This window comes from Pseudomonas sp. FG47 (assembly GCF_057809115.1).
On record NZ_JBMDJI010000027.1, the window covers coordinates 1 to 57328 of the forward strand.

At 65.0% G+C, this 57328-nt stretch carries 49 protein-coding genes and 1 riboswitch (1 of these 50 cut by a window edge); of the genes, 32 read left to right on the top strand and 17 right to left on the bottom strand.

From position 1 onward, the window contains the following. Positions 1-47: 47 nt before the first annotated feature. Genes ACODS5_RS18345 through ACODS5_RS18355 form a run of 3 tightly spaced genes read right to left on the bottom strand, consistent with a single transcriptional unit; the run spans position 48 to position 4649 of the window. Positions 48-1379, bottom strand: coding sequence for a TldD/PmbA family protein (locus ACODS5_RS18345; RefSeq protein WP_489109344.1), 1332 nt, complete (start codon positions 1377-1379; stop codon positions 48-50). Next, on the bottom strand, positions 1379-2821 hold the full coding sequence (locus ACODS5_RS18350) for a TldD/PmbA family protein (protein ID WP_489109345.1): 1443 nt from the start codon (positions 2819-2821) through the stop codon (positions 1379-1381). Before ACODS5_RS18350 ends, ACODS5_RS18345 begins: the two co-directional genes overlap by 1 nt. A 31-nt stretch (positions 2822-2852) precedes the next feature. Then, positions 2853-4649: an acyl-CoA dehydrogenase gene (locus tag ACODS5_RS18355; protein WP_489109346.1), complete on the bottom strand. Its 1797-nt coding sequence runs from the start codon at positions 4647-4649 to the stop codon at positions 2853-2855. A 276-nt stretch (positions 4650-4925) separates the two neighbouring features. Here ACODS5_RS18355 and ACODS5_RS18360 point away from each other — a divergent pair, with 276 nt between their 5' ends. The 5 genes from ACODS5_RS18360 (at position 4926) to ACODS5_RS18380 (ending at position 7107) form a co-directional block, all read left to right on the top strand. Next, positions 4926-5258, top strand: coding sequence for a type II toxin-antitoxin system RelE/ParE family toxin (locus ACODS5_RS18360; protein ID WP_134690359.1), 333 nt, complete (start codon positions 4926-4928; stop codon positions 5256-5258). A 52-nt stretch (positions 5259-5310) separates the two neighbouring features. Then, positions 5311-5595 (top strand): helix-turn-helix domain-containing protein, encoded by a 285-nt coding sequence (locus ACODS5_RS18365; protein ID WP_489109347.1) that lies wholly within the window; start codon positions 5311-5313, stop codon positions 5593-5595. 386 nt (positions 5596-5981) lie between these two features. Next, positions 5982-6224, top strand: a complete 243-nt coding sequence (locus ACODS5_RS18370; protein ID WP_046854291.1) for a hypothetical protein — start codon at positions 5982-5984, stop codon at positions 6222-6224. 324 nt (positions 6225-6548) lie between these two features. After that, the gene (locus ACODS5_RS18375; RefSeq protein ID WP_023630627.1) at positions 6549-6833 is read left to right on the top strand and encodes a type II toxin-antitoxin system Phd/YefM family antitoxin; all 285 of its coding nucleotides are present in this window, start codon (positions 6549-6551) and stop codon (positions 6831-6833) included. After that, positions 6799-7107 (top strand): Txe/YoeB family addiction module toxin, encoded by a 309-nt coding sequence (locus ACODS5_RS18380; protein ID WP_134690353.1) that lies wholly within the window; start codon positions 6799-6801, stop codon positions 7105-7107. The genes ACODS5_RS18375 and ACODS5_RS18380 overlap by 35 nt, the downstream gene beginning before the upstream one ends. A gap of 56 nt (positions 7108-7163) precedes the next feature. Here the strand turns inward: ACODS5_RS18380 and putA are convergent, their stop codons facing one another. Then, a complete protein-coding gene (gene putA, locus ACODS5_RS18385) occupies positions 7164-11114 on the bottom strand; it encodes a trifunctional transcriptional regulator/proline dehydrogenase/L-glutamate gamma-semialdehyde dehydrogenase (RefSeq protein WP_489109348.1) in 3951 nt (1316 codons plus the stop codon). A gap of 360 nt (positions 11115-11474) precedes the next feature. Between putA and putP the strand changes: the two genes are divergently transcribed. From putP to ACODS5_RS18410, 5 genes are all read left to right on the top strand, one after another. Continuing rightward, the gene (gene putP / locus ACODS5_RS18390) at positions 11475-12953 is read left to right on the top strand and encodes a sodium/proline symporter PutP (RefSeq protein ID WP_167659446.1); all 1479 of its coding nucleotides are present in this window, start codon (positions 11475-11477) and stop codon (positions 12951-12953) included. 157 nt (positions 12954-13110) lie between these two features. Beyond that, positions 13111-13947, top strand: a complete 837-nt coding sequence (locus ACODS5_RS18395; RefSeq protein ID WP_125465792.1) for a 23S rRNA (adenine(2030)-N(6))-methyltransferase RlmJ — start codon at positions 13111-13113, stop codon at positions 13945-13947. 242 nt (positions 13948-14189) lie between these two features. Next, positions 14190-15944 carry a carbamoyltransferase family protein gene (locus ACODS5_RS18400; RefSeq protein WP_489109349.1) on the top strand — a complete coding sequence of 585 codons (1755 nt, stop codon included), beginning with the start codon at positions 14190-14192 and terminating at the stop codon, positions 15942-15944. Next, positions 15931-16833: a glycosyltransferase family 2 protein gene (locus ACODS5_RS18405; protein ID WP_134690345.1), complete on the top strand. Its 903-nt coding sequence runs from the start codon at positions 15931-15933 to the stop codon at positions 16831-16833. The genes ACODS5_RS18400 and ACODS5_RS18405 overlap by 14 nt, the downstream gene beginning before the upstream one ends. Positions 16834-16872: 39 nt before the next feature. Continuing rightward, on the top strand, positions 16873-18321 hold the full coding sequence (locus ACODS5_RS18410) for a hypothetical protein (RefSeq protein WP_489109350.1): 1449 nt from the start codon (positions 16873-16875) through the stop codon (positions 18319-18321). 4 nt (positions 18322-18325) lie between these two features. Here ACODS5_RS18410 and ACODS5_RS18415 read toward each other — a convergent pair whose 3' ends face one another. Further along, a complete protein-coding gene (locus tag ACODS5_RS18415; protein ID WP_134690343.1) occupies positions 18326-18988 on the bottom strand; it encodes a phosphotransferase in 663 nt (220 codons plus the stop codon). Positions 18989-19113: 125 nt separating this feature from the next. Here ACODS5_RS18415 and msbA point away from each other — a divergent pair, with 125 nt between their 5' ends. From msbA to hldE, 4 genes are all read left to right on the top strand, one after another. Beyond that, a complete protein-coding gene (msbA, locus tag ACODS5_RS18420) occupies positions 19114-20931 on the top strand; it encodes a lipid A export permease/ATP-binding protein MsbA (RefSeq protein ID WP_134690341.1) in 1818 nt (605 codons plus the stop codon). Continuing rightward, positions 20925-21821, top strand: coding sequence for a GNAT family N-acetyltransferase (locus ACODS5_RS18425; protein WP_134690339.1), 897 nt, complete (start codon positions 20925-20927; stop codon positions 21819-21821). Before msbA ends, ACODS5_RS18425 begins: the two co-directional genes overlap by 7 nt. A gap of 3 nt (positions 21822-21824) precedes the next feature. Next, positions 21825-23225: a PIG-L deacetylase family protein gene (locus tag ACODS5_RS18430; RefSeq protein ID WP_489109351.1), complete on the top strand. Its 1401-nt coding sequence runs from the start codon at positions 21825-21827 to the stop codon at positions 23223-23225. 63 nt (positions 23226-23288) lie between these two features. Next, positions 23289-24710, top strand: coding sequence for a bifunctional D-glycero-beta-D-manno-heptose-7-phosphate kinase/D-glycero-beta-D-manno-heptose 1-phosphate adenylyltransferase HldE (hldE, locus tag ACODS5_RS18435; protein ID WP_134690335.1), 1422 nt, complete (start codon positions 23289-23291; stop codon positions 24708-24710). A gap of 278 nt (positions 24711-24988) precedes the next feature. Here the strand turns inward: hldE and ACODS5_RS18440 are convergent, their stop codons facing one another. The 4 genes from ACODS5_RS18440 to ACODS5_RS18455 all read right to left on the bottom strand — a co-directional run bounded on the left by ACODS5_RS18440 (position 24989) and on the right by ACODS5_RS18455 (position 28402). Continuing rightward, the gene (locus ACODS5_RS18440) at positions 24989-25942 is read right to left on the bottom strand and encodes a metal ABC transporter ATPase (protein WP_489109352.1); all 954 of its coding nucleotides are present in this window, start codon (positions 25940-25942) and stop codon (positions 24989-24991) included. Positions 25943-25978: 36 nt separating this feature from the next. Beyond that, positions 25979-26791: an aldo/keto reductase gene (locus ACODS5_RS18445; protein ID WP_134690332.1), complete on the bottom strand. Its 813-nt coding sequence runs from the start codon at positions 26789-26791 to the stop codon at positions 25979-25981. Next, complete coding sequence (locus tag ACODS5_RS18450; RefSeq protein WP_489109353.1) at positions 26788-27963, bottom strand: NAD(P)/FAD-dependent oxidoreductase; 1176 nt, start codon at positions 27961-27963, stop codon at positions 26788-26790. Before ACODS5_RS18450 ends, ACODS5_RS18445 begins: the two co-directional genes overlap by 4 nt. Before the next feature lie 106 nt (positions 27964-28069). Continuing rightward, positions 28070-28402, bottom strand: coding sequence for a DMT family transporter (locus ACODS5_RS18455; protein ID WP_023632892.1), 333 nt, complete (start codon positions 28400-28402; stop codon positions 28070-28072). Between the two features lie 89 nt (positions 28403-28491). Between ACODS5_RS18455 and ACODS5_RS18460 the strand changes: the two genes are divergently transcribed. Both ACODS5_RS18460 and waaA read left to right on the top strand, forming a co-directional pair. Then, complete coding sequence (locus tag ACODS5_RS18460; protein WP_134690326.1) at positions 28492-29382, top strand: LysR family transcriptional regulator; 891 nt, start codon at positions 28492-28494, stop codon at positions 29380-29382. 52 nt (positions 29383-29434) lie between these two features. Continuing rightward, positions 29435-30706, top strand: coding sequence for a lipid IV(A) 3-deoxy-D-manno-octulosonic acid transferase (gene waaA, locus ACODS5_RS18465; protein WP_489109354.1), 1272 nt, complete (start codon positions 29435-29437; stop codon positions 30704-30706). Positions 30707-30878: 172 nt separating this feature from the next. Here waaA and ACODS5_RS18470 read toward each other — a convergent pair whose 3' ends face one another. Further along, positions 30879-32312 carry a TolC family outer membrane protein gene (locus ACODS5_RS18470; protein WP_134690322.1) on the bottom strand — a complete coding sequence of 478 codons (1434 nt, stop codon included), beginning with the start codon at positions 32310-32312 and terminating at the stop codon, positions 30879-30881. Positions 32313-32472: 160 nt separating this feature from the next. Continuing rightward, positions 32473-32579, top strand: a riboswitch (TPP riboswitch). Positions 32580-32735: 156 nt separating this feature from the next. On the opposite strand from ACODS5_RS18470, the gene thiC reads away from it, so the two are divergent. Both thiC and cytX read left to right on the top strand, forming a co-directional pair. Continuing rightward, positions 32736-34616: a phosphomethylpyrimidine synthase ThiC gene (gene thiC, locus ACODS5_RS18475; protein WP_134690320.1), complete on the top strand. Its 1881-nt coding sequence runs from the start codon at positions 32736-32738 to the stop codon at positions 34614-34616. Positions 34617-34764: 148 nt separating this feature from the next. Further along, entirely contained in the window at positions 34765-36048 is a 1284-nt protein-coding gene (gene cytX, locus ACODS5_RS18480) for a putative hydroxymethylpyrimidine transporter CytX (protein WP_489109355.1), read from the top strand. Here cytX and ACODS5_RS18485 read toward each other — a convergent pair. Continuing rightward, entirely contained in the window at positions 36017-36763 is a 747-nt protein-coding gene (locus tag ACODS5_RS18485) for an RsiV family protein (protein ID WP_489109356.1), read from the bottom strand. The genes cytX and ACODS5_RS18485 overlap by 32 nt on opposite strands. Positions 36764-36948: 185 nt before the next feature. Here ACODS5_RS18485 and ACODS5_RS18490 point away from each other — a divergent pair, with 185 nt between their 5' ends. The 9 genes from ACODS5_RS18490 (at position 36949) to ACODS5_RS18530 (ending at position 46207) form a co-directional block, all read left to right on the top strand. After that, a complete protein-coding gene (locus ACODS5_RS18490) occupies positions 36949-37566 on the top strand; it encodes an NUDIX domain-containing protein (protein WP_134690317.1) in 618 nt (205 codons plus the stop codon). After that, entirely contained in the window at positions 37557-38009 is a 453-nt protein-coding gene (locus ACODS5_RS18495; protein WP_023630808.1) for a DUF1249 domain-containing protein, read from the top strand. The genes ACODS5_RS18490 and ACODS5_RS18495 overlap by 10 nt, the downstream gene beginning before the upstream one ends. A gap of 85 nt (positions 38010-38094) precedes the next feature. Further along, the gene (gene cpdA, locus ACODS5_RS18500; RefSeq protein ID WP_489109357.1) at positions 38095-38898 is read left to right on the top strand and encodes a 3',5'-cyclic-AMP phosphodiesterase; all 804 of its coding nucleotides are present in this window, start codon (positions 38095-38097) and stop codon (positions 38896-38898) included. Between the two features lie 110 nt (positions 38899-39008). Then, positions 39009-39617: a YqiA/YcfP family alpha/beta fold hydrolase gene (locus tag ACODS5_RS18505; protein WP_489109358.1), complete on the top strand. Its 609-nt coding sequence runs from the start codon at positions 39009-39011 to the stop codon at positions 39615-39617. Positions 39618-39650: 33 nt separating this feature from the next. Next, positions 39651-41555, top strand: a complete 1905-nt coding sequence (parE, locus tag ACODS5_RS18510) for a DNA topoisomerase IV subunit B (RefSeq protein ID WP_489109359.1) — start codon at positions 39651-39653, stop codon at positions 41553-41555. Further along, positions 41552-42538: an esterase-like activity of phytase family protein gene (locus ACODS5_RS18515; RefSeq protein ID WP_489109360.1), complete on the top strand. Its 987-nt coding sequence runs from the start codon at positions 41552-41554 to the stop codon at positions 42536-42538. Before parE ends, ACODS5_RS18515 begins: the two co-directional genes overlap by 4 nt. Continuing rightward, positions 42535-43053 carry a retropepsin-like aspartic protease family protein gene (locus ACODS5_RS18520; RefSeq protein ID WP_134690312.1) on the top strand — a complete coding sequence of 173 codons (519 nt, stop codon included), beginning with the start codon at positions 42535-42537 and terminating at the stop codon, positions 43051-43053. Before ACODS5_RS18515 ends, ACODS5_RS18520 begins: the two co-directional genes overlap by 4 nt. A gap of 10 nt (positions 43054-43063) precedes the next feature. Continuing rightward, a complete protein-coding gene (gene parC / locus ACODS5_RS18525; RefSeq protein WP_134690311.1) occupies positions 43064-45322 on the top strand; it encodes a DNA topoisomerase IV subunit A in 2259 nt (752 codons plus the stop codon). 174 nt (positions 45323-45496) lie between these two features. After that, positions 45497-46207 (top strand): PqiC family protein, encoded by a 711-nt coding sequence (locus tag ACODS5_RS18530; protein WP_134690310.1) that lies wholly within the window; start codon positions 45497-45499, stop codon positions 46205-46207. A 214-nt stretch (positions 46208-46421) separates the two neighbouring features. Here the strand turns inward: ACODS5_RS18530 and ACODS5_RS18535 are convergent, their stop codons facing one another. Further along, entirely contained in the window at positions 46422-47879 is a 1458-nt protein-coding gene (locus ACODS5_RS18535; RefSeq protein WP_489109361.1) for a histidine kinase, read from the bottom strand. 135 nt (positions 47880-48014) lie between these two features. On the opposite strand from ACODS5_RS18535, the gene serB reads away from it, so the two are divergent. Beyond that, positions 48015-49229 carry a phosphoserine phosphatase SerB gene (gene serB / locus ACODS5_RS18540; protein ID WP_134690308.1) on the top strand — a complete coding sequence of 405 codons (1215 nt, stop codon included), beginning with the start codon at positions 48015-48017 and terminating at the stop codon, positions 49227-49229. A 161-nt stretch (positions 49230-49390) separates the two neighbouring features. On the opposite strand, the gene asd is transcribed toward serB, so the two are convergent. From asd to ACODS5_RS18555, 3 genes are read right to left on the bottom strand one after another with little or no spacing between them, the layout of a single operon-like run. Continuing rightward, positions 49391-50254: an archaetidylserine decarboxylase gene (gene asd, locus ACODS5_RS18545; RefSeq protein WP_038706897.1), complete on the bottom strand. Its 864-nt coding sequence runs from the start codon at positions 50252-50254 to the stop codon at positions 49391-49393. 9 nt (positions 50255-50263) lie between these two features. Beyond that, positions 50264-51073, bottom strand: coding sequence for a thiosulfate sulfurtransferase (gene rhdA / locus ACODS5_RS18550; RefSeq protein ID WP_489109362.1), 810 nt, complete (start codon positions 51071-51073; stop codon positions 50264-50266). A 46-nt stretch (positions 51074-51119) separates the two neighbouring features. Then, positions 51120-52652, bottom strand: coding sequence for an HDOD domain-containing protein (locus ACODS5_RS18555; protein ID WP_134690305.1), 1533 nt, complete (start codon positions 52650-52652; stop codon positions 51120-51122). A 130-nt stretch (positions 52653-52782) separates the two neighbouring features. Between ACODS5_RS18555 and motA the strand changes: the two genes are divergently transcribed. Together motA and motB are read left to right on the top strand one after the other, a co-directional pair. Next, positions 52783-53634: a flagellar motor stator protein MotA gene (gene motA, locus ACODS5_RS18560; RefSeq protein WP_134690304.1), complete on the top strand. Its 852-nt coding sequence runs from the start codon at positions 52783-52785 to the stop codon at positions 53632-53634. Positions 53635-53637: 3 nt separating this feature from the next. After that, the gene (motB, locus tag ACODS5_RS18565) at positions 53638-54654 is read left to right on the top strand and encodes a flagellar motor protein MotB (RefSeq protein ID WP_134690303.1); all 1017 of its coding nucleotides are present in this window, start codon (positions 53638-53640) and stop codon (positions 54652-54654) included. A gap of 145 nt (positions 54655-54799) precedes the next feature. Here motB and ACODS5_RS18570 read toward each other — a convergent pair whose 3' ends face one another. Continuing rightward, positions 54800-55279: a molecular chaperone Tir gene (locus tag ACODS5_RS18570; RefSeq protein ID WP_134690302.1), complete on the bottom strand. Its 480-nt coding sequence runs from the start codon at positions 55277-55279 to the stop codon at positions 54800-54802. A gap of 131 nt (positions 55280-55410) precedes the next feature. Then, positions 55411-56442 carry a small ribosomal subunit biogenesis GTPase RsgA gene (gene rsgA / locus ACODS5_RS18575; protein ID WP_134690301.1) on the bottom strand — a complete coding sequence of 344 codons (1032 nt, stop codon included), beginning with the start codon at positions 56440-56442 and terminating at the stop codon, positions 55411-55413. Positions 56443-56550: 108 nt separating this feature from the next. Here rsgA and orn point away from each other — a divergent pair, with 108 nt between their 5' ends. Next, positions 56551-57093, top strand: a complete 543-nt coding sequence (gene orn, locus ACODS5_RS18580) for an oligoribonuclease (RefSeq protein WP_489109363.1) — start codon at positions 56551-56553, stop codon at positions 57091-57093. 91 nt (positions 57094-57184) lie between these two features. Next, positions 57185-57328: the beginning of a trimeric intracellular cation channel family protein gene (locus tag ACODS5_RS18585; protein ID WP_023630647.1), read on the top strand. The gene runs 468 nt beyond the window's last position; the window shows 144 of its 612 coding nt (coding positions 1-144); it begins with the start codon at positions 57185-57187; its stop codon lies off the right edge, out of view.

Here is a 57328-nt window from a genome sequence, read left to right on the forward strand (position 1 = left end):
ACCTCCTGTAGGAGCCGGCTGGCCGGCGAACAGCTCGATCCTGCTGATCACAAGGTCAGGGTCAGCCCTTTGACCAGCGCCCCAGGCAGATGACTCGACCCGGTGCTGCGTTCGCTGTAGGTGCTGGTCGACAGGATCATCTCGCGCTCCTGGGTCAGGTCCTCCAGCTGGCTGCCCAGCAGGTTGTACAGGCTGTCGTCGAAACGCATGGTGCTCACCGGCCCCTGGATCTGCCCGTTTTCCACCCAGAAGGTGGCGAAGCGGGTCAGGCCGGTCATGCGCGCCGCTGGCAGGTCCGAGTAGTTCAGATACCAGAGGTTGCTGATATAAAGGCCGGTGCCCAGGCGTTCAAGAATCTGCTCGCCGGGCAGGTTACCCGGTGCCAGGCTCAGCGCGCAGGGCGACTCGTAGCTGTCGGCGCCATTGGCCTGGAGGGCGAACTCGGCGGCGCTGCGGGCGCTGACCAGGCGTTCCCGTGCCTGGCCTTCGTTGATCAGCAGCAGGTCGCGGCGTGGTGAGCCTTCATCGGAAAACGCCGGGCTCAGCGAGCCGCTGATCTGTTCGCTGAAGCACACCTGCGAGCTTAGCCGCGCATCGCCGTTGTACAGGCGCTGCAACGGGCTGTTGCCGGTGGCCAGGGCCTGGGCCGAGAAGCCTCCCCAGCACAGCATGCCGGCGATTTCGTCCATCGCCGCCGGCGCCAGGTAGGCGCGGTAGCTGCCGGGCTTGAGGGTGACGGCCGGGCGCCCTAGGTGCGCCAGCTGTTCGCGAGCCTGACGCAGGCGTGCGGCAAAGGTTTCGCCGCTCCAGACCTGCCCTGCGTAGTTGGCTTTGACGGCCTGGCCGTTGGCGTGGAACAGGCTCCAGTCAAAGTTGAAACTGTTGGCCTGGTGCCAGCCAAAGGCGCCGAACGAGCTGGCGAAGCCGCGGCAGATGGGGCCGGCGGCATAGATGCCGACCAGGTCCAGGTCGCCGGCTTCGCGCTCGACCAAGGCCAGCACTTCGTCCAGCTCGGGCAGCGTCGGCTGCAGCAGGCTGTGGCTGTGCCAGGCGCTTTCGTCGAGGCTCAGGTAGGGGTCTAGCGGCAGCAGCGGCAGGGTCTGGCGCAGTTGCGCGAGGGCGTCGTGCAGGCGCTGGCGGTCGAGGTCGGCATCGTCGCCCAGGGTGATTTGCTGCTCGGCCTGGCGTCCTTCGCGGACCAGCCGCAACTGCACGCTGGCCTGGCTGACCAGCCCGGCCTGGCGCACCTTGGCATGGTTGAAGCGCACGAACTGCGAGTGCTCGGCGTTGTAGCCCAGGGTGAACTGCTCGCCGGGCTGCACGGCGGCGTTCAGGCTGTCGAGCAGGCTTTCGAAACGTCGCTGGTAGACGGTGCTCATCAGGCGTCCCCTCCGAATACGTCGATCTGGCGGAACACGCAGGCCGGCGAGGCATGGCCGACTCGTACCACCTGGTTGGGCTCGCCCTTGCCGCAGTTGGGCGTGCCGAGTACCTGGAAGGTGCTGCGGTCACCGACCGCCGAGAGGTTGCGCCAGAAGTCGGCAGAGATGCCGCGATAGTTCGGGTTTTTCACCACGCCCTTGAGTTCGCCGTTCTCGATCAGCTGGCCCCATTCGCAGCCGAACTGGAACTTGTTGCGCGCATCATCGATGGACCACGAGCGATTGGTGCGCATCAGGATGCCGTGCTCGATGCCGGCGATCAGTTGCGCAAGCGTCTGCTCGCCCGGCTCGATGTTGAGGTTGGCCATGCGGTCGATCGGCGCGCGGTTCCAGCCGCAGGCGCGGCTGTTGGCCACGCCGTCCAGGCCTGAGCGCAGTTGCGACAGGGCGCCGCCCAGGGGGCGCTGCAACAGGCCGTCGCGGATCAGGAACTGCTTGCGGGCCGGGGTGCCGTCGTCGTCGAAGCTGTAGCTGGCCAGTTCTTCGCCGATGGTTGGGTCGAAGGTCACGTTGAGCAGCGTCGAGCCGTATTGCAGATGGCCGAAGTCGCTGACCTTGACGAAGCTGGTGCCGGCGTAATTGCGTTCGTCGCCGAGAATGCGGTCCATTTCCAGCGGATGGCCGATGGACTCGTGGATCTGCAGCATCATCTGGTCGGGCATCAGCAGCAGGTCGCGGGTGCCGCTGGGTGTATTGGGCGCCAGCAGCAATTGCAGCGCTTCGTCGGCCACGCGGCGGGCCGCGCCGACCAGGCCACAGCGCTCGATCACCTCGAAACCACCCTGCTGGCCGAAGTTGTCGCGGCCCAGGGTGCGGCTCTGGCTGTCCTGGCCGTTACTGGCGGTGACGCCCAGGCCTGGGTAGATGAAGCGCTGGGCATGGCGCAGTTCGGCGCCGGCGGAGTTCAGGTAGGTCTGCTCGACCAGGCTGATGCCCAGGCTGGCCTGCCAGTCCACCAGGCGTTCGTCCTTGGGCACGCTGGCCGATTCGGCGGCGAGCAGATCAAGGCAGTCGGCGAGGTTGGGCAGGGCTTGCGCGAAGTTCGGCGAGACATGGTCGTGGCGCGCGCTTGGCGCGGGTTGGCCGCTGAGGTCGAGCAGGCTGTGCGCCTTGATTCGCCGGGCCAGTGCCTCGGCCTGCTCCAGGGCCCTTTGCAGGCCGCCCTGCGACAGGTCGGCGGTGGCCGCGTAGGCCTCGACGCCAGCAACCCGTACGGTGAGCATGGCGCCTTCGTCGCGGCTGAAGTACGGCGGTTCGGCGACGTTGCGTCGAACCGACAGGGACTGGTGCGATTGCTTCACATGGCGAAGCGAGAACACTTCGGCCGTGCTGCGCAGCGCGGCGAAGCGCTGGCGCAGCAGGGCGCTGGAATCGAACATGCGGGAACCTCCGTGTGCGCGGTGGCTCCCCCTAGAACCACCCCTCTTGCATTGCGAGGCAAGTGTCGTCGCGGGCCTCGAGCAACGCGAGGTCATTATGGCAGCCCGGTACTTCCCAGGTGAGGAAATAACGCGCGGCCTGGAGCTTGCCCTGGTAGAAATCGCGGTCGCCGCTCTTGAGCAGACCGACTTCGGCATGAATGGCCTGCTCCAGCCAGCGCCAGCCGAGCACGCAATGGCCGAACACCTTTAGGTACAGCGCCGAGTTGGCCAGTGCGCCGGCGACTTTACCCTGGGCTAGATCGCCGAGCAGGACGAGGGTCACACTCTGCAGGCGATTGACCAATTGCTCCAGCGGCTGGCGCAGTGTGTCGAGGTTCGGGTGATGGCTGGCGCGCTCGCAGGTGCCGGCGATCAGGCGGATCAGCTGCTTGAGCCCGGAGCCGCCGCTCTGTGCCAGCTTGCGGCCCAGCAGGTCGAGAGATTGGATGCCCTCGGTGCCTTCGTGGATCGGGTTGAGGCGGTTGTCGCGGTAGTACTGCTCGACCGGGTATTCGCGGGTGTAGCCATGGCCGCCGAGGATCTGGATTGCCAGTTCATTGGCCTTGAGGCAGAACGCCGAAGGCCAGGACTTGACGATCGGGGTGAGCAGGTCGAGCAATTCCTGGGCTTGCTGGCGGGTGTTTTCATCCGGCGCAGAGTGGGTGTCGTCGAACAGCCGGGCGGCGTACAGGCCCAGATCGAAAGCACCCTCCACGTAGGCCTTCTGCGCCAGCAGCATGCGCTTGACGTCGCTGTGCTCGATGATCGGCACGGCGGGGCTGTGCGGGTCCTTGTTGTCCGGCAGGCGGCCCTGTGGGCGTTGGCGGGCGTACTCCAGTGAATACAGGTAACCGGCGTAGCCGAGCATCACCGCGCCCATGCCGACGCCGATGCGCGCCTCGTTCATCATCTGGAACATGCAGGCCAGGCCCTGATGCGGCTGGCCGACCAGGTAGCCGACGCACTGGCCGTTGTCGCCGAAGTTAAGCGCGGTGGAGGTGGTGCCGCGCCAGCCCATCTTGTGGAACAGGCCGGCCAGCAGCACATCGTTGCGCGGACCCAGGCTGCCGTCGGAGTTGACCAGGTACTTGGGCACGATGAACAGCGAGATGCCCTTCACCCCGGCTGGCGCGTCCGGCAGCTTGGCCAGGACCATGTGCACGATGTTCTCCGACAACTCGTGGTCGCCGCCAGAGATGAAGATCTTGTTGCCCTTGAGCCGGTAGCTGCCGTCGCCTGCGGGTTCGGCGCGGGTGCGGATATCGGCCAGTGACGAGCCGGCATGGGGCTCGGTCAGGGCCATGGTGCCGAAGTAGCGGCCCTCGATCATCGGCTGCAGGAACAGGCGCTTCTGTTCTTCGCTGCCGAAGCTCTCGATCAGGTTGGCGGCGCCCATGGTCAGGAACGGGTAGGCCGTGGTGCCGGCGTTGGCCGCCTGGAAGTGGGCGAAGCAGGCTTGCGATACCAGGCTGGGCAGCTGCATGCCGCCGACTTCGAAGTCGCGGTTGGCGTTGAGGAAGCCCGCTTCGAGGAAGGCGTCCACGGCCGGTTTCACTTCCGGGATCAGCTCGGCGCGGCCGTCCACGTAGCGCGGCTCGTTTTCATCGCCTTTGCGGTTGTGCGGGGCGAAGTACTTTTCGGCAATGGTGCGGGCGGTGGTCAGCGCCGCGTCGAAGGTCTCGCGGCTGTGCTCGGCGAAGCGCGGACGCTGGGTCAGGGCCTCGGCGTCGAGGACTTCGTAGAGTTCGAAGGCGAGGTTGCGGCTGCTGAGGAGTTGCTCGGACATGGCTGCATTCCTGGTTCGGGATGCAGCGAGTCTAGGCGGGGTGGTGGGGCAGGGGACAGGTTAATTGGTGTGGGTGATATGGGGGCAGAAGTTGCCATCGCCCAGGCCTCCCTGGGTTGCGCCGGGCGCTATGGACCTGGGTGTTACTCGTCGCAAAGTCTTGTCACGCAATTGCCCTTATATCGATATCGATATAGTTTTATCGTTGCCGCTCATGGAGAGCTTACGCCTCCGATAAGGACAAGCCAGGCAAGTGCATTGGCGGGAGCGTGCAGGATGCATGATGAGCAAAAGCCAATCGAATGGTTGGGTAGCAGCAAGCAGGACCTGCGGGACTTTCCGATTGTGGCAAGGCAGCGGGCCGGGTATCAGCTGGAGCTGATTCAGGACGGTGAAGACCCCTTCGACTGGAAGCCAATGGAAAGCGTTGGTCCGGGGACGCGAGAAATCCGCATCAAGTGTCGGGACGGGGCATTTCGAGTGTTCTACGTCGTGAGTAGACCAGAAGCGGTTTACGTCCTGCACGCGTTTCGCAAGACGACCGAGAAGACGGAAAAGCGTGATATCGATCTGGCGAGAGCGCGGTACAAATTGTTGGGCGCCTGCTGAGCCAGAACCGGCAGTACTGTATGAACGAGATGGATGCACAGAGGGATTTGCGATGACAAACGAACGCTCCACTTCAGTATGGGATGCGCTGTTCGACTCACCCGAAGAGGCCGAGAACCTGCGGCTTCGGGCGAAGCTGATACGGGTGTTGACCAAGATGGTCCGATCCTGGGATCTGCCGCAGAAAGATGCAGCACGGCGACTGCATCTGACTCAGCCACGCTTGAGTGACTTGCTCAATGGCAAGATAGACAAGTTTTCGCTGGATGCACTGGTGAATATTCTGGCGAACGCCGATCTGGAAGTTGATTTTACGGTGAAAAAGAAATCGGCCTGATGGCCGCTTAGCCTCAAATTGATCGCAGTTTTCCAGTCGCCCCTATGGCTCTGATGGCCGAGCCGAAGTGCGTTTCCTACGCATATTCCAAGACTTTCCCTATTCCATGTAGCCCAATTCCCAAACATACTCCCAAGCCCTTTCAAGCCATTGCGGTGCTCTGGGTTGGTCTCTAGTCTCGGACGGTCGCTGCAAAATCAGCGACCGGCTTTGACAGGCCGACTCAAATACGAACCGTATGGCTTTGTCTTTATGGCGGCTGTGCGTGGGGCATCTTTGGGTGCGCCGGGTTTCCTCTATTTGACCGGTCTGTCAACCCATGTACAGCTGCCACCCTTTGTTTGACAGCGAATGGTGATGGTTCCATCTCAAATTGAGGATTCATCATGCTGAAGATTGTCCCCGATCCACCCCACAACCCTCACTCCCTCGAAGACACCCTCATCCAGGCCACCGAATACGCCCTGTGCGCCTTGACCGTGGCCCATCACGCCGTACAGCTCAAACCCAGGTCGCCGGCCGCCGTGTTGATGATGGCGTCGATGCATGAAATGGAATCGCTGCGTGTGTTGCTCGAAGCGGCGTTGATCCAGGTGCAGATGCCGGCGCAGGCACCGACGCTGCATTAAGCCAGATCGCGGGGCAACCCCGCTCTCACGCCACTGGGTACTGCTGCGGGAGTGGGGCTGTCTTGATATCGCGCCAAGCGCCGGTTTGGGACGGCTCCTACATGGCAGCAGGATTTAACGCTGTTCTGCCGCTGCGGGAATTCCGGTTCCATATCCACCTTTCCCAACGGCAATCAGTTCTCCAAATAGTTTCAGGGCTCGGCCTTGCGAGTTGTACGCAAGTTTGTACAATGTTTGGCAGGCAGGTCGCACAGCGCCGACCTGCCATCAAGGCCTGTTGACTCTCGAGAACTGATCCAGGCGGTACCTGGAAAGGAAAGAAAAATGCATGTACTGACGTTCAGCCAGGCACGCGCCGACCTGAAGCAGACAATGGACGACGTATGCCGGGACCATGAGCCGGCAGTCATCACACGTCAGCGTGGCGAACCGGTCGTGATGATTTCGCTCGAGGACTACAACGGCATGCGCGAGACCATGTACCTGCTGGAGTCGTCCGCGAACGCCAAGCGTCTTCGCGCTTCCATTGCTCAGCTCCGGGCTGGTAAGGCCGTTACCCAGGAACTGGCACTCGATGAATGTGAAAGCCAAGCAACGAAACAAGACTGAGGCGCGAAGCACCACAAGCGTGGCCTTCACTGCCGAGGGGTGGGAAGACTACGGCCACTGGCGAAACAGTGATGTCGCTATCTTCCAGCGCATCAACACGATGATCTGTGAGTGTCTGCGCAGCCCTTTCAAAGGCACCGGCAAGCCAGAGCCGCTCAAAGGCGACTTGTCAGGTTTCTGGTCTCGCCGTATCACTCGCGAACACCGATTGGTCTACTTCTACGAGGCGGGAACCCTGACCATCCTGCAGTGCCGTTACCACTATGACGATTAGGCCTAGCGCCCACAAAAAAGGAGAGCCGAAGCTCTCCTTTTGTTAGACCGTCGGTGTCAGCCGATGGTCATCAAGCTGGCGTTACCACCCGCTGCCGCGGTGTTCACGCTCACCGCCCGCTCGATCACCAGGCGCTCCAGGGCGATCTGGTGATCGCCGCTCGACAGCCCATGCACGCCGACGATCGCGCCGGCACGCTTGGCCACCTGTTCGCAGACGCCGCGCAGCTGGTCGGAGTGACCGTGGTGGATGACCGCGTCGAAGGCCACCTCGTCCTTGCTCCAGTCAGCCACCAGCTTGATCTTCGCTTGCAGCTCCTTCGGCAGACGAGCGCGCACGGTCTTGGCCGGCTCGCCGTCCTGGAACACCGCCGAGCTGCCCACGGCCAGTACTGCTGCCAGCTGGGCCAGCAGGTCGGCCTCGTTGTCGGCCAGGCACAGCACGTGTTCGCGTGGCAGCACGCTGTAGGTGTTGCGCTCGCCGGTTGGGCCTGGCAGCACGCGGCTGATGCCGCTCTGCGACTGCTCGGCGAACTGCTCGCACAGCGCGGTCAGGTCGCTCATCTGGCTGCTGGCCGCCCAGGTCGTGAGGGTGGTCAGCGGCTTGAGCTGCTGGTCGCGCAGAGTGGTATCGGCGGCAACGCGCGCGTCGTCGGCCTGGAAGTGGCGGGCGATGGCGTCGGCCGGGCGGGTCGACAGCAGGCGGTACAGGTACAGCGGGCCGCCGGCTTTCGGGCCGGTGCCGGACAGGCCTTCACCGCCGAACGGCTGCACGCCGACCACGGCGCCGACGATGTTGCGGTTGACGTACATGTTGCCGGCGTTGACGTTGTCCACCACCTTGGCGATGGTCTCGTCGATGCGGGTGTGCACGCCCAGGGTCAGGCCGTAGCCGGAAGCGTTGATCTGCTCGATCAACTGGTCCAGGTCCTTGCGGTTGTAGCGCACCACGTGCAGTACCGGGCCGAAGATTTCGCGCTTGAGCTCGTCGAAGCTTTCCAGTTCGATCAGTGTCGGCATCACGAAGGTACCGCGCTTGATCTCCTCGCCTTCGGCGATGGCCACCTGGTAAACGCTGCGGCCTTTGTCGCGCATGCCCTGGATGTGCTTCTCGATGCCGGCCTTGGCTTCGGCATCGATTACCGGGCCAATGTCCACGGACAGGCGCTCTGGGTTGCCCAGGCGGTTTTCGGCCATGGCGCCCTTGAGCATCTCGATCACGCGGTCGGCGGAGTCTTCCTGCAGGCACAGTACGCGCAGGGCCGAGCAACGTTGGCCGGCACTGTCGAAGGCCGAGGAAACCACATCGATCACCACCTGCTCGGTCAGCGCCGAGGAGTCGACGATCATCGCGTTCTGGCCGCCGGTTTCGGCGATCAGTGGGATCGGACGGCCCTGGTTGTCCAGGCGTCCGGCAATGTTGCGTTGCAGCAGGCGGGCGACTTCGGTGGAACCGGTGAACATCACGCCCTTGACGCGCTCGTCACCGACCAGGCCGGCACCGACGGTTTCGCCCTGGCCTGGCAGCAGTTGCAGCACGCCTTCGGGGATGCCGGCTTCGAGCATCAGGCGCACGGCCTGGGCGGCGACCAGCGGGGTCTGTTCGGCCGGCTTGGCCAGCACCGGGTTGCCGGCGGCGAGGGCCGCGGCCACCTGGCCGGAGAAGATCGCCAGCGGGAAGTTCCACGGGCTGATGCACACCACCGGGCCCAGTGGGCGGCAGCTGTCGTTGCGCAGGTCGTTGCGTGCCTGCACCGCGTAGTAGCGCAGGAAGTCCACCGCCTCGCGTACTTCGGCGATGGCGTTGGCGAAGGTCTTGCCGGCTTCGCGCACCAGCAGGCCCATCAGCGGCTGGATATCGGCTTCCATCAGGTCGGCGGCGCGTTCGAGGATCGCGGCGCGCTCGGCGGGCGGAGTGGCCTGCCAGATCGGTGCGGCGTTCAGTGCGCACTGGATGGCATTGTCGACGTCGGCGACGGTGGCTTCCTGCACATGGCCGACCACATCGCGATGATCGGACGGATTGAGCACCGGCGCGGCCGGCTGCTCGCTGGCGGCGCAAGCCAGCAGCGGGGCGGCTTTCCAGTCGTTGTGGGCGGTGGCCAGCAGGGCGCACGACAGCGACGCCAGGCGGTGTTCGTTGGCCATGTCGATACCGGCCGAGTTGGCCCGTTCGCTGCCATACAGCTCACGCGGCATCGGGATGCGCGGGTGCGGCAGGCCGATGCTGCCTTCCTGGGTGCCCATGCGCTCGATGCTGGCGACCGGGTCGGCGACCAGTTCCTGGATGGAGATCGAGTGGTCGGCGATGCGGTTGACGAACGAGGTGTTGGCGCCGTTTTCCAGCAGGCGGCGGACCAGGTAGGCCAGCAGGGTTTCATGGGTGCCGACCGGGGCGTACACGCGGCACGGACGGTTCAGCTTGCCTTCGGAGATCTTGCCTACAACTTGTTCATACAGCGGTTCACCCATGCCGTGCAGGCACTGGAACTCGTACTGGCCCGGGTAGTAGTTCTGCCCGGCGATGGTGTAGATGGCCGACAGGGTGTGGGCGTTGTGCGTGGCGAACTGCGGGTAGATCGCTTCTGGCACGGCCAGCAGCTTGCGTGCGCAGGCGACGTAGGACACGTCGGTGTACACCTTGCGGGTGTACACCGGGTAGCCTTCCAGGCCCTCGACCTGGGCGCGCTTGATCTCGCTGTCCCAGTAGGCGCCCTTCACCAGGCGGATCATCAGGCGGTGGCGGCTGCGCTTGGCCAGGTCGATGACGTAGTCGATCACGTACGGGCAGCGCTTCTGGTAGGCCTGAATGACGAAGCCGATACCGTTCCAGCCGGCCAGCGACGGCTCGAAGCACAGGCGCTCGAGCAGGTCCAGCGACAGCTCCAGGCGGTCGGCTTCCTCAGCGTCGATGTTCAGGCCGATGTCGTATTGCTTGGCCAGCAGGGTCAGCGACAGCAGGCGCGGGTACAGCTCGCTCATCACGCGCTCGTACTGGGCGCGGCTGTAGCGCGGGTGCAGGGCCGAGAGCTTGATCGAGATGCCCGGGCCTTCATAGATGCCGCGGCCGTGCGAGGCCTTGCCGATCGAGTGGATCGCCTGCTCGTAGGAGGCCAGGTATTTCTGCGCGTCGTGCTCGGTCAGCGCGGCTTCGCCGAGCATGTCGTAGCTGTAGCGGAAGCCCTTGGCTTCGAACTTGCTGGCGTTGGCCAGGGCCTCGGCGATGGTCTCGCCGGTGACGAACTGCTCGCCCATCAGGCGCATGGCCATGTCGACGCCCTTGCGGATCATCGGCTCGCCGCTCTTGCCGATGATGCGGGTGAGCGAGGAGGTCAGGCCGGATTCGTTGTGGGTGCTGACCAGCTTGCCGGTAAGCAGCAGGCCCCAGGTCGCCGCGTTGACGAACAGCGACGGGCTGTTGCCCAGGTGCGGCTGCCAGTTGCCGGTGCTGATCTTGTCGCGGATCAGTGCGTCACGGGTGCCTTTGTCGGGGATGCGCAGCAGGGCTTCGGCCAGGCACATCAGCGCCACGCCTTCTTGCGAGGACAGCGAGAACTCCTGCAGCAGGCCCTGGACGATACCGGCGCGGCCACCGGCGCTCTTCTGGTTGCGCAGCTTGTCGGCCAGGCTTGCGGCCAGCTTGTTGGTGGCTTCGGCCTGGGCGGCTGGCAGGCGTGCCTGCTCCAGCAGCATCGGCACCACTTCCTGCTCGGGGCGACGGTAGGCGGCGGTGATCGCCGAGCGCAGTACCGATTGCGGCAGGATACTCTCGGCGAACTCCAGGAAGCACTGGTGGGCGTGGTCGGCGGCGACTTCGCCGGCGTCGTCGCCAGCGGCGGCATGGCCGTTGAGGTCGTTCAGGGTGGCGCCACCCTCGAGCTTCTCGAGATAGTTGAAGATCGCTTGCTTGATCAACCAGTGCGGCGTGCGGTCGATGGACTGCGCAGCTGCTTTGAGTCGCTCACGGGTCGGGTCGTCGAGTTTGACCCCAAGGGTGGTCGTCGCCATTTCTTATCCTCGTTATTGGCCACGGATGTGGCCTAAGCTGGCGGCAAGATTAGCCTGTAGGACAATTGGGGTGCAACCGGGTGCAACCCGAATTTTTCGTGCCTTGGGTGCAACTCGTCTGAAGGGCGTTTCTGAACAGCCGAAATGGCCGTCTTTGGTGCATTTAAGTATGAAAAAGGCTGTTTTTGCTCCGAAATGGAGCAAGAAAAGGGTTTTTTCTGAAAATGCAGGGTCGGGTGCAACTTGCAAATGAAAAATGGTTGCACCTGATTCATGTTGTTGCATAGGATGCGCCGCCTGGGTGCAACCGTCTGCTGCACGGCGGTCGCAAGAGATAAAAACAACGCCAGGGCACAACTCATGGGCAATCCACTAACGATCACCTTCGTGGTCTACATTGCGGCAATGGTGCTGATCGGCTTCGCCGCCTATCGCTCCACCAAGAACCTTTCCGACTATATTCTCGGCGGCCGTAGTCTCGGCAGCGTGGTCACCGCGCTTTCCGCCGGCGCATCGGACATGAGCGGCTGGCTGTTGATGGGCCTGCCGGGCGCCATTTACTTCGCCGGCCTTTCCGAGGCCTGGATCGCCATCGGCCTGACCGTCGGCGCCTACCTGAACTGGTTGTTCGTCGCTGGCCGTCTGCGGGTGCAGACCGAGCACAACGGTGACGCCCTGACCCTGCCGGACTACTTCTCCAGTCGTTTCGAAGACCAGACCGGCCTGCTGCGGATCATCTCGGCAATCGTCATCCTGGTGTTCTTCACCATCTACTGCGCCTCCGGCATCGTCGCCGGCGCCCGCCTGTTCGAAAGCACCTTCGGCATGCCGTACGAGACCGCCCTGTGGGCCGGTGCCGCGGCGACCATTGCTTATACCTTCGTCGGTGGCTTCCTGGCGGTGAGCTGGACCGACACCGTGCAGGCGTCGCTGATGATCTTCGCGCTGATCCTGACCCCGGTGATCGTGCTGATCTCCACCGGTGGCTTCGACCAGACCTTCGCCGCCATCGAGGTGGTCAACCCGGCGCACTTCGACATGTTCAAGGGCGCTACCTTCATCGGCATCATTTCGCTGATGGGCTGGGGCCTGGGCTACTTCGGCCAGCCGCACATCCTGGCGCGCTTCATGGCCGCCGACTCGGTCAAGTCGATCGCCAACGCCCGTCGCATCTCCATGACCTGGATGATCCTGTGCCTGGCCGGTACCTGCGCCGTGGGCTTCTTCGGCATCGCCTACTTCTCGGCGCATCCTGAGCTGGCAGGCCCTGTCACCGAGAACCACGAGCGTGTGTTCATCGAGTTGGCCAAGATCCTGTTCAACCCGTGGATCGCCGGTGTGTTGCTGTCGGCCATCCTGGCGGCGGTGATGAGCACCCTGAGCTGTCAGTTGCTGGTGTGCTCCAGCGCCCTGACCGAAGACTTCTACAAGGCCTTCCTGCGCAAGAACGCTTCGCAGAAGGAACTGGTATGGGTCGGTCGCATGATGGTGTTGGCCGTCGCGCTGATCGCCATCGCCATGGCCGCCAACCCTGAGAACCGCGTGCTGGGCCTGGTGGCCTACGCCTGGGCCGGCTTCGGTGCCGCCTTTGGTCCGGTAGTGCTGATCTCGGTGCTGTGGAAGGGTATGACCCGTAACGGTGCCCTGGCCGGCATCATCGTCGGTGCCCTGACCGTGATCCTGTGGAAAAGCTACGTCGGCCTGGGTCTGTACGAGATCATCCCAGGCTTCCTGTTCGCCAGCATCGCGATCTTCGTGGTGAGCAAGCTTGGCAGCCCGTCGAACAGCATGGTTTCGCGCTTTGAAACCGCTGATGCGCAGTATCACGCCGACAAGTAATACCTGCTGACTCGGCGTTGTCCCTATCGTGGGGCAAGCCCGCTCCCATGCGCCCTCGGGCATTTGTGGGGGCGGGCTTGTCGGGCCGCCGCATCGCTCGCGATGCTTTTTGCCGGCTGCAAGGCAAGGTAAACTTGGCGCTCCCGCAGGAGTCCTCATGAATTATCGTCATGCCTTCCACGCCGGCAACCACGCCGACGTCCTCAAGCACATCGTGCTCACCCGCCTCATCGCCCTGATGTCGCGCAAGGAGCAGCCGTTCGCCTATATCGATACCCACGCAGGGCTTGGCCTGTACGACCTGCAGGGCGACCAGGCGAGCCGTACCGGTGAGTACCTCGAAGGCGTCGCCCGCCTGTGGAATCGCGATGACCTGCCGGCCGTCACCGCCGACTACCTGGGCGTCATCAAGCGCCTGAACAAGAACGGCGAGCTGCGCTACTACCCAGGCTCGCCCGAACTGGCTCGCCGCCTGATGCGCGAGCAGGACCGTGCACAGCTCAACGAAAAGCACCCTGAAGACGGCGTGCTGCTCAAAGAGAACATGAAGAAGGACCCGCGAGTCACCGTGCACCTGGGCGAGGGCTGGCATATCCCGCGGGCGCTGCTGCCGGTGCAAGAAAAGCGCGCGATCATGCTGATCGACCCGCCGTTCGAGCAGGCCGACGAACTCAAGCGCTGCACCGTGGCGATGAAGGAGGCGATCGGTCGCATGCGCCAGACCGTCGCGGCCATCTGGTACCCGATCAAGGACCAGCGCTCGCTGACCCGCTTTTACCAGGATCTCACCAGCACTGGCGCGCCGAAGCTGTTGCGGGTGGAACTGTATGTGCATCACCAGGACAGCCCCCAGGGCCTGAACGGTTCGGGCCTGGCCATCGCCAACCCGCCGTGGGGCCTTGAGGACGAGCTCAAGGAGCTGCTGCCGTGGCTGGCCAAGGAGCTGGCGCAGACCGCAGGCAGCTACCGCATGGACTGGCTGATCGCCGAGTAGCCTGGGGTGCGCGCCCCTCTGTAGGAGCGGCCTTGTGTCGCGAAAGGGCTGCAAGGCAGCCCCCTGCAATTTCAGCTGCGAAGCTGAAACTCTGGGGCCGCTTCGCGCCCCTTTCGCGACACAAGGCCGCTCCTACAAGGGGGCGGTGTGTCCGCCATCTTTGCGTTATAATCCCGCCCTTTAGCCGCCATCCGCCTGAATGGCCGGTGGCGCACTTCATACCGATTTGAGAGGCTAACCCCTTGGCACTGACGATTCTTGGCCTGTCCGGCGCCCTTAGCCATGACCCTTCCGCGGCCCTGTACATCGACGGCAAGCTGATTGCCGCCGCCGAAGAAGAGCGCTTCGTGCGTGACAAGCATGCGAAGAACCGCATGCCCTACGAGTCGGCGAAGTTCTGCCTGGAGCAGGCCGGCATCAAACCGTCGGACGTCGACGTGGTGGCCATTCCATTCGCCCCGATCAGCCTGTTCGGCAAGGCCCGCTGGCACTACGCCAAGCGCTACTGGTACGCCCCGGATCGCGCCCTCGACGCGCTGCTGATGGGCAACCGCCGTTACAAGCGCTATCGCAAGAAGATCGTCTGGTGCCTGGAACAGCTGGGCTTCGATCCGAAGAAGATCAAGATCGAGCCGGTCGAGCACCACCTGGCCCACGCCTCCAGCGCCTACCACTGTTCGGGCTTCAAAGAGAAGACCGCGATCCTCGGCATCGACGGCAAGGGTGAGTACGCCACCACCTTCTTCGGCTATGGCGAAAACGGCAAGATCCACAAGATCAAGGAATTCTTCGATCCGGATTCCCTGGGTGGCCTGTATGGCGCGATCACCGAATTCCTCGGCTTCGAGATGCTCGATGGCGAGTTCAAGGTCATGGGCATGGCGCCGTATGGCGATGCCAGCAAGTATGACTTCTCGCGCCTGGCCAGCTTCGAAAACGGCGAGCTGGTGATCAATACCGAGTACGCCAACGTCATCGGCCTGCGCCGCTACAAAGAAAAGGGCAAGGGTTTCTACTTCTCGCCCAAGCTGATCGAGTGGCTGGGCCCGAAACGCGAAGGCGACATCGCCGACGAGCCGTACATCCACTACGCCGCCAGCATGCAGGCACTGTTCGAGAAGCTGGCGCTGCAGATGATCGACCACTACCTGGGCGACACCCTGAAAGAGACCGGCAAGCTGGCCTTCGCCGGTGGCTGCGCGCTGAACGTCAAGCTGAACCAGAAGATCATCGCCCGCGACGACGTCAAGGAGCTGTTCGTCCAGCCAGCGTCCGGCGACGCAGGCACCGCGGTCGGCGCCGCTGCCTACGTATCCCACGCCCGTGGCGTGCCGGTCGAGAAGATGGAGCACGTCTACCTGGGCCCCGCGTACTCCAACGAAGACGTGATCGCCGCCTGTGCTCGTCACCCGAACCAGCCCGCCTGGCGCAAGCTCGAGAACATGCCCGAGCAGATCGCCAAGATCATGGTCGATGGCAACCCGGTGGCCTGGTTCCAGGGCCGCATGGAGTTCGGTCCGCGCGCGCTGGGTGGGCGTTCGATCATCGGCTGCCCGAGCGTGCCGGGCGTGGCCGATCGCATCAACCACCAGATCAAGTTCCGCGAGCGCTGGAGGCCTTTCTGCCCGTCGATGCTCGACACCGTGGCGCCGCAGATGATCAAGATCGATCATCCGGCCCCGTTCATGACCTTCACCTTCGAAGTGGCAGAAGAGTGGAAGACCCGTGTGCCGGAAGTGGTCCACGAGGACGGTACCTCGCGTGCCCAGGTGCTCAAGCGCGAGTACAACCCGCGCTACTACGACATGATGAAGGCCCTCGAGGACCTGACCGGCAACGGCGTGTCGCTGAACACCTCGCTGAACCGTCGTGGCGAACCGATGATCTGCTCGCCGACCGATGCCCTGAACATGTTCTTCGGCTCGGACCTGCAGTACCTGATCATGGAAGACGTCCTGGTAGTCAAAGACGGTGCGCCGGCGTATGCCGACGCCTGAGGTGCTGATCAGCCTGGTCATGCCGGCCTACAACTACGCGAACCTGTTGCCACGGGCGCTGGACTCGGTGTTGTGCCAATGGGCGGATGACCTGGAGCTGATCGTGGTCAACGATGGCTCCACGGACAACACCCGTGAAGTATTGGCGGGCTATGCCGCGCGCTATCCGCAGCTGCAGGTGCTCGACCAGGCCAATGCGGGCGCGGCAGCCGCGCGCAACCACGGCATCGCGCAGGCGCGCGGTGCCTATGTGCTGCTGCTGGATGCCGACGACGAACTGACCGCGCACGCCATTGCCATCCTGCGCGAGGTGCTGGCCGCCAACCCGCAGGCCGGGCTGGTGCTGGGGGCGCAGATCTCGGTGTTCCCCGACGGCGAGGAGCGTCTGCGTCTGCCGACGCCCGTGCCGCGTGCCGGGGCCCTGGCGCTGGCGCGGCGCTACCTGCTGGAAAAGCGCATTTCCATTTCGCACTGCTGCACCTTGTTCGCCCGCGACCTGTTGCTGCGCCGTCCGTACCCACAGGGGCTGCGTACTGGCGAGGATATCCCGGTGTTCGCCTACCTGCTGGTCAATGCCCAGGTCGCATTGACCAATCAGCCGTTGGCGCGCATCCACAAGCATGCCGACAGCCTGCGCCACAACCGCGACAACGAAGAAGAATACGCCCTGGGCATGGTCCGGGAAGTGTTCTCCAGTTTGCCTGCCGAGTGCCAGGTGCTGCGTCGGCGCTATACGGCGCAGCGCTACCTGTCGCTGTTCCGCGCCGCGTTGCTGGCTGGCGACCGCCGCTCGGCAAGGCGCTTCTATGCCAAGGCCCTGCGCCTGAGCCCTTTGCAGGCTGCGCGTTGGACCTATTTGCGCAAGGCCCTGCGTTTGCTCAAGGCCTGAAACAAACACACTTAACTGTTGAACAGGATGGGGAACGCGGTGGGTTCTTACGTTTCAAGGATGGTCGGCACTTACCCGGTACGACTGGCATTTATCGGTAGCTTGTTGCTTTCGTTGATCGCCGTGTTGGGTACCAGCGCGCTGGGCCGCGACGCGGCGCTCTACATGAGTGTCGCCCAACGCATCAGCAGCGAAGGCCCGCAGGTGGCCTGGCAGGCGTTCGACTGGCCGTGGTTCACTTTCCTGCTGTCCGCCACCCATGGCGTCACCCGGTTGCCGATGGAGTGGTGCGCCTACCTGTGGTGCGCGTTGTTCATGGCCGGTACCTGTGCGCTGCTGGTCGACTCGGTACGCCAGCGCGTGCCGGCCGCCGCCGGCTGGGCGTTGCTGGTGGTGCTGGCAATGCCGGCGGTCAATCAGTTCCGCAACGACATCATTCGCGAGTATGGCTTCTGGTTCTTCAGCGTGCTGGCGCTGTGGCTGGCCTTGCAATGGCAGCTGCGGGGCGGTTGGTTGCGCGCGGCCAGCATCCATGTGGCGATCGCCGGTGCCGTGCTGTTCCGCCTGGAGGCGCTGATGCTCGAAGGCGCGTTGGGCCTGTGGATGCTGGTTGGCCTGCGCGAACGCAGCAGCCTGAAGGCATTCGTCCAGTTCATCTGCGTGCCGCTGATTGCCGGTATCGCGGCGGCCATGGTGCTGTTGGCCAAGGGTGGTTTGTCGTTGGGGCGAGTGGACTACTTCCTCGGCTTGGTCGACCCGCGCAAGGTGCTGACGGCTTTCCAGGCATTGGCGGAGCAGTTCGGTGACAGCCTCAAGCACAAGTATTCCCGCGACGAGGCCGGGCGAATCGTGTTCTTCGGCTTGCTGGCGGCCCTGATCATCAAGTTCATTGCCTTGAGTGGACCGTTCTGCCTGCCGTTTCTGCAGCGTGGCACCTGGCAGGCGCTGCGCACCTACTTGCGCGAGTTCCGGCCGTTTGCCTGGGCTGCGCTGATCTATGGCCTGGTGCTCTTGCTGTTCTTCATCGCCCAGCAGTTCATGAACGGTCGTTACCTGAGTTTCCTCAATCTCCTGGCGCTGCCGCTGCTGGCGGTGGGCGCGATGCTGTTTGCCCAGCGCTTCCCGCGGCTGGGCAAGGCGTTGGTGGCGGTGGCGCTGCTGGTCATGCTGGCCAATGTCATCTCCACCGGTGCCGGCAAGCCACATATCGTCGAGGCGGGGCGCTGGGTCGCCGCCAACGTCGATCCGCAAGCCAAGGTCTATTTCGAAGACAGCCGTGTCAGCTACTACGCGGGTCGCGGATACCCCACGTTGCCCGCACGCGAGCAGGTGCTGGAGGGGCCGAAGGCGCAGCAGTACAACTACTTCGTGTTCGAAGCCCGGCCAGACGAGCCCTGGCTGAGGGCCTGGCTGGAGCAGCACCAGATGCGCGTGCTGGCCAGCTTTGCCAACCGCAAGAAAGCGACCTTCGTGGTGATTGGTCGCTGACGGCTCAGCCGAGCAACTGACGCAGGTTGCTCAATAGGCGCGGGCGGGGTTTGTGCTGGCCCCGCTCCAGCTCCTGGCAATAACCCTGCAGGAAGGTGGCGCCGCCATCCTCGCCCAGCAGCCACTGGCGGTCCTGGGGGTAGCGCAGCATATGGTGGAAGTTGCGCTCGCGCTGGCTGTCACGCAGGGCTCGGCGCTGGTGCTGCAGGTCGGCGATGTCGATCAGCCCCAGCTGGTTGTCGGGGGTCAGCACCACGTTGCCCAGGTGCAGCGAGCGGAAATACACCCCGGCTTCGTGCAGGCGCGCAACGAACTGCCCCAGTTGCCTGCGCAGCGGCTGGGCCTGGGCTTGATCGTCCAGCAGCTGGCGCAGGGTGTCCCCGGGCAATGGCCGGTAGTACACGGCGTCGCGCTCGATGCTGGCGATGCGATAGGTGGCCAGTACTTCGGGGCAGGGAATGCCCAAGTCACGCAAGGCCTGGGCGTTGCGCTCGAAGCGTCCCGCGTAGGGGAACAGCAGCGCCGAGCTGAGCAGGCGCTTGCGCCGGAACAGCTTGAGCATCAACCCGTCACGCAAGCGCAGCACCTTGTCGCCGGAGCCGTCGGCTTCCAGCACCTGGGCGCCCTCGCGCAGGGCCAGGTAGGTGGGATGATCCATTGCTTGCATGCGTAACCTCCGATCGACAGGCCGGCTATCTTAGCCGACTTGTCGCGACCTGGCCCGTGCTCGGTTTCATTGGCGAAAAACACCCTGTGTTATGATCGTCTCCTCATTTTCGTGTGCGGATTCCCATGAGCAGTCCTGAACCTCGCCCCCAGTCCACATTGGCGATCTATTTCCGCCTGCTGACGTATGTGCGCCCTTACCTCGGGCTGTTCCTGCTCAGTATCGCCGGCTTCCTGCTGTTCGCTTCGACGCAGCCGATGCTGGCCTACATCCTCAAGTATTTCGTCGACGGCCTGGCCAACCCGGATGCGGTGCTGTTCCCCAACAATCCGTACCTGGGCGAGTTGCGTTTGCTGCAGGCGGTGCCGTTGATGATCGTGGCCATCGCCGCCTGGCAGGGCGTGGGCTCCTACCTGGGCAACTACTTCCTGGCTAGGGTTTCTCTGGGCCTGGTGCATGACCTGCGGGTGGTGCTGTTCAACAAGCTGCTCGAGCTGCCCAACCGCTACTTCGACCAGCACAACTCCGGGCACCTGATTTCGCGCATTACCTTCAACGTGACCATGGTCACCGGCGCGGCCACCGACGCCATCAAGGTGGTGATCCGCGAGGGCATGACCGTGGTGTTCCTGTTCTGCACGCTGCTGTGGATGAACTGGAAGCTGACCCTGGTGATGGTGGCGATCCTGCCGATCATCGCCCTGATGGTCAGCAGCACCAGTCGCAAGTTCCGCAAGCAGAGCAAGAAGATCCAGGTGTCCATGGGCGACGTGACCCATGTGGCGTCCGAGACCATCCATGGCTATCGAGTGGTCCGCAGCTTCGGCGGTGAAAGCTACGAGAAGGCACGCTTCCAGCAGGCCAGCCAGAGCAACACCGAGAAGCAGCTGTCGATGACCAAGACCGGCGCGGTCTACACCCCCACCCTGCAATTGGTGACCTACAGCGCCATGGCGGTGGTGATGTTCCTGGTGCTGCTGCTGCGTGGCGAGGCCTCGGCCGGCGACCTGGTTGCCTACATCACCATGGCTGGCCTGTTGCCCAAGCCGATTCGCCAGCTGTCGGAGGTCAGCTCGACCATCCAGCGTGGCGTGGCTGGCGCCGAAAGCATCTTCGAACAGCTCGACGAAGCACCCGAGGTGGATAACGGCAGCATCGAGCGTGAGCGTGTGCAGGGTCGCCTGGAGGTGCGCAACCTCAGTTTCGAGTACCCCGGCACCGACAAGAAGGTGCTCGACGACATCAGCTTCGTGGTCGAGCCCGGGCAAATGGTGGCGCTGGTCGGTCGCTCCGGCAGCGGCAAGTCGACCCTGGCCGGGCTGATCCCGCGCTTCTACCAGCATGAGCAAGGGCAAATTCTGCTCGATGACGACGAGGTGCAGGCATTCACCCTGCGCAACCTGCGTCGGCATATTGCCCTGGTGAGCCAGCAAGTCACCCTGTTCAACGACACCGTGACCAATAACATTGCCTATGGCGACCTGGCCGGCGCGCCGCTCGAGGCGGTGCGCAAGGCCGCCAGCGAAGCCTATGCCGACGAGTTCATCCGCAAGATGCCGCAGGGCTACGACACCCTGGTGGGCGAAAACGGCGTGCTGCTGTCCGGCGGCCAGCGCCAACGCCTGGCCATTGCCCGTGCCTTGCTCAAGGACGCACCGCTGCTGATCCTCGACGAGGCGACCTCGGCGCTGGACACCGAATCCGAGCGGCATATCCAGGCGGCGCTGGACCATGTGATGCAAAACCGCACCACCCTGGTCATCGCCCACCGCCTGTCGACCATCGAAAAAGCCGATTTGATCCTGGTCATGGAGGAAGGACGGATCGTCGAGCGCGGTTCGCACAGCGAGTTGTTGGCGCGCAACGGCCACTACGCCCGTTTGCATGCGCGAGAGTTCGAGGACGACGACGGTAAACCTGCACAAGCGGTCGATGCATGCTGAGCCTGTTGCGCGTATGGCGGGAGCGGGGCTGGCAGGAAATCGACCAGGCAGACTACGCCAGGGCCTGGCACCAGTTTGGCGGCAGTTTCGCCACGCACCCCGAGGTGGTGGCGCGGCTGTCGGCGTTCATCGGGTTACCGGTGCGCTACCTCGGCTGGCACGTCGACGGCCAGTTGCTGGCCGCGATGCCGTGTTCCGGACGCTACCTGGCGTTGGCCAAGGAAGTGCTCAAGCGCGAAGGCAAGCGCCACCTGCTGGACTTGGGCAACGCCGAGATCATCCTGCCAGTGGCCGAAGCGCTGCAGGTGCCGGTGCGCCAGCGCATGCGCTATGTGTCCGAGCTCAATGCCGGGCGCATCGCCACCCTGCGCAGTCAGCCCGAAGGCTTGGCCCTGGCCCGCGAGCCCGAGGACTATTCAAAGAAGTTCCGCTACAACCAGCGCCGTGAACTGCGCCTGCTCGAGGAAGCCGGCGGGGTGTTGCGGCCGATGGCGGACTTCACCCCCGCCCAGCAGGCGGCCATGTATACCGAGCTGTTCGAACGCCGCTGGGGCTTCGAGGTGGCGGGCAAGCAAGGCCTGGTCGAGGTGTTTACCCTGCTGCGCGAATTCATGACCGGTTCGGTGGCGCTGCTGGCGGATGTGCCGGTGGCGATCCAGGTGCTATACCGTGTCGAAGCGCCGGGCTGGGTGTCGCTGGAGTACATCAACGGCGGGGTCGATCCGCAAAGTCGCGAATTCAGCCCCGGCAGCGTGCTCAGCTTCGTCAACACGCAGCAGGCCTGGGCCGATGCCAGGGCCGTGGGCAAACCGCTGCGCTACTCGTTCGGGCGTGCCGATCGCGAATACAAGGACCGCTGGTGTCGTACCGTGCCGGTCTATCAGGTCTGAACCATGAGCGCACGCAAGCAACTGCTGTTGAAAAAACACCGGCGCGCCAAGCGCATCACCCTGCTGGTGGCCCTGTTGGCGTTGCTGGTGGTGGGGGTGACCTTGGCCTGGTGGCTGGTCCCGCTGCTGCTGGTGCTGGGCTGGGTGGCCCATGAGGCATGGTTCGCCGACCACCTGTTCTACCGCGGCAGCGACGACTACCAGTACGCTTTCCCTGACGATGCCGCCAGTCAGGCGGTGAGCATTGTCGGTGGGCGGGTGCGCTTGTCCGGCGCGCTGGCCGAGGGCGAAACCCTGGTGCTGGCGCTGCGCGTGCGTCATGGCTGGCTGGGGCGCTGGCTGGACCCGTTCGTCGAGGTGGGCGACGACCGCCAGGACTTCGAGCGCGGCGTGAACGGCCTGCGCTACCTGAATCTGTCCGGTCAGCGCGAGCGCTTGGCCAGTGGTGAGCTGGCGTTGCGTGGCCGGCGTTGCCGACTGGCCGGCGAGGGCGAACTGCATGTTATGCGCAACCCGGACTATAGCCGTCAGCGCACGCTGATCCTGGCGCCCCATGCCGACGATGCCGAGCTGGCTGCGTTTGGCTATTACAGCCGCTGCGCCGACGTGGCCATCGTTACCCTGACCCAGGGCGAAATCGAGGCCGAGGCCTACCAGCGGCTGGGCTTGTCGCAAGCCGCAGCCGCGCGGCTCAAGGGCCGCCTGCGCAGTTGGGACAGCCTGGCCGTGCCGTTGTGGGGCGGGGTGCCGGCCAGCCATTGCGTGCAGCTGGGCTACTACTGTCTGCAACTGCCGCAGATGGCTGCCCAGCCGATGCAGGCGTTCGGCTCCCGCGAGTCCGGCGAAAGCGATATCCGCAGCGTGCGCCAGCACAATCCGCTGCTGTTGCCGGGCGACCAGGATGGCGCGCCCACCTGGCACAACCTGGTGGCCGACCTGGTTGCGCTGCTGGAACACTACCGTCCCGAGGTGGTGATTACCCCGCACCCTGAGTTGGACCCTCATGCAGACCATGTCGCCACCACCCAGGCGATTGTCCAGGCCATCGCCCTGAGCAGCTGCAAACCGGATACCGCGTTGTTCTATGCCAACCACCTGCATGACAACGACCGCTGGCCGATGGGCCCGGCAGGCATGGGCATCGCTTTGCCGCCGGCGATCGAGGCGTTGCCTGCCGATCGCTTGTGGAGCCCACTGCTTGACCAGGCGCAACAGTTGGATAAAGCCATGGCTCTGGGCATGCAGCACGACTTGCAGGGACCACTGCCGCTCAAGCGCCGCTTGCGCCGCTGGCTCCAGCATTGGCTGGCCGGACGTCGCTGGCCGGCCAGTGGCGAAAACGAGTTCTTCCGCAAGGCGGTGCGCCGCCATGAGCTGTTCTGGGTGCGTCGGATCGGCAGTTGAAGTGGTGACATTGGCCCTGTGCTAATATCCCGCCCCTGTTCACTTTTTCAATATGGGTTGCCCATGAAGTTGTCCATGCCGCGTTTCGATCAAGCCCCCGTATTGGTGGTCGGCGATGTCATGCTCGACCGCTACTGGCATGGCGGTACTTCACGTATTTCGCCTGAAGCGCCGGTGCCGGTGGTCAAGGTCGATCAGATCGAGGACCGCCCCGGCGGTGCGGCCAACGTTGCCTTGAACATCGCCGCCCTCGGCGCGCCAGCGGCGCTGGTTGGCGTCACCGGCCAGGACGAGGCTGCCGACAGCCTTGCCAACAGCCTGCAAGCCGCAGGCGTGCGGTCGATCTTCCAGCGCATCGCCCACCAGCCGACCATCGTCAAGCTGCGGGTGATGAGCCGTCACCAGCAACTGCTGCGCATCGATTTCGAAGAGCCCTTCGCCACCGACGCTCTGTCGCTGGGCGCCGAGGTCGATGGCCTGCTCGAAGGCGTCAAGGTGCTGGTGCTGTCCGACTACGGCAAGGGCGCGCTGAAGAACCACCAGGCGCTGATCCAGGCGGCTCGGGCCAAGGGCATCCCGGTGCTGGCCGACCCCAAGGGCAAGGACTTCTCGATCTACCGCGGCGCCAGCCTGATCACCCCGAACCTCAGCGAGTTCGAGACCATTGTCGGCCGTTGCGCCGATGAGGCCGAGTTGGTCGGCAAAGGCCTGAAGCTGCTCGAGGAGCTGGACCTGGGTGCCTTGCTGGTGACCCGTGGCGAGCACGGCATGACCCTGCTGCGCACCGGCCATCCGGCCCTGCACCTGCCGGCCCGAGCCCGCGAGGTGTTCGATGTCACCGGCGCCGGTGACACCGTGATCTCCACCCTGGCCGCCGCCATCGCCGCGGGCGAGGACCTGCCCCACGCCGTGGCCCTGGCCAACCTGGCCGCCGGTATCGTCGTTGGCAAGTTGGGTACCGCGGCCATCAGCGCGCCTGAGCTGCGTCGGGCGATCCAGCGCGAGGAAGGTTCCGAGCGCGGTGTGCTGGGCCTGGAGCAGTTGTTGCTGGCCATCGACGATGCCCGCGCGCACAACGAGAAGATCGTCTTCACCAACGGCTGTTTCGACATCCTGCATGCCGGCCATGTCACTTACCTGGAACAGGCTCGCGCCCAGGGCGATCGGCTGATCGTCGCAATCAACGACGATGCCTCGGTCAGCCGCTTGAAAGGCCCTGGGCGGCCGATCAACAGCGTCGACCGGCGCATGGCGGTGCTGGCCGGCCTCGGTGCGGTGGACTGGGTAATCAGCTTCCCCGAGGACACCCCGGAGAACCTGTTGCGCCAAGTGAAACCTGATGTGCTGGTCAAGGGCGGCGACTATGGCATCGACCAGGTGGTTGGCGCCGATATCGTCAAGGCCTATGGCGGCACGGTGAAGGTGTTGGGCTTGGTGGAAAACAGCTCGACCACGGCGATCGTCGAGAAGATCCGCAAGCACTGAGGCGGGTCAGCGTGGTGCCTGGCACCGGCTGTGCTGGTGTTCGCCGGCAAGCCGGCTCCTACAGCATTCATCGCCCGTAGGAGCCAGCCTTGCTGGCGAACCAGGCACTGCGGTATTCGCCAGCAAGCCGGCTCCTACAGCATCCATCGCCCGTAGGAGCCAGCCTTGCTGGCGAACCAGGCGCTGCGGTGTTCGCCGGCAAGCCGGCTCCTACAGCACGTAGGAGGCAGCCTTGCTGGCGAACCAGGCGCTGCGGTGTTCGCCGGCAATGCCGGCGCCTACAGGACGCGGGCGAGCAGTTTTTTGGCCTTGTCGCTGAAGCGCTCCAGGTGCGACGTCGGTTCGCGCTTGCGCTCCACCAGGCCCTGCTGTTTCAGCCAATCCTTCCAGCGTACCCGTTCATCCCGCACCACCCAGCCCTCCTGCTGCGCAAAGCTCTCGGCCAGCCACAGGCCGCGCGTGCTCGCCTGTATCAACTGGTCTTTCTTCAGGGTGTACAGCTCAGCCAGCGGTTGACCTTCTTGCAGCGGCATCAGGTAGAGATCCGGCCGCTTGCGGTTGAGCCGCGCCACCAATTGATCGCCTTCGAGCCGTTCGTCGACATGGAACAGGCTCAGCCCCTTGGCCTCGCGTGGCACTTGCAGGCGCAGGTCGTAGATCAGTTGCAGCGATGCGGTGGGCAGGTGGACATAGGCCCGCGGCCGTTCCAATAGCATCAGGTTGGCGCAGTGCACCGGGCGAGCGGCACCGGATTCGGGCGTCAGCACGAAGGGCAGGGCTTCGCGGTAATGCAGGGCGGCAGCGTAGGGCGCTGGCAGCCAGGTGTCGTTGAAGCGCCCGCCCAGCCAGCCCTCCGGGGTTTCCAGCAGGCACTCCTCGGCGACTTCCTGGATGGCGGTGTGCAGCGGCAGGTTCAACTCGTGGGCGGGCACGTAGCCGGAGATCAGCTTGAGCACCACGTCGCCGCGGTCCTGGCGGCGCTGGCGCACCAGTACCCAGTAGTCGCGGCCTTGCCAGTGCAAGGTCAGGCGCACCGACACGCCGAGGTTGGCCAGCTCGACCACGAAGCGCTGCGAGTCGGCCAGCTGGATGGCCTTGCGCCGCTGCAGGGTCTGGGCGAAGTTCAGCGGCATGCCGATGCTCTGGTAGCTCAGGCCCTCGGGGCTGGCTTCGACATGCAGCGGCAGGGTCTTGAAATTGCTCGGATTCTTGCGGATCAGCGTGCGCGGCACGAGGCTCCTCCTTGCGTTGACTCCGGCCCGGGCGGCTCAGGGCCGGCCGAGAATGCGGGCGACGGTGGCCACGTTATGGGCCAGGTGCAGCGGATTGATAGTGCCGACGATGGCACTGCTCACGCCGGGGTGGGCAAACAGCAACTCGAAACTGGCCTGCACCGGGTCGACCCCGGGGGCCAGGCAGATATGCCCGCTGGCGAGTGCCTTCTTCACCAGGATGGCCTTGCCGTGTTCGGCAGCGTAGTCGAGCACCGGGCGTTCCGCCTGCTCGTTGAGGTTGTAGGTGACCATGGCGCAATCACCTTGCTCCAGGGCTTTCAGGCCGCCAGCGACGGTCTTGCCGGACAGCCCATAGCCGAGGATCTTGCCTTCCTGCTTGAGCGCCGCCAGGGTTTCATACACGCCCTGCTGCTCGAGGATGGCCAGGTCGTTGCCGTCGGAGTGCACCAGCACCAGTTCGATGCGGTCGGTTTCCAGGCGCTTGAGGCTACGTTCCACCGACCGGCGGGTATGGGCGGCGCTGAAGTCGAAGTGCGACTGGCCGGCGTCGAACTCTTCGCCGACCTTGCTGACGATCACCCACTGCTCGCGCTGGCCGCGCAGCAATGGGCCGAGGCGTTCTTCACTGCGACCATAGGCGGGTGCGGTGTCGATCAGGTTTATGCCCAGCTCGCGGGCCTGGGCCAGCAGCAGGCGGGCGGTATCGTCATCGGGAATGGTGAAGCCGTTGGGGTATTTCACCCCCTGGTCGCGGCCAAGCTTGACCGTGCCCAGGCCCAATGGCGAAACCCGCAGGCCGGTGCTGCCCAGCGGGCGGTGATGATTGTGCAGGGTTGGCAGACTCATGGCAGCAGTTGCTCCCAAGCCGGCACGCCCAGCGCCGGGCGGGGCAGGTCGGCGAGCTCTGCCTGAGCGGCTGGGCGGATGCCATCGCGTTCGAAGCTGGCCATTACGCGGTCGGCGAAGTCCGGCGCCAGGGCCAGCTTGGTCGGCCAGCCCACCAGCAGGCGCTGCCGCTCGGCGAGGAAGGCGTTGTCCGGGCGCACCAGGCCCGATTGCGCGGGCTCGGCGCGGTCGATACGCAGGGTTGCCCAGCGCATCTGGCTTTGATCGACCCAAGGCATCAGGCTGGCGACTTCCTTTTGTGCCGCGGCGATCTGCGCGGCAGGCTCGCGGGCCACGCCATCGGCCTCGGCCAGGTCGCCACCGAGGTACCACACCCACTGGCCGTCGGCCGCCGGGTGGGTAGTCACGGTGATGCGCGGCTTGGGCCCGCCACCGAGGCAGTGGGCGTACAACGGCTTGAGGTTTGGGCCCTTGGCCAGGACCATGTGCAGCGGCCGGCGCTGCATGGCTGGCTGGCTGAGGCCGAGGGCGCGCAGCAGTGCTTCGGTGCCGCCACCGGCGCTGAGGACGATGCGTTGCGCGCGAATCTCGCGGCCATCGACGGTCAGCCCGACCAGCTCATCGCCGTCGCGCAGGGGTTCGATTCGCTCGCCGGCCAGCAGGCTGTCACCCGCCAGTCGCGCGAGGTTGGCCAGCAAGCTGGGTACGTCGATGACCAGTTCGGCCAGGCGGTAGACCTTGCCCTTGAACGCGCGGTCTTGCAGGGCCGGCGGCAGTTGCTCGCCCTTGACCTGGTCGACCCGGCCGCGCACGGCCTTGCTGGCGAAGAAACTGCTGAGGTTGCCGGCCAGGGTGCCGGGGGACCAGAGGTAATGGGCCTCGGACAGCAGGCGGGTGCCGCTCAGGTCCAGCTCGCCGTTGCCAGCCAGCGCTTCGCGCCAGCGCCGCGGCATGTCGGCGATGGCCTCGGAGGCGCCGGTCAGGGCGCCGTGCAGGGCGTACTTGGTGCCGCCGTGGATGATGCCTTGGGATTTGATGGTCTGTTCGCCGCCAAGGCTGGCGCGTTCCACCAGCACCGTCGAGTAGCCCTGGCCGCGCAGGCGGGCGTTGAGCCAGAGGCCTGCGACCCCGGCGCCGACGATCAGCACGTCAGTGGAAATGGCAGATGGCATGCGGGCACCTCGAAAGCTGGGACAGGTGCGCAGTATACAGCGTCGGGCCGGCGTGGGCTTTGCGATCCTGGGGCTGCAAAGCGGCCGCATAATCCTCAGGGGAGCATCAATGCCCCGCGGTGTTGGAGAACACCTGGATCACCACCACGCCGCCGACGATCATGGCCATGCCCAGCATCGCCGGTACATCCAGCTTTTGCCCGTAGATCACCAGCGCCGCCACGCTGATCAGCACGATCCCCAGGCCCGACCAGATGGCATAGGCGATGCCCACCGGAATGCTGCGCACCACCAGGGTCAACATCCAGAACGCCACGCCATAGCCGCACACCATCAGCAACAACGGCAGTGGCGTGCTCAGGCCTTTTACAGCCTTCATGGACGCGGTGGCGATGACTTCGGCGCAGATGGCGATGGCGAGATAGGTGTAGGCGTTCATGGTGCGGGTCCTCCGTTGCTGGATGGGCATTCTAGGGAATCCCTGGATGCGGTAAAGTCATTTCCTATCTGTTTTGGAGATAGGTCGCCATGCCTGAGCAGTGGAACCTGGAGCAGCTTCGTCTATTCGTGCGCACCGCCGAGCTGCGTTCGTTCTCCGCCGTGGCCCGCGAGCAACACAAGGCGCAGTCGGCGGTGAGCACTGCCATCGCGCTGCTCGAGGCCGACCTGGGCGTGACCCTGTTCGAGCGCAGCAGCGGCCGCCAGCCACGCTTGACCGAGCGCGGCGCCGCGCTGCTCGAGGATGCTCGCGAGCTGCTGCGCCAGTGCGAGCGCCTCGACGGTCGCGCGCTGGCATTGATGCGGGGGCAGGAGGCGTTGCTGCGGGTGGCTCAGGACGAGGCCATGCCTTACCAACCGGTGATCGACAGTCTGGATGAACTCGCCGCCCGCTATCCGTACCTGGAAGTGCAACTGGCCAGCGGCGCCCAGGGCGATGTGGCGCGCAAGCTGGTGGAGCGGCGCGCCGACCTGGGGCTGTTTTTCCACCACGAAAGCATACCGGCCTCGTTGGAGCGACGGGCCCTGGGCAGCGTCGAGATGGTCACGGTCTGCGCCATCGATCATCCGTTGGCGCACCTGGCCAAGGTCACTCGCCAGCAACTGGCGCGCCACCGGCAACTGCTGATTACCCCGCAGCAGAGCGGTTACCCTGGCGGCGAGGCGATCAGCCCGCAAGTCTGGCGTTGCGACAGTTTCTACGCCATGGCCGAATTGCTGATGCGTGGCCTGGGTTGGGCCTGGCTGCCGCGCCATGTGGTGCAGTACCCCACCTACCAGACGCAGATGGTCGAGCTCGACAGCGAGTGGCGCCCGCCAGCGCTGGTGGTGGAGCTGGCCTGGCGCCGCGACGAACCCTTGGGCCCGGCGGCGCAATGGTTGGCCGAACGCTTCGCCGTGCACCTGCGGGCGATCGGTTGAGGCTTGACTGGGTGCAGGCCTTTTGCCGCGCTTCCTAGTAAACTCCGCCGCCATGAACAGAACTCTCTATACCTTGCTATTTCACCTGGGCCTGCCGCTGGTCGCGCTGCGCCTGTTCCTGCGCGGACGCAAGGCGCCAGCCTACCGCCAGCGCATCGGCGAACGCTTCGCCTGTCGGCTGCCGGCGCTGCGCCAGGGGGGGATCTGGGTGCATGCGGTGTCGGTGGGCGAAAGCATCGCCGCCGCGCCAATGGTCCGCGCCCTGCTCAAGCAGTACCCGGATATGCCGATCACCCTCACCTGCATGACGCCGACCGGCTCCGAGCGCATCCGCGCGATGTTCGAAGGCGAGCCGCGGGTACAGCATTGCTACTTGCCGTACGACCTGCCCTGGGCGGCCGGGCGCTTTCTCGACCATGTGCGCCCGCGGCTGGGGGTCATCATGGAGACCGAGCTGTGGCCCAATCATATCCACCAGTGCGCCAGGCGCGGCATCCCGGTGGCGTTGGCCAATGCGCGGCTGTCCGCGCGCTCGGCCCGTGGCTATGCCCGCTTCGCCGGTCTGACCCGGCCGATGCTCGAGCAGATGAGCCTGATCGCCGTGCAGACAGAGACCGAGGCGCAGCGCTTCCGCGACCTGGGCGCGCGTCCTGCGTGCGTGCAGGTGACCGGCTCGATCAAGTTCGACCTGAGGATCGACGAGCAATTGTTGCCCCGCGCCCAGGCGCTGCGCGGGCAGTGGGGCGCCACGCAGCGCCCGGTGTGGATCGCCGCCAGTACCCATGAAGGCGAAGATGCGCTGATTCTCGAGGCCCACCGTGAACTGCTCAAGGTGCACAGCGACGCGTTGTTGATCCTGGTGCCGCGACACCCCGAGCGGTTCGATGCCGTGCATGGGTTGTGCGCCGGGCAGTTCGCCACGGTGCGCCGCTCGGGCGGCGCGGCGGTCGAGGCTGGCACCCAGGTACTGATGGGCGACACCATGGGTGAACTGCTGTTCCTGTATGCCTTGGCCGATATTGCCTTCGTCGGCGGCAGCCTGGTGCCTACCGGCGGGCACAACCCGCTGGAGCCGGCGGCGCTGGCACTGCCGGTGATCATGGGGCCGCACGTGTTCAACTTCCTCGAGATCAGCGCCATGTTGCGCGAGGCCGGGGCGTTGCAGCAGGTGGACGATGCCGAGGGTTTGGCTGGCGCGGTGCGCCGCTTGATCGAGCTGCCGCAGGATGCCCGACGCATGGGTGAGGCGGGCAGGGCGGTGATGCAGGCCAACCAGGGGGCGTTGCAGCGGTTGCTGGATGGCTTGGCTGCGTTGATCCGCTGATCTGTGAAATGCTGCGATCCCTGTAGGCGCGGCCTTGCCGAGGCGTCGGGCCGGTCGGATAGGGGGGCGAGGCGCTCCCAGGATCTGCGCACTCCCGCAGGATCGCCGGGGCCGCTGTGCGGCCCTTTCGCGACACAAGGCCGCTCCTACACCGCCCGCGTGTTTCCTTGGTTCAAGGCCTGCGCTCGAAGTTCTTCGCTGCCGCAGCTGCCAGGTCCGGCGGCAGGAAATCCTTGTCCGGGTTGTAGTCAGCCTTCAGGTACCGGCCCAGGTCCTGCAGGTCCTGCGGGCTCAGGGTGCCGGCGGCCTGCTTGAGGCGCAGGTTGTCGAGGATGTAGTCGTAGCGGCTGTTGTTGTAGTCACGCACCGAGGTGTACAGCTGGCGCTGTGCATCCAGCACGTCGACGATGTTGCGGGTGCCGACCTGGTAGCCGATCTCGGTGGCCTCCAACGCGCTCTGGTTGGAGATGATCGACTGCTTGCGCGCCTGCACCTGTTCGACATCGGTGTTCACCGCGCGGTGCAGGTTGCGCGTGTTCTCCACCACCTGGCGGCGCAGGCTCTCGCGTTGCTGCTCGCTCTGGGTCAGCCGCGAGTAAGCCTCGCGCACCTGGGAGCTGGTCAGGCCGCCGCTGTAGATCGGGATATTCAACTGCAGGCCGACGCTGGTCTGCTCGACGTCACCGCCATAGCGCACGCCGTTCTGCGAGGGGTTGGTGAAGCCCAGGTTGTCGTTGTCGCCTTTCTGGTACTTGGCCACTGCGTCCAGGGTCGGTGCGTGGCCAGCCTTGCGCTGGCGTACCGTCTCTTCGGCCGCGGCCACGGCGTGGTTGGTGGCCAGCAGGTTGAGGTTCTGCCGCCCGGCGGTCTCGACCCAGGCCTTGGCGTCGTTGGGGATCGGCACCTGCACCGGCAGGCTGTGGACCACGCCCTGGATCGCCGAGTACTGACGGTTGGTCAGGGTGATCAAGGCTTCGAAGGCATCTTGCACCTGGCGCTCGGCGATGATCCGGTTGGCCCGGGCGGTATCGTAGCTGGCTTGCGATTGCAGCACATCGGTCTTGTCCGAGAGGCCGACGTCGAAGCGCTCGTTGGACTGGTCCAGCTGGCGCTTGAAGGCGGCTTCCTCGGCTTTGGTAGAGGCCAGGTTGTCCTGGGCGCGCAGCACCGCGAAGTAGTTCTCGGCGGTTTGCAGGATCAGGTTCTGCTCGGTGGCCGACAGCTCCAGCGCGGCCTGTTCGTTGACCGCTTCGGCCGCCTGTAGCTGGAACCAGCGGTCGGCGCGGAAGATCGGTTGAGCCAGGGTGGCGCTCCAGGCATTGCCGCTGCGGTTGGAGGTGACCGACGGTTCGTCGAGCTTGGTGCGGGTGTTCATCATTTCGGCGCCGGCCGAAAGGTTGGGCAACAGGCCGGCACGGGCCTGGGGCACCACTTCGCGGCGGGCGCCATAGTCGGCGCGGGCGGCCGCCAGGTCGGCGTTGTTGTCGACCGCTTCCTGGTAGACGCTGACCAGGTCGGTTTTCACCGTCGTGGGCGTGTCCACTGCCCACGCCACTCCGTTGGTCGCACAAGACACGGCAATCGCCAGTGAGAGTTTGCGCAGCATAGGGCAATCCTTGATCGAGATTTATTTACTGTACTGTCGGGTATCGAGCGATGGGCCAGTGTAGTGCCACGCGCTTTCGCCAACAATCCGCTGCTTGCGCCATTTATCGCGCCTGGATATACCCGCTTGGCTTTGCCGACCACTCCAGTCTAGACTGCGCATGTTCTTGTCGGGGTGCCTTGAAGCAAAGGCTGAGATCGCAGAGGTGCGGATCCCGTTGAACCTGATCAGGTTAGCGCCTGCGTAGGGAACAAGATTGCTCTCAAGTCCCGGGAGCCTCTTGTGCCAGGTCCGGGATCGCCACAGCTGCTTGCAGCCCACGGCACCCCCACATCCGGCACTGCACTCGTCACCCCGAGTGCGTCCACGCCTTTCAGGTTCACCCCGACATTCCACCGCTGGAAGCTGTCTGGAGAGCCTGTGATGAGCAAACAAGAAAAATCGATCCACCTCAGCGAGTCGGCGCAAGTCGATCAGCAGTCCGTGCAACCCTTGCCCAATTCGCGCAAGGTCTATGTCCAGGGTTCGCGCCCCGACATCCGCGTGCCCATGCGCGAAATCAGCCTGCACGACACCCCGACCGATTTCGGCGGCGAGAAGAACGCCCCGGTGCTGGTGTACGACACCTCGGGTCCCTACACCGACCCCGAGGTCATCATCGACGTGCGCAAGGGCCTGGGCGATGTGCGTTCGGCATGGATCGACGCCCGTGGCGACACCGAGCGCCTCGCGGGCCTGAGCTCGAACTTCGGCCAGCAACGCCTGAACGACGCCGAGCTGGCCAAGCTGCGCTTCGCCCATGTGCGCAACCCGCGCCGGGCCAAGGCCGGCGCCAACGTCACGCAGATGCACTATGCCCGCCAGGGCATCATCACCGCCGAGATGGAATACGTCGCCATCCGCGAGAACATGAAGCTGCAGGAGGCCCGTGCCGCCGGCCTGCTCAGCCAGCAGCACGCCGGCCACAGCTTCGGTGCCAGCATCCCGAAAGAGATCACCGCCGAGTTCGTCCGCGAGGAAATCGCCCGCGGCCGCGCGATCATCCCCGCCAACATCAACCACACCGAGCTTGAGCCGATGATCATCGGCCGCAACTTCCTGGTGAAGATCAACGGCAATATCGGCAACAGCGCCCTGGGTTCCTCGATCGAGGAAGAAGTGGCCAAGCTGACCTGGGGCATTCGCTGGGGCTCGGACACGGTCATGGACCTGTCCACCGGCAAGCACATTCACGAAACCCGCGAGTGGATCATCCGCAACTCGCCGGTGCCGATCGGTACCGTGCCTATCTACCAGGCCCTGGAGAAGGTCAATGGCGTGGCCGAGGACCTGACCTGGGAGCTGTTCCGCGACACCCTGATCGAACAGGCCGAGCAGGGTGTGGACTACTTCACCATCCACGCTGGCGTCTTGCTGCGCTATGTGCCGCTGACCGCCAAGCGGGTCACCGGCATCGTCAGCCGTGGCGGCTCGATCATGGCCAAGTGGTGCCTGGCGCACCACAAGGAAAACTTCCTGTACACGCACTTCGACGAGATCTGCGAAATCATGAAGGCCTACGACGTCAGCTTCTCGCTGGGTGACGGCCTGCGCCCGGGTTCGATTGCCGACGCCAACGACGCGGCGCAGTTCGGCGAACTGGAGACCCTTGGCGAGCTGACCAAGATTGCCTGGAAGCACGATGTGCAGTGCATGATCGAAGGCCCCGGCCACGTGCCGATGCAGTTGATCAAGGAGAACATGGACAAGCAGCTCGAATGCTGCGACGAGGCGCCGTTCTACACCCTAGGCCCGCTGACCACCGATATCGCTCCGGGCTACGACCACATCACCTCCGGCATCGGCGCGGCGATGATCGGCTGGTTCGGCTGCGCCATGCTCTGCTACGTCACGCCCAAGGAGCACCTGGGCCTGCCGAACAAGGACGACGTCAAGACCGGCATCATCACCTACAAGATCGCCGCGCATGCCGCCGACCTTGCCAAGGGCCACCCGGGCGCGCAGATCCGTGACAACGCGCTGTCCAAGGCGCGCTTCGAGTTCCGCTGGGAAGACCAGTTCAACCTGGGCCTGGACCCGGACACCGCGCGCTCATTCCACGATGAGACCCTGCCCAAGGAATCGGCCAAGGTCGCGCACTTCTGCTCGATGTGCGGGCCGAAGTTCTGTTCGATGAAGATCACCCAGGAAGTCCGTGAGTACGCCGCCAAGATCGAAACCGTGGATGTCACGGTCGAACAGGGCATGCGCGAGCAGGCCGAGCGGTTCCGCCAGGAAGGCAGCCAGCTTTACCAGAAGGTGTAAGTAGACCTTGGGGGCCGCGTTGCGGCCCTTTCGCGGCACAAGGCCGCTCCTACAGGAGACCGCAACTCCCTGTAGGAGCGGCCTTGTGCCGCGAAACGAGGACCTAGTCCTCGCCAACGCCACCCCCAACATTCCGGCGAACTTCCCCATGACTTCAACTAGCCACTTCTCCCCCGACCACCCCGTCCCCACCCACCATCGCCAGTTCGGCGCCCGCGACCTGTTCTCGCTGTGGTTCTCCCTCGGTATTGGCCTGATGGTCCTGCAGGTCGGCGGCCTGCTGGCGCCGGGCCTGGGCCTGGCGGGCTCGATCCTGGCGATCACCTTGGGCACGGCGGTGGGGGTATTGCTGCTGGCCGCGGTGGGGGTAATCGGCAGCGATACCGGCCTGTCGGCCATGGCGACCTTGCGCCTCACGCTCGGTAGCCACGGCGCGCGCCTGCCGGCCGTGCTCAATCTGCTGCAACTGATCGGCTGGGGTTCGTTCGAGATCATCGTCATGCGCGATGCCGCGAGCCTGCTGGGCGCACGCGCGTTCGGCGAGGGCAGCGGCTGGAGCAGCACGCTGCTGTGGACCCTGTGCTTCGGCGTCCTGGCCACCCTGTTGGCGGTCAGCGGGCCACTGGCGTTCGTGCGCAAGGTGCTGCGCAAGTGGGGGATCTGGCTGTTGCTCGGCGCCTGCGTCTGGCTGACCTGGAACCTGTTCGCCAAGGCCGACCTGGCCGCGTTGTGGCGCCGCCCGGGTGATGGCTCGCTGTCCCTGGCCCTGGGCTTCGATATCGTGATTGCCATGCCGCTGTCATGGTTGCCGCTGATCGCCGACTACTCGCGCTTCGGCCAGCGTGCCAGCCGGGTGTTCGGCGGTACCGCGCTGGGCTTCTTCATCGGCAATGCCTGGCTGATGAGCCTGGGCGTGGCCTACACCTTGGCGTTCGCGCCCAGCGGCGAGGTAAATGCCCTGCTGCTGGCACTGGCCGGCGCCGGGCTGGGCATTCCATTGCTGCTGATCCTGCTGGACGAGACGGAAAACGCCTTTGCCGATATCCACTCGGCGGCGGTGTCCACTGGCCTGCTGGTGAAAATGAAGGTCGAGCACCTGGCCTTGGCTATCGGCGTGCTGTGCACGCTGATCGCCCTGCTGGCGCCGTTGGCCCAGTATCAGAATTTCCTGCTGCTGATCGGTTCGGTGTTCGCGCCTTTGTTCGGCGTGGTGCTGGTGGACCATTTCGTGGTGCGTCGTCGGCGTTCGCCGACGCTGGTCGAGGGGCTGCGCTGGCAGGCGCTGCTGGCCTGGACGGCAGGGGTGGTGGCTTATCACCTGATGGCCAACCTGGCGCCGCAGTTGGGCGCGACCCTGCCGGCACTGCTGCTGGCAGGGGGGCTATACCGGCTGCTAGCGATCAGCCACGGCCGGGAAACAGCTCGGGCTTGAGCACGCCGTTGAGGCGCGGGTAGGGGATCTTCAGCTCGACGTGGCCCATGGAGTAGGGCGCGATGGCATAGACCTCGTACTTCACGATCACCGCGCCGTAGGTCAGGGCGATGTGCGGCGACTGCTTGAACGGCCAGGTCTTGACGAACTCGGGGTCCTTGTCCATGCCGGTGCTGATCAGCCAGGCCCGGTGGGACTCCTCGGCGGTCTTCCAGAAGGTCGCGGCCTGGCCGGGCAGTAGCATGTCATCCAGGGTCAGCACCTTGTCCAGCTTGCGCGAGTAGTTGATGAAGCCACGCCCCGGCATGCCGTGGGCGCCGCCGCTGTCGAGGTAGCTGGACAGCTCGACGATCACCAGCCCGTCATGCTGTTCGCGTACCTTGGCCTGCAGGTAGCTGCTGTTGCGTTTGTCGGCGCGGGCCAGGTAAGCCTGTTCATAGGCTTGCAGCGAGCTTGGCGCAGTGCCGCGCTGGTTGTCCTCGGTCAGTTGCAGCAGGCGTTTCTCGACGATGGCGTCGAGTTTCGGCAGCGCCGGGAAGTGCACGGTGTCGATGTTCACCAGCGGGCAGTCGCTTTCGCTGCAGCCGGGTTTCACGTGCTCCCAGGCCTCGCGCTTGACCTCGAGCGGGGCCCGGTAGTTGGGCGTGAACAGGCTCTGGCAGGCGCCGAGCGCCAGTGCCAGAACGGCCACGGAAGTCAGTTTGACTAGCCTCATGTTGATCCTTGCGGGGCAGTGATGATCGGCCTTGGACCGCCTGCGCGGCCTTCGGTTCGCCACTAAGCTAACAGAGAGCGCCGCGCCTGTCCCGGCCGCCCGAACGGTCGACGCAAAGGGGTGAAACCGGGCGGTTGGCAGAGTAGGATTGCGCGATGCGGTAAACGAGGTATCAAGGAGTTGGCATGACGGACACGTTGAATTCAGTACCGACGCAGGTCGAGATCGCGCGGCGGGAGCCATTGTTCAAGGGCTTTTACAAGCTCGACAAGCTGCACCTGCGCCACGAATTGTTTGCCGGGGGCATGAGCCGCGAGTTCACCCGTGAACTGTTCGTGCGCCATGACGCGGTCTGCGTGCTGCCCTACGATCCTCAGCGCGACGAAGTGGTGCTGATCGAGCAGTTTCGCGTTGGCGCCATGGGCAAGGTGGCCAACCCCTGGCTGATCGAGATGGTCGCCGGGCTGATCGACAAGGACGAGCAACCCGAGGAGGTTGCCCACCGCGAAGCCGAGGAAGAAGCGGGCCTGACCTTCTCGGCGCTGTGGCCAATGACCAGGTACTTTCCGTCACCGGGCGGCAGCGACGAGTACGTCCACCTGTTCCTGGGCCGTTGCATCAGCGAGGGTGCCGGTGGCCTGCATGGCCTGGAAGAAGAAAGCGAGGACATTCGCGTGCGCGTATGGTCGTTCGAGGATGCCCTGCAGGCCGTACGCGACGGGCGTATCTGCAACGCCGCCACGATCATCGGGTTGCAATGGCTGGCGCTGAACCGAGACGAAGTACGAGGTATGTGGAAGTGAACCTGCTGCGCGAGCGCTATCGGGTCGACCTGGTCGGGCTGCAATCGGCCTGCGAGGCCAACTATGCCCGCCTGATGCGCCTGTTGCCTGACATGCGCACTACGCAGAGCTCGCGCCGTATCGGCATGACCCAGGGCGACCAGATGCTCGGTGTGCTGGTGCTTGAAGTGCTATTGGCCTGCCCCTACACCACCACGCTCAAGGTGCGCCAGGAGCACAGCCTGCCCTGGCTGCCGGTGCCCGAGCTGGAGGTGCAGGTCTACCATGACGCGCGCATGGCCGAGGTGGTCAGTGCCGAGCATGCGCGTCGCCTGCGCAGCATCTACCCCTATCCCAACACGGCGATGCACCAGCCGGACGAGAAGGCCCAGCTCAATCTGTTCCTCGGTGAATGGCTGAGTCACTGCCTGGCCTGCGGCCACGAACTGGAAGCCGTGCGCTGAAATGTGATGCGCGTCGGTTTCGAGTATTTGCTCGAAAGCGATCCGCCGCCATAATCCGTGCTGAATCCGTTCGAGGAGACGGCCGTTGCCGCAACCACTTTCACCCCCGTCACCTGTCCATGTGGTGCAACTGACCGATGCCCATCTGTTCGCCGACCCGGCGGGCACCTTGCTGGGCCTCAATACCCGCGCAAGCCTTGGGCACGTGGTCGGCCAGGTTCGCCGCGAACAACCGCGCATCGACCTGCTGCTGTGCACGGGCGATCTTTCCCAGGATGCCAGCGTCGAATCCTACGCGGCCTTTCGCGAGCTGACGTCGACGTTCGGCGCGCCAGCGCGCTGGCTGCCGGGTAACCATGACGAGGCGCGGGTCATGGCCGAGGTGGCGCCGGAACTGGTGCAGGCAGTGACCGATATCGGCGCCTGGCGCATCGTCATGCTCGACTCGGTAGTGGTCGGTGCCACCTTCGGTCTGTTGGCCGACGACCAGCTGGTCGTGCTGGACCAGGCGCTGAACGGTGCGGGCGAGCGCCATTGCCTGGTGTGCTGCCATCACCAGCCGGTGGATATCGGTTGCGCCTGGATCGCGCCGATCGGGCTGCGTAATGCCGATGAGCTGCTGCGGCGTCTGAGCAGTTATCCACAGGTGAAGGCGCTGCTGTGGGGGCATATCCACCAGGAATGGGACGAAGTGCGTGACGGCATCCGTTTCCTTGCCACGCCTTCGACCTGCATCCAGTTCGCGCCGCGCAGCGAGGACTTCAAGGTCAGCGAGGAACAGCCGGGTTACCGCTGGCTGCGTCTGCATGCCGACGGGCGGTTGGAGACCGGGGTAGAGCGGGCGCGGGATTTCGTGGTGAAGCTGGATTTCGACAGCCCCGGCTACTGAAGGGCCGCGCAGTTGCCCCTGTCATTTGAAGAATTTGTTGCGAAAATCCCCAGGCTGCGCCAATGACCATCGAACACGCTACACTGCGCGTCTTTGCGTCCGGGGGCAGCATGTCGGGTTCCATCCTCTATATCCATGGCTTCAACAGCTCGCCGCTGTCGACCAAGGCACGCCAGCTCGAAGCGGTGATGCAGCAGCTCGGCTTGGCCGAGCAACTGCGGGTCCCGGCCTTGCACCACCACCCGCGCCAGGCTATCGCCCAGCTGGAGGCAGCCATCGGTGAGCTGGGTGCGCCGCTGCTGGTCGGCAGCTCCCTCGGCGGCTACTATGCCACCCACCTGGCCGAGCGCCACGGGCTCAAGGCGTTGCTGGTCAACCCGGCGGTCGCGCCGCATCGCCTGTTCGACGGCTACCTCGGCACCCAGCGCAACCTCTATACCGATGAAGCCTGGGAGCTCACCCACGACCACGTGGACGCCCTGGCCGAACTGGAAGTGCCGGCACCGCAGGATGCCGCTCGCTATCAAGTGTGGTTGCAGACCGCCGATGAAACGCTGGACTATCGCCAGGCCGAGCGCTACTACCGCGCCTGCGCCCTGCGTATCCAGGCCGGTGGCGACCACAGCTACCAGGGCTTCGCCGCACAGCTGCCGGCCCTGCTGGCGTTCGCCGGTATTGCCCGCGGGCAGTATGCGGCGCTGGATTTTTCTGTATTTTGACTTTTGCACTCACCAGACTGACGACGAGAACCCATGGCCAATCCCAGCGCTAGCGCCTATAACGCAGACGCCATCGAAGTCCTCTCGGGCCTTGACCCGGTCCGCAAGCGGCCGGGCATGTACACCGACACCAGCCGGCCCAACCACCTGGCCCAGGAAGTCATCGACAACAGCGTCGACGAGGCCCTGGCAGGCCACGCACGGTCCGTGCAGGTGATCCTCCACGCCGACCACTCGCTGGAAGTCAGCGACGATGGCCGCGGCATGCCGGTGGACATCCACCCCGAGGAGGGCGTATCCGGTGTCGAGTTGATCCTTACCAAGCTGCACGCCGGTGGCAAGTTCTCCAACAAGAACTACCAGTTCTCCGGCGGCCTGCACGGTGTCGGCATCTCGGTGGTCAACGCCCTGTCGAGCCAGGTCCGCGTGCGCGTAAAGCGCGACGGTAACGAGTACCAGATGACCTTTGCCGACGGCTTCAAGGCCAGCGAGCTGGAAGTGGTCGGCACCGTCGGCAAGCGCAACACCGGCACCAGCGTGTACTTCAGCCCCGATCCGAAGTACTTCGATTCGCCGAAGTTCTCCATCAGCCGCCTCAAGCACGTGCTCAAGGCCAAGGCGGTATTGTGCCCGGGGCTGTCCATCAGCTTCGAGGACAAGGGCACCGGCGAGAAGGTCGAGTGGCACTACGAGGACGGTCTGCGCTCCTACCTGGTCGATTCGGTCAGCGAGTTCCAGCGCCTGCCCGACGAGCCGTTCTGCGGCAGCCTGGCCGGTAACAAGGAAGCCGTGGACTGGGCTCTGTTGTGGCTGCCCGAGGGCGGCGACAGCATTCAGGAAAGCTACGTCAACCTGATCCCCACCGCCCAGGGCGGTACCCACGTCAACGGCCTGCGCCAGGGCCTGCTGGATGCCATGCGCGAGTTCTGCGAGTTCCGCAACCTGCTGCCGCGCGGGGTCAAGCTGGCCCCCGAGGACGTCTGGGAGCGCATCAGCTTCGTGCTGTCGATGAAAATGCAGGAACCGCAGTTTTCCGGCCAGACCAAGGAACGCCTGTCGTCCCGCGAGGCGGCGGCGTTCGTCTCCGGCGTGGTCAAGGACGCCTTCAGCCTGTGGCTCAACGCCCATCCCGAGCTGGGCATGCAACTGGCGGAGCTGGCCATCAGCAATGCTGGCCGCCGCCTGAAGGCGAGCAAGAAGGTCGAGCGCAAGCGCATCACCCAGGGCCCGGCGCTGCCGGGCAAGCTGGCCGACTGCGCCGGACAGGACCCGATGCGCGCCGAGCTGTTCCTGGTCGAGGGTGACTCGGCCGGTGGTTCGGCCAAGCAGGCGCGGGACAAGGAGTACCAGGCGATCCTGCCGCTGCGCGGCAAGATCCTCAACACCTGGGAGGTCGATGGTGGCGAGGTCCTGGCCAGCCAGGAGGTGCACAACATCGCCGTGGCCATCGGCGTCGACCCGGGCGCAGCCGACCTTTCGCAGTTGCGCTACGGCAAGATCTGCATCCTCGCCGACGCCGACTCCGACGGCCTGCACATCGCCACCTTGCTGTGCGCGCTGTTCGTCCAGCACTTCCGTCCGTTGGTCGAGGCCGGGCACGTCTACGTGGCCATGCCGCCGCTGTACCGCATCGACCTGGGCAAGGAGATCTACTACGCCCTGGACGACGCCGAGCGTGATGGCATCCTCGACCGCCTGGTCGCCGAGAAGAAGCGCGGCAAGCCGCAGGTTACTCGCTTCAAGGGCCTGGGCGAAATGAACCCGCCGCAACTGCGCGAAACCACCATGGACCCTAACACCCGCCGCCTGGTGCAGTTGACCCTGGACGACCTGGCGGGCACCACCGAGATCATGGACATGCTGCTGGCCAAGAAGCGTGCAGGCGACCGCAAGAACTGGCTGGAGACCAAAGGCAACCTGGCCGAGGTCCTGGTTTGATGCGTCTGCTGCTGGCGGCCTGCCTGGCGTTGTGCGCCCTGCAGGCCCAGGCGGACAGCTGGCCAGAGCTCAAGCTGAGCAGCGAACACGTGGTCGAAGGCATGCGCGGTGGCAACCTGTCGGGCCTGGCGTTCTGTCGCGGTGCGTTGTGGGCGGTGTCCGACCGCGACGACGACCGCATCTACCGACTCGACCAGGAGCCTGGCCCCTGGCATGCCCAGCCGCTGACCTTCACCCCGCCCGAGGCACCGGACACCGGCCTGCCCTGGGGGCTGAAGTCGCGCAACTGGGCGGCGTCCTATATCCGAGGCGGCGCGCTGGATTTCGAAGGTATCACCTGTGACCAGGCTGGCAATATCCTGATCGTCAGCGAGGCCCACGCCGCGGTGCTGCAGTTGCCAGTGGAAGGCGAACCGGACTGGTTGCGCATCGATCAGGCCATGGTCCGCCAGGCGCGGGCCAGCGGCATGCTGCTGCACTTCAATGCGTTGTTCGAAGGCCTGGCGATCAACCCGGCGGGCGACCGCCTGTGGCTGGCCGCCGAGCGCGAGCGCCGCGGGCTGTTGTCGGTGCAGCGCCAGCAGTCGGTGTGGACCTGCGGGCGCAGCTGCGTGCTGCTCAGCGAGGCCGGGGTCGAGATGCAGCCGCCGCAGTTTCCCGGCGCGCGTCCGGTAGCGCGGGATTTCGCCGACCTGGCCTGGTTCGAGGGCAAGTTGTACACCCTCGAGCGTAATGCCTATCGCATCTGCCGGCGTGACGCCGACAGTGGCGCGGTGGAGCGTTGCTGGTCGTTCGCCGCCGAAGCGTTGCAGGACAGCCGGCGCTACGACCAGGCCTATGGCCTGACCGAAGCTCTGGTTATCGACAAGGATGGAGCCTGGATTGGCGTGGACAACAACGATCGTCCGCGCGCCGACGGTGAAAGCCGGCCGGTGGTCTGGCGCTTCGCCGCGCCGCAAGGTGGCTGGAGCGCCCGGCCATGAGCCAGCCGCCGGGCAAGCGCGCGGGCAGGGTGTTGCTGATCGTCGCCTGGGCGGCGGCGATGTTCCTTGCCACGCGCTTTTTCGGCCAGTGGGAAGACCGCCAGCAGAATCCCAATAGCGTGGTGCGCAGCGAAAAGGGCGACGGTTTCATCGAGGTGCGTCTGCTGAGCAATGGCCAGGGGCATTTCGTCGCCGATGGCGCGATCAATGGCCAGGTGGTGCATTTCATGCTCGACACCGGCGCCACCGATGTGGCGATCCCCGAGGCCCTGGCGCGCGATCTGGACCTGGTCCGTGGCGCAGCGGTGCAACTGAGCACCGCCAATGGCCGTACCGAGGGTTACCGCACCCGGCTCGATAGCCTACGGCTAGGCGATATCCAGCTGCGCGACGTGCGCGCCTTGGTGGTGCCCGGCCTGGATGGCCAGGCCGTGCTGCTGGGCATGAGCGCCCTGAAACAACTTGAATTTACCCAGCGCGGCGGCACCATGCTGCTGCGCCAGAACCTGAAATGACGAGGCCCGCATGAGCGACTCACTCGAACTCAGTCTCGAAGGCGTCGAACGCCGTTCCCTGGCTGACTTCACCGAACAGGCCTACCTCAACTACTCCATGTACGTGATCATGGACCGCGCCCTGCCGCATATCGGTGACGGCCTCAAGCCGGTGCAGCGGCGCATCGTCTATGCCATGAGCGAGTTGGGGCTCGACGCCGATTCCAAGCACAAGAAGTCGGCGCGTACCGTCGGCGACGTGCTCGGCAAGTTCCACCCCCACGGCGACTCGGCCTGCTACGAGGCCATGGTGCTGATGGCCCAGCCGTTCAGCTACCGCTACACCCTGGTCGACGGCCAGGGCAACTGGGGTGCGCCGGACGATCCGAAGTCGTTCGCCGCCATGCGTTACACCGAGGCGCGCCTGTCGCGCTACTCCGAGGTACTGCTCAGCGAGCTGGGCCAGGGCACCGTCGACTGGGTGCCGAACTTCGACGGCACCCTGCAGGAGCCGGCCGTGCTGCCGGCGCGCCTGCCGAACATCCTGCTCAACGGCACCACCGGCATCGCCGTGGGCATGGCCACCGACGTGCCGCCGCACAATCTGCGGGAAGTAGCCAGCGCCTGCGTGCGCTTGCTCGACGAGCCCAAGGCCACCCTCGAGCAGCTCTGTGAACATATCCAGGGCCCGGACTACCCGACCGAAGCCGAGATCGTCACCCCGCGCGCCGACATCCTGAAGATGTACGAGAGCGGCAAGGGCTCGATCCGCATGCGCGCGGTGTACCGCATCGAGGATGGCGACATCGTCGTCACCGCGCTGCCGCACCAGGTCTCCGGGGCCAAGGTGCTGGAGCAGATCGCCGCGCAGATGCAGGCCAAGAAGCTGCCGATGGTCGCCGACCTGCGCGACGAGTCGGACCACGAAAACCCCTGCCGCATTGTCATCATCCCGCGCTCCAACCGAGTGGATGCCGCCGAGCTGATGCAGCACCTGTTTGCCACCACCGACCTGGAAAGCACCTACCGGGTCAACGTCAACATCATCGGCCTCGACGGCCGGCCGCAGTTGAAGAACCTGCGCCAGCTGCTGCTGGAATGGCTGGAGTACCGGGTCGGCACCGTTCGTCGCCGCCTGCAGCACCGCCTGGACAAGGTCGAGCGGCGCCTGCACCTGTTGGATGGCTTGCTCACCGCGTTCCTCAACCTGGATGAAGTAATCCACATCATCCGCACCGAGGAGCACCCCAAGCAGGCGTTGATCGCCCGCTTCGACCTGACCGAGATCCAGGCCGACTACATCCTCGAGACGCGCCTGCGCCAGCTGGCCCGCCTGGAAGAGATGAAGATCCGTGGCGAGCAGGACGAACTGCTCAAGGAACAGAAGCGCCTGACCACCCTGCTGGGCAGCGATGCCAAGCTGCGCAAGCTGGTACGCAGCGAGCTGCTGGAAGATGCCGAAACCTACGGCGACGACCGCCGCTCGCCGATCGTCGAGCGTGCCGAGGCCAAGGCCCTGTCGGAAAACGAGCTGATGCCCACCGAGCCGGTCACCGTGGTGCTGTCGGAGAAAGGCTGGGTGCGCTGCGCCAAGGGCCACGATATCGACGCCACGGGGCTGTCGTACAAGGCGGGCGATGGCTTCAAGGCCGCCGCCGCCGGCCGCTCCAACCAGTTCGCGGTGCTGATCGATTCCACCGGCCGCAGCTACTCGCTGGCCGCCCATAGCCTGCCGTCGGCCCGTGGCCAGGGCGAGCCGCTGACCGGTCGCCTGACGCCGCCGCCGGGCGCTACCTTCGAGTGCGTGCTGCTGCCCGAGGACGATGCGCTGTATGTGGTCGGCTCCGACGCCGGTTACGGCTTCGTGGTCAAGGGCGAGGACCTGCAAGCCAAGAACAAGGCCGGCAAGGGTCTGCTCAGCCTGCCCAATGGCGCCAAGGTCATGACCCCACGCCCGGTGACCAACCGCGAGCAGGATTGGCTGGCCGCGGTGACCACCGAGGGCCGCCTGCTGGTGTTCAAGGTGGCCGACCTGCCGCAGCTGGGCAAGGGCAAGGGCAACAAGATCATTGGCGTGCCGGGCGACCGGGTGGCCAGTCGCGAAGAGTATGTCACCGACCTCGCGGTGATCAGCGAGGGGGCGACCCTGGTATTGCAGGCCGGCAAGCGTACGCTGTCGCTCAAGCCGGATGACCTGGAGCATTACAAGGGCGAGCGTGGGCGTCGTGGTAGCAAATTGCCGCGTGGTTTCCAGCGCGTCGATGCCTTGCTGGTGGAAACCCCCGCTTGAGTGAATGGGCCGTCCGCAGCGGCGCTTTCGGCGCCGCTTGAGGCGGAAATGCTGGAGTCTGGCGGCTATTTCGCGGATGATAGGGCCCTTGCGGCGCCGGCGTGGCCGAGTGCCCGATTGAATCTACACGAGTATCACTGCGGTCTGTCCGTGACGACCGCCTGGATGGGATGAATGAAATTTCTGCGCCTTCCATTTGCGCTGCTGATGACTGGCCTGCTGGGCCTGAGTGGGTGCAGCATGCACCAGCCAGTCGCCCTGTATCAGCTCGACAGCGGTGAACCCGGCCAGCCGACCCAGGCGGCGGGCATGGCGGTGGTGCTTGGCCCCGTGTCGGTGGCCGATTACCTGCAACGCGAAACCTTCTTGCAGCGCCAGACCGATGGCAGTCTGACCGCTGCGACCGACGGTCGTTGGGCCGGCAGCCTTTCGTCGGATATCGACCAGTTGCTGGTGCGCCAGCTGGCTTGGCGCCTGGACAGCCAGCGCGTGGTCCTGGCACCGGCCAGCGCCGGCTTCACCCCGGACGTGCAGGTGCTGCTGTCGATCACCCGCCTGGACTCCGGCAAGGACCAGCCAGCGATCCTCGATGCCCAGTGGCGTGTGCTCGATCGCCGTGGCCAGGTGCGTGACAACCGCATCGTTCACCTCGAGCAGCCGCATGCCGGCAGCGAGTCGGCCCAGGTCCAGGCCCAGGGACAATTGCTGCAAAAGCTGGCCGAACAACTGAGCACGGCGGTCAAGCCGCTGGCCAACCAGCCGGCCATCGCCGAAGAGACCCCGCGCAAGCAGGCCGCGCCGGTACAGGTGAAGAAAGAACCGGAGAAGCCGAAGATCCCGATGGCCTCGCCGATTCGCACCGATATGGAAGTGTTCCGCTTCTGATGGCGACAGCCACAAAAAAGCCCGCAGCGATGCGGGCTTTTTTGTGTGACGTGTCCCAGCCAGGAGCACGATCCCCTGTAGGAGCGGCCTTGTGTCGCGAAAGGGCTGCAAGGCAGCCCCAGGGGATTTCAGATAGAACGAAGATCCTGGGGGCGCTTCGCACCCCTTTCGCGACACAAGGCCGCTCCTACAGGGATCGCATAACCCCCAAATCTCAGCCCCGGTGCTCGTCCATCCGCGCCAGCTGGCGCTCGAGCATCGACGGGTAGGGCTCCATCAGGCGTTCCACGCAGCATGCGCCTTCTGGGCTGGCGATCGGGCGGATGCGGGCACGCTGGCGGATCAGAGCATCATCGCTGATACGGCGCTCCACCAGCAGCAGGTTGCGGCTGTGCTGTGACAGGGCCAGGGCGTCCTGAGCCTGCTCGGTCATCAACAGATCGACCTGATCCAAGCCCTGCAGGTCGTCGGCCAGCACCAGGCCCAGTTGCAATTGCAGGGTGATGCCGCTATCGGCCACCTCGATCTGCAGGGCATGCCCCAGGGCGCGCAGCAGTTCGCCGCAGCAGATGGCGTTGGTCAGGTAGTCTTCACCGCTGTCACGGCTGTGGAACAGCAGCAGTGTACTGCCGTCGTTGAGGGTGTGGATTTCCCCTTCGTACAGCGAGGCGGCCTGGTCCAGGCAGTCGCGGTAGCGCTCCAGCAACTCGGTCAGGCGCGTACGCGGCAGGCGCCGCAGTTGCTCCTGGGAGCCTAGCTGCACGGCCAGCACGGCGCTGTGCTGCGGCTCGTCGGACTCGACCACGGCCGGCTTGGCCGGTTCGCTCTGCGGGTCCATCAGGTCGGCGAAGGCATCGTCGTCATCCTCATGCGCCTGGGCCTGAGGCTGGGCAACGGCCGTCGCCCGCGGCGCCGGCTTGGGCGCGGGCAGCTCGTCGAAGTCGTCTTCATCGTCCTCGACTTCGGGCTCCGGCGGCGGCGGCGGGGCCAGGCGCGCGTGCAGTTGGCGGGCGAGGTCGCCGATTTCGTCCTGGCGGTCGATGGCCGGGGTGTAGGGGTGCGGGTCGCGCAGCCATACGCGCAGTTGCAGCAGCGGCGTGGAGATGAAGCGCCCGAGGCGCAGGCTCAGGGTCAGCGCCAGGGCCAGCAAGATGGCGGCAAGGATGCCCATGCTCTGCAGGCTGATCAGCATCGGCTGCTGGAACTGGCTCATGTCCAGGCTGATACGCAGCTGGCCGGCAGTCACATCCTGGAAGGTGATCTTGGTCTGGTACACGCCCTCGGCTTCGCCCAGCAAGCTGTTGCGCGGGCGCTGGCCGGCCTCGGCGAGGATTCGGCTGTCCACGCTGTAGATGGCGGCGTGGGCCACCAGCGGGTTCTTAACCAGGTTGCCGAGCAGCACGTTGAGGCTGAGGATGTCGTTGGACACCAGCAGCTCGGTCGCCGAGGTGGCAGTCTGGGTGGTCAGGCTCTGACCCACGGCGTCGGCCTGCTCATGCATGGCCTGCTTGAACTGCAGGCCCATGACGCAGGCATAGATCACCAGGGCCAGGGCCACCAGGAAAATATTGTGGCTGGCGATACGCAGGGCCAAGGGGATTCGGCGCTGGCTCAGGGCTCGGTAGATCATCAGGAAGAAGTTGTCGGGTTTGACGGGCGTGGGCCGGTTCACAGAGCGCGGCTCTTCATGGCGAGAAAGTTGCTGCGCAGTATAGCGATACGTGTTTTGTCGGCAAAGTGGCGTTGGCACCCGATGGTCACGGAAAATCGGTAGAATGCGCATTTTTCATCGAGTTGGAGCCCGGTCTTGCGCGAAATCGTCCTGATCAACATCACTGGGGAGGACCGTCCAGGTCTTACCGCGGCCATCACCGGCGTCCTGCTCCAGGGCGGTGTGAACATTCTCGACATCGGCCTTGCTGTCATGCACGGCACGCTGTCGTTCGGCATTCTGGTCGACATCCCCGACAACGAGGTGGCCACCGCGCTGCTGCAGAGCGTACAGGCCAAGGCCCATGAGCTGAACCTGCAGGCGCGCTACACGCCGATCTCCGAGGCCGACTACCAGCACTGGGCCGACAGCCAGGGCGAGGCACGCCACATCGTCACCCTGCTCAGCCGCCGAGTCACGCCACAACAGTTGCAGCGGGTCAGCGCCATCATCAGCCAATACGGCCTGACTATCGAGCGTATCGAGCGCCTGTCGGCCCGCGTGGCGCTGGGTGCCCAGATCGAGAAGGGCAAGTCCGCGCTGGAAATCTCCGTGCGTGGCGAAGCCAGCGACGCCCAGGCCCTGCGCGGCGACTTCTTCGCCCTGTCCGAAGAGCTGAACATCGACATCGCCTTCCAGCGCGACGACCTGTTCCGCCGCAACCGCCGTCTGGCGGTGTTCGACATGGACTCGACGCTGATCGAGGCTGAGGTCATCGACGAGCTGGCCAAGGCTGCCGGTGTCGGTGAACAGGTGGCGGCGATCACCGAGCGCGCAATGCGAGGCGAGCTGGATTTCCGCGCCAGCTTCAAAGAGCGCATGGCGCTGCTCAAGGGCCTGGACGTGGGCGTACTGGACCAGATTGGCGCCTCGCTGCGCCTGACCGAGGGTGCCGAGCACCTGTTCGCCGAGCTCAAGCGCCTGGGCTACAAGACTGCGATCCTTTCCGGCGGCTTCTCCTACTTCGCCAAGCAGGTACAGGCGCGCCTGGGCATCGACTACGTATTCGCCAACGAGCTGGAGGTGGTCGACGGCAAGGTCACCGGCGTGGCCGTCGAGCCGATCGTCGATGCGCAGCGCAAGGCTGATCTGCTACAGCAACTGGCCAGTGAAGAAGGTCTGCAGCTCGAGCAGACCATCGCCGTGGGCGATGGCGCCAACGACCTGCCGATGCTGTCCCTGGCCGGCCTGGGGGTGGCCTTCCGCGCCAAGCCGCTGGTGCGTCAGTCGGCCAAGCAGGCGATCTCGACCCTAGGCCTGGATGGTGTGCTGTACCTGCTCGGCGTACGCGATCGCGAAGCGCGCGGTTGATCTTGAGCCTTGGGGCTGCGCTGCAGCCCTTTCGCCGGCAAGCCGGCTCCTACAGAGGTTTGCGTTCTCACTGTGGGAGCCGGCTTGCCGGCGATGGACCGCGTAGCGGTCCCAATGAAAAAGGCCCTGCTGAGCAGGGCCTTTCTTGTTGCAGCAGTCAATCAGGCCTGGGCCGGTTGCGCCAGCAACTCACCCATGCGCACGGCGGAGCCGGCACCGAGGCTCTCGGCCCACTTCACCTGCTCTGGCCCGAACAGCACGATGGCGGTGGAACCCAGCTTGAAGCGGCCCAGTTCGGCGCCTTTTTCCAGGTGGATCGGCGCACGGCTGGCGTCGTCATAGCGGAAAGTCTTCAGCTCGCGCTTCGGCGGCGTGACCAGGCCGGCCCAGACAGTCTCGATCGAGGCGACGATCATCGCGCCAACCAGCACCACGGCCATTGGCCCGCGCTCGGTGTCGAACAGGCACACCACGCGCTCGTTGCGGGCGAACAGCTCCGGTACGTTCTCTGCGGTGGTCTGGTTGACCGAGAACAGCCGGCCCGGCACGTAGACCATTTCGCGCAGGGTGCCGGCCAGCGGCATGTGCACGCGGTGGTAGTCCTTGGGCGACAGGTAGATGGTGGCGAATTCGCCGCCCATGAACGGCGCGGCCAGGGCCGGGTCGCCGCCCAGCAACTCCAGGGCGCTGTAACCGTGGCCCTTGGCCTGGAAGATGCGGCCGTGCTCGATCGGGCCGAGCTGGCTGACCGCGCCGTCGGCCGGGCAGAGGATCGCGCCGGGGGTCTCGTCCAGCGGACGGGCGCCGGGCTTGAGGGCACGGGTGAAGAAGGCGTTGAAGTGCTCGTAGGCGCTGAGGTCTTCGACCAGTGCCTCGGACATGTTCACCTGGTAGCGCTTGGCGAACCAGGCGGTGAAGGCGTTCTTGAACCAGCGCGCGCGGCACTCGGCGACGCAGCCGGCCAGCCGCGACAGCAGGTGGTGCGGCAGCAGGTACTGGCTGATGATGAACAAGCGGGATTTCATTGAGCGTCCTTAAACTTCGACGGGCGTGTCGGGGTGGTTGCCCCATTCGCCCCAGGAACCGGCATAGCCCTTCACCCGTGGATAGCCGAGGGCTTTGGCCACGAGGTAGGTGAAACCGGAGCGGTGGTGGGTCTGGCAATGGGTGATCACTTCCTTGTCGGGAGTGATGCCCAGGTTTTGCAGGACTTCGGCGATGTCCTTGCGGATGCGCAGGTGGTCGTTGAGGTCCATGCCGGCGGTCCACTCGAAGTTGATCGCGCCGGGAATATGCCCACCCTTGGCCGCCAGGACTTTCTCGCCACGGTACTCTCCAGGTGCACGAGCATCCCAGATAGCCAGATCGGTGGCGCCCAGGCGGCTCTGCAGGTATTCACGGGTGGCAGTGGGTTCGTCATGCAGTCGTAGGCTTACCGTGCCGTCGGCGTTTTCAGGCACCTCGGTGGACAGTGTGTCCGCCGGCCAGGCCTGGATACCGCCGTTGAGGTAGTGGTAGGCCTTGTGGCCGATCACGTCGAGCAGCCAGATGAAGCGCCCGGCCCAGCCGCCGCCTTCGTCGTCGTACACCACGTATACCGCGTCGTCGCGGTGGCCGAGCTCACCGAACAGTTTTTCCAGGTCGGCGCGGGCCGGCAGCAGGCCCGGTGCCGGTGGCTGGCCCAGTTGGGTGCGCTTGGGATCGACGAAACGGGCCCCGGGGATGTGGCCGCTGCCGTAGCGGTTGACGCTGGTCAGATCGACCAGGATCAACTGCGGCGAATCCAGACGCGGCAGCAGGTCCCCGGGTTCGATCACCAGGGGCAAGCCGGAAAAGTCAGTCATCCACGGTCTCCAGGGTGCAAAGGGGGCGATTGTAGCGCAAGGCTCATCAATTGCGGTTGCCGAAGGTGGCCAGGGCGCGCTCGATGCATTGCGCGGTTTTACCGAAGGCCTGCACGCTGACATCGGCCAGGGGCTTGCCGGCCTGGTCGGCCACCGCCAGCATCAGCACCTGGTCGCCGACCGCCAGCGAGCGCAGCAGCAAGTGTTCGCCACGGAAGAAGGCGCGCAGCGGCGCCGGCAGCAAGGCGCTGAACTGGGCGTGGTTGTCTGGCGTCAGGCGCAGTTGGCCGGCCTTGCTCATCAGTTTTTGCAGCAGCTTGTGCTGTGGCAGCGACAGCGCCATGGCCGCGGCCTCTTTCGGCAGGCCGGCCGTTTGCTGCACGCGCAGGTAGTCGCTGGCCTTGTCCAGGCTCAACAGCATCACCCGTTGCATGCCGCAGGCCAGCAAGGCATCGCGGGCCTGACTGGCCAGGTGCACGCCGTTGCTGAATGGGCTGGGCTGGGCCAGCAAGGTCTGGCACAGCGCGCGCCAGCGGCCGAGGTCCTCGGTGCTGGGCGGCGGTGGCGTGAGCATGTCCGGGTGCGGGCGGCGCTGGTGCCACGGCCAGATCAGTGCCTCGGCCGGATGGAACAGGGCATGCCGGGCGTGATGGCGGGCACTGGCCGCGGCCTGCTGGTGAACCTGCTGCTGGACGTCGTCCAGGCTGGTTTGCAGGTATAGCGCGGTGAGCAGCTGCCAGCGCAGCAGGTGCGGGTTGTCCCAGCCGACCTGGGCGGCCAGGGCCAGGCCGTTGGCCAGCAACACGGTGTTCGGCGGCTGGTTGAACCAGCGACGCAGGGCCGGCTGTTCATCCAGGCGTTGCTGCTGCGCCAGTGGGTCCTGTTCGCGGGCGATGGCCAGCACCTGGGCCAGTTGCTCGCGCTCTTCGAGCAGCAGGCGATAGCCCTGGATGACCCACTCGGGCAGGCGCCAGTGTTCGGCCAGGCTGCGGCACAGCTGCATCAGGCGCACTCCGAACAGCTCCTGCTCGACTGCGGCGGCGTCCTCGCCTTTGTGGATAACCCGCAGTTCCCAGGTGTCGAGCAGCTTGGGGTAGGCCAGGGCCAGCGGCCACATTGGCGAGAGGAACAGCAGGCTGCCCCAGTGGATTTCTTGCCACAGGCGCGCCAGGCGGCTGGCGAACAGGCCGTTGGCCTGTTGCGTGGCGTGCTGGCTGATCAGCAGGAACTGGCGCAGCACCGGCGGGATCTCGTCGGCCGGCAGCGCTGGCAGGCGCGCCAGCAGCTGGCTGGTGCGTGCAAGACCGAGGCGGTTGAGGGCGATTTCCAGGCTTTCGGCGGGCTCGGCCTGGCTGGCATTGGCCGAATGGTTGGCCTCGCGCATCACGCACAGCACCAGCGCGGGGCTATCCTGCATCAGTTCGGCAATGTCGCGCAGGGATCGACGGCTGTCGTTGATGGCCTGTAGAACGCGGTCGTGGCTGTCTTTGGGCACGGGTACTCGAATCCCGTCGAGCAGCTTTACCCAGGCCTCTAGACTCGATGGCGGCTGACTTGGCACCTTGGTTTCAATTGGCATATTGACATCAGTCCGAACTGGCTTTTCGCAATGAGTGGCTATAGTCTGGCGCAGTTCTGCCGATAAGTAGAAGAAGAGTTTTCAAGCTTCCGTCCCCCATCCTGACCACGACAGCAAGTGCTTCCAACTTATGGCTAAAATTATCGGCATCATCGTCGTATTCGCGAGCGTGCTCGGCGGCTACGTGCTTTCCCACGGCAAGATCGCGGCCCTGATCCAACCGTTCGAGGTGCTGATCATCGGCGGTGCGGCCTTTGGTGCGTTCCTCCAGGCCAACCCTGGTTACATGACCATGCATGTGATCAAGAAGTCGCTGAAGATGTTCGGCACCCGTTTCACCCACACCTTCTACCTGGAAGTGCTGGGCTTGGTGTACGAGATCCTCAACAAGAGCCGTCGTGAAGGCATGATGGCCATCGAGGGCGACATCGAGGACGCGGCGGCCAGCCCGATCTTCGCCAAATATCCCGCGGTACTCGGCGATGAGCGCATGACCGCGTTCATCTGCGACTACCTGCGCATCATGTCCACCGGCAACATGGCGCCCCATGAGCTCGAAGGCCTGTTCGACATGGAACTGCTGAGCATGAAGGAAGAGCTCGAGCACCCGTCGCATGCGGTCACCGGCATCGCCGACGGCATGCCCGGCTTCGGTATCGTCGCGGCGGTACTGGGCATCGTGGTGACCATGGCCTCGCTGGGGGACGGCGACCAGAAGTCCATCGGCCTGCACGTGGGTGCGGCGCTGGTCGGTACTTTCTTCGGTATTCTTGCCGCCTACGGCTTCTTCGGCCCGCTGGCCAACTCCCTGCGCCACGACGCCAAGGAAGAGCTGAACGTCTATGAGGCGATCAAGGCCTCGCTGGTGGCCTCGGCCTCCGGCATGCCGCCGTCGCTGGCCGTGGAATTCGGGCGCAAGGTGCTGTTCCCGGCGCACCGTCCGAGCTTCGCCGAGCTGGAACAAGCAGTACGCGGTCGCTAAGCCATGGAGAACAATCAGCCCATCATCGTCAAGCGCGTCAAGCGCTTTGGCGACGGCCACCACGGCGGGGCCTGGAAGATCGCCTTCGCCGACTTCGCCACGGCGATGATGGCGTTCTTCCTCGTGCTGTGGCTGCTGTCCACCGCCACGCCCGAGCAGAAGATCGCCATCGCCGGTTACTTCAAGGACCCGATCGGTTTCTCCGAGAGCGGCACCCCGTACATCATCGACCTGGGCGGCACGCCGCAGTTGGCGCCGGAAAGGACCATCAACCCGGAAGAGAAGTCCGAGCCGACGCCTGATACCAGCCTGCAGCTGGACAAGGACAAGGTCGAGACCATGGCCGAGCAGGTTGAGCGCGAACGCCTTGAGCTGTTGCTGCAAGAGCTGCAGAACAAGGTCGAGGAAAATCCGCAGCTGCAGAAGTTCAAGGACCAGATCCTGTTCGAGATCACCCAGGACGGCCTGCGCATCCAGATCATGGACGCCGAGAACCGGCCGATGTTCGACCTGGGCAGCGCGCGCTTGCAGCCGTACTTCGAGGACATCCTGCTGGCGATGGCCGACACCATCAAGGCGGTGCCGAATAAGATCAGCATCAGTGGCCATACCGATGCCAAGCCGTACTCCGGTACCGGCGACTTCGGCAACTGGGAGCTGTCGGCCAACCGCGCCAACGCGGCGCGTCGTGCGTTGGTCGCTGGTGGCTATCCGGATGAGCAGGTGGCGCGGGTGGTCGGTTATGCGTCGTCGTCGCTGTTCGACCGGGCCAACCCGTTCAACCCAGTCAACCGGCGCATCGATATCATCGTCCTGACCAAGAAGGCCCAGCGCGATATCGAGGGTGAGCAGGGCAAGCCGGACGCTGCGCCGCCTGCCGCTGAAGCACCGCCCGCGGGCGCTGAATCAGGTGCGGCCGCGACACCGGGCGATACGCCGATGCAGCCGCGCGAGCTGCGCCAGAAGCTGAACATCTTCGAGGATGGCGTGTTGAAGATGGATGAGGCCAAGGATCAATAAAGAAACGCTGCATGCGCCAGCGTGCTGCGGTTGAGCTTTGTGGGAGCGGGCTTGCCCCGCGATAGCGGTGGCCTGGTTTGACGCCATCGCAGGACCAGCCCGCTGCCACGCGGTCGTTCCCTGCTAAAGCCTGCTTGCCTGGCGCTTAGAAGCCGCGCCTGATCTTGGCCTTGAGGTCGGCATGGAAGAAGTCCGCATTGTCCCGATCTGCCGCGCCCCCTCGTGGCATCGAGGGGTGGATCCCTCGGCCGAACGTCCGCTCGTCGTGGTAGGCCCACACGAACAAGTCGATGTGCTCGCGCTCGCGCATGACCGGCCACTTGCCCAGGCGTGAAGGCGCTTCAGCTGTGCAGCCCAGATAGAAACTCACGCGCCGGCCCGTCATTGCGGCTGCGCCGAGTAGCCAGGCGGTCCACCAGTCTCCCTCGTCGCCGGCGGTCAGCACGCCGACCCAGTGCGTGGCATCGGCCAGTTGTTGGCAAAAACCGCCATGCAGGTCGTCGAAGGTTTGCCCCAGGCTATCGACCATCACTAGTTGTGTGGTAATGCCTTCGAGCAGCAGGCGCTCGTTGAGAATGAAGGCGTCGAGTCGTCCAGCGTGGCGATAGCTGATAAATACCGGCATTGGCATGCCCTCCCTGATCCAGGCCAACATGAAGCCATGAACATCGGGGAAAGCCTGGAGCGGGACAATAGGCGACCGCAAAACCGGAGCGGTCCTACGCCGCTCGGTAATGCGCCCTACATCCGAGTGGATTAGTAGCTGTCTTCCGGCAGGCTGGCGATGATCGAGCGGTAGCTGTTCATGCGCTGTTGCGTGACGCTGCCGTCCTCGAGCGCCTTGAGCAGCGCGCAGCCTGGCTCGCGGTCGTGCTTGCAGTCGCGGAAGCGGCAGTTGCCGATCAGTTCGCGGAACTCGATGAAGCCATCCTCGACATCATCGCGGCTGACATGGCCCAGGCCGAATTCGCGGATGCCCGGCGAGTCGATCAGGTCACCGCCATTGGGGAAATGGTAGAGGCGTGCGGTGGTGGTGGTGTGGGTGCCCTGGCCGGACCATTCCGACAGGTCGCCGACACGGGTGCCTGCATCTGGCAGCAGGCTGTTGACCAGCGAGGACTTGCCCACGCCCGACTGGCCGACGAACACGCTGATATGGCCATCGAGCGTCTGCTGCAAGCGCTGCATGCCATCGCCCTGGTGCGCCGAAACCTCCAGCAGCGGGTAGCCCAGGCCACGATAGACCTCGAGCATGGCATTGAGGGTCGGGGCGTTCTCGTCGTTGATCAGGTCGGCCTTGTTCAGCAGCAGCAACGGGCGGATGCCGGCATGCTCGGCTGCGACCAGGTAACGGTCGATCAGGTTGGGGTGCGGTTCGGGGGCCGGGGCGAAGACGATGACGATCAGGTCGACGTTGGCTGCCACCGGCTTGAGCTGGCCATGGTTGTTCGGCCGGCACAGCTCGGTGCTGCGCGGCATCTGCGCGACGATCACGCCGATGCCCTGGTTGCCGGCGCGCCAGACCACGCGGTCACCGGTCACCAGCGCCGGCAGGTTGGCCCGCAGGTGGCAGCGGAAAACCTGGCCGGCGGCTTCGCCGTCCTGGGCCTCGACCTCGACCTGCACGCCGAAGTGGGCAATCACCAGGCCCAGTTGCTCTGGCCCCAGGTCGCCGCCTTCCAGCTCTTGCAGCACGTGCTGCTCGCGTTTGGCGGCGCGGGCGGCGCGTTCACCCTGGATCTTTTCGATGCGCCAGTTCTGGCGGCGGTTGAGCTGGCGTTTGGCCATGAAGGTTCCGTGTCGGCGGGGCAGAAAGAAAACGGCGGCAGTTTAGCACGCTACGCCCATGAGCCGCCTGGCTAGGCTAATATGACGGGCTATTCGAGGAGCACCTGCATGCACAACCCACAGAACCTGATCTGGATCGATCTGGAGATGACCGGCCTGGATCCGGACAACGATGTCATCATCGAGATGGCCACCATCGTCACCGACAGCGAGTTGAACACCCTGGCCGAAGGCCCGGTGATCGCCATCCACCACAGCGACGAAGTGCTGGCGCGCATGGACGAGTGGAATACCCGCACCCACGGCGCCTCGGGCCTGACCCAGCGCGTGCGCGAGAGCAAGGTAAGCATGGCCGAGGCCGAGGCGCAGACCATTGCCTTCCTCGAGCAGTGGGTGCCGAAGGGCAAGTCGCCGATCTGTGGCAACAGCATCTGCCAGGACCGCCGTTTCCTCTATCGTCACATGCGCGAGCTGGAAAACTACTTCCACTATCGCAACCTCGATGTGTCCACGCTCAAGGAACTGGCCGCGCGCTGGGCGCCGGAAGTGCGTGACAGCTTCAAGAAGGGTGGTACCCACCTGGCCCTGGACGATATTCGCGAGTCCATTGCCGAGCTGCGTCACTACCGCGAGCATTTCATCAAGGTTTGACCTGCCGGGCGCCGGCGATTGTCGGCGCGCCCTCTTTTGGTGCCGCGTGCGACTGGGTAGACTGCGCGCCTTTCCTGCTCGGGGCCGCACCATGTTGTTGATGCTCTACCTCATCGCCATTACCGCTGAAGCCATGACCGGCGCGTTGTCTGCCGGCCGACGGGGCATGGACTGGTTCGGCGTGGTGCTGATTGCCTGCGTTACCGCGCTGGGTGGCGGCTCAGTGCGTGACGTG

What these genes read in the sequence shown, in the direction of transcription:
- rhdA (WP_489109362.1), bottom strand. Translation starts at nt 51,073, where the DNA reads ATGACTGACTTTTCCGGCTTGCCCCTGGTGATCGAACCCGGGGACCTG.
- motA (WP_134690304.1), top strand. Translation starts at nt 52,783, where the DNA reads ATGGCTAAAATTATCGGCATCATCGTCGTATTCGCGAGCGTGCTCGGC.
- asd (WP_038706897.1), bottom strand. Translation starts at nt 50,254, where the DNA reads ATGAAATCCCGCTTGTTCATCATCAGCCAGTACCTGCTGCCGCACCAC.
- cytX (WP_489109355.1), top strand. Translation starts at nt 34,765, where the DNA reads ATGACTTCAACTAGCCACTTCTCCCCCGACCACCCCGTCCCCACCCAC.
- parE (WP_489109359.1), top strand. Translation starts at nt 39,651, where the DNA reads ATGGCCAATCCCAGCGCTAGCGCCTATAACGCAGACGCCATCGAAGTC.
- ACODS5_RS18485 (WP_489109356.1), bottom strand. Translation starts at nt 36,763, where the DNA reads ATGAGGCTAGTCAAACTGACTTCCGTGGCCGTTCTGGCACTGGCGCTC.
- hldE (WP_134690335.1), top strand. Translation starts at nt 23,289, where the DNA reads ATGAAGTTGTCCATGCCGCGTTTCGATCAAGCCCCCGTATTGGTGGTC.
- putP (WP_167659446.1), top strand. Translation starts at nt 11,475, where the DNA reads ATGGGCAATCCACTAACGATCACCTTCGTGGTCTACATTGCGGCAATG.
- putA (WP_489109348.1), bottom strand. Translation starts at nt 11,114, where the DNA reads ATGGCGACGACCACCCTTGGGGTCAAACTCGACGACCCGACCCGTGAG.
- ACODS5_RS18345 (WP_489109344.1), bottom strand. Translation starts at nt 1,379, where the DNA reads ATGAGCACCGTCTACCAGCGACGTTTCGAAAGCCTGCTCGACAGCCTG.
- ACODS5_RS18570 (WP_134690302.1), bottom strand. Translation starts at nt 55,279, where the DNA reads ATGCCGGTATTTATCAGCTATCGCCACGCTGGACGACTCGACGCCTTC.
- ACODS5_RS18370 (WP_046854291.1), top strand. Translation starts at nt 5,982, where the DNA reads ATGCTGAAGATTGTCCCCGATCCACCCCACAACCCTCACTCCCTCGAA.
- ACODS5_RS18380 (WP_134690353.1), top strand. Translation starts at nt 6,799, where the DNA reads ATGAATGTGAAAGCCAAGCAACGAAACAAGACTGAGGCGCGAAGCACC.
- ACODS5_RS18355 (WP_489109346.1), bottom strand. Translation starts at nt 4,649, where the DNA reads ATGTCCGAGCAACTCCTCAGCAGCCGCAACCTCGCCTTCGAACTCTAC.
- ACODS5_RS18430 (WP_489109351.1), top strand. Translation starts at nt 21,825, where the DNA reads ATGAGCGCACGCAAGCAACTGCTGTTGAAAAAACACCGGCGCGCCAAG.
- ACODS5_RS18455 (WP_023632892.1), bottom strand. Translation starts at nt 28,402, where the DNA reads ATGAACGCCTACACCTATCTCGCCATCGCCATCTGCGCCGAAGTCATC.
- ACODS5_RS18450 (WP_489109353.1), bottom strand. Translation starts at nt 27,963, where the DNA reads ATGCCATCTGCCATTTCCACTGACGTGCTGATCGTCGGCGCCGGGGTC.
- orn (WP_489109363.1), top strand. Translation starts at nt 56,551, where the DNA reads ATGCACAACCCACAGAACCTGATCTGGATCGATCTGGAGATGACCGGC.
- rsgA (WP_134690301.1), bottom strand. Translation starts at nt 56,442, where the DNA reads ATGGCCAAACGCCAGCTCAACCGCCGCCAGAACTGGCGCATCGAAAAG.
- ACODS5_RS18415 (WP_134690343.1), bottom strand. Translation starts at nt 18,988, where the DNA reads ATGCAAGCAATGGATCATCCCACCTACCTGGCCCTGCGCGAGGGCGCC.
- ACODS5_RS18395 (WP_125465792.1), top strand. Translation starts at nt 13,111, where the DNA reads ATGAATTATCGTCATGCCTTCCACGCCGGCAACCACGCCGACGTCCTC.
- ACODS5_RS18470 (WP_134690322.1), bottom strand. Translation starts at nt 32,312, where the DNA reads ATGCTGCGCAAACTCTCACTGGCGATTGCCGTGTCTTGTGCGACCAAC.
- ACODS5_RS18555 (WP_134690305.1), bottom strand. Translation starts at nt 52,652, where the DNA reads ATGCCAATTGAAACCAAGGTGCCAAGTCAGCCGCCATCGAGTCTAGAG.
- ACODS5_RS18425 (WP_134690339.1), top strand. Translation starts at nt 20,925, where the DNA reads ATGCTGAGCCTGTTGCGCGTATGGCGGGAGCGGGGCTGGCAGGAAATC.
- motB (WP_134690303.1), top strand. Translation starts at nt 53,638, where the DNA reads ATGGAGAACAATCAGCCCATCATCGTCAAGCGCGTCAAGCGCTTTGGC.
- ACODS5_RS18490 (WP_134690317.1), top strand. Translation starts at nt 36,949, where the DNA reads ATGACGGACACGTTGAATTCAGTACCGACGCAGGTCGAGATCGCGCGG.
- ACODS5_RS18405 (WP_134690345.1), top strand. Translation starts at nt 15,931, where the DNA reads ATGCCGACGCCTGAGGTGCTGATCAGCCTGGTCATGCCGGCCTACAAC.
- ACODS5_RS18445 (WP_134690332.1), bottom strand. Translation starts at nt 26,791, where the DNA reads ATGAGTCTGCCAACCCTGCACAATCATCACCGCCCGCTGGGCAGCACC.
- ACODS5_RS18530 (WP_134690310.1), top strand. Translation starts at nt 45,497, where the DNA reads ATGAAATTTCTGCGCCTTCCATTTGCGCTGCTGATGACTGGCCTGCTG.
- msbA (WP_134690341.1), top strand. Translation starts at nt 19,114, where the DNA reads ATGAGCAGTCCTGAACCTCGCCCCCAGTCCACATTGGCGATCTATTTC.
- ACODS5_RS18520 (WP_134690312.1), top strand. Translation starts at nt 42,535, where the DNA reads ATGAGCCAGCCGCCGGGCAAGCGCGCGGGCAGGGTGTTGCTGATCGTC.
- waaA (WP_489109354.1), top strand. Translation starts at nt 29,435, where the DNA reads ATGAACAGAACTCTCTATACCTTGCTATTTCACCTGGGCCTGCCGCTG.
- ACODS5_RS18365 (WP_489109347.1), top strand. Translation starts at nt 5,311, where the DNA reads ATGACAAACGAACGCTCCACTTCAGTATGGGATGCGCTGTTCGACTCA.
- ACODS5_RS18375 (WP_023630627.1), top strand. Translation starts at nt 6,549, where the DNA reads ATGCATGTACTGACGTTCAGCCAGGCACGCGCCGACCTGAAGCAGACA.
- thiC (WP_134690320.1), top strand. Translation starts at nt 32,736, where the DNA reads ATGAGCAAACAAGAAAAATCGATCCACCTCAGCGAGTCGGCGCAAGTC.
- ACODS5_RS18350 (WP_489109345.1), bottom strand. Translation starts at nt 2,821, where the DNA reads ATGTTCGATTCCAGCGCCCTGCTGCGCCAGCGCTTCGCCGCGCTGCGC.
- ACODS5_RS18460 (WP_134690326.1), top strand. Translation starts at nt 28,492, where the DNA reads ATGCCTGAGCAGTGGAACCTGGAGCAGCTTCGTCTATTCGTGCGCACC.
- ACODS5_RS18360 (WP_134690359.1), top strand. Translation starts at nt 4,926, where the DNA reads ATGCATGATGAGCAAAAGCCAATCGAATGGTTGGGTAGCAGCAAGCAG.
- parC (WP_134690311.1), top strand. Translation starts at nt 43,064, where the DNA reads ATGAGCGACTCACTCGAACTCAGTCTCGAAGGCGTCGAACGCCGTTCC.
- ACODS5_RS18505 (WP_489109358.1), top strand. Translation starts at nt 39,009, where the DNA reads ATGTCGGGTTCCATCCTCTATATCCATGGCTTCAACAGCTCGCCGCTG.